General features: G+C 43.6%; 63 protein-coding genes and 2 pseudogenes (1 of these 65 running past the window's edge). 3 read left to right on the top strand and 62 right to left on the bottom strand.

The features are described from left to right. A protein-coding gene (locus VSQ61_RS10060; RefSeq protein ID WP_334344374.1) for a YqeG family HAD IIIA-type phosphatase crosses the window boundary here: on the bottom strand, positions 1 to 267 show its 5' portion. Its footprint begins 258 nt before the window's first position; only the first 267 of its 525 coding nucleotides appear in the window; the start codon lies at positions 265 to 267; its stop codon lies off the left edge, out of view. A gap of 433 nt (positions 268 to 700) precedes the next feature. After that, complete coding sequence (gene nrdR, locus VSQ61_RS10055; protein WP_334344294.1) at positions 701 to 1156, bottom strand: transcriptional regulator NrdR; 456 nt, start codon at positions 1154 to 1156, stop codon at positions 701 to 703. Positions 1157 to 1344: 188 nt separating this feature from the next. On the opposite strand from nrdR, the gene VSQ61_RS10050 reads away from it, so the two are divergent. Then, complete coding sequence (locus tag VSQ61_RS10050; RefSeq protein ID WP_334344373.1) at positions 1345 to 1590, top strand: PRC-barrel domain-containing protein; 246 nt, start codon at positions 1345 to 1347, stop codon at positions 1588 to 1590. Here the strand turns inward: VSQ61_RS10050 and VSQ61_RS10045 are convergent, their stop codons facing one another. The 4 genes from VSQ61_RS10045 to VSQ61_RS10030 all read right to left on the bottom strand — a co-directional run bounded on the left by VSQ61_RS10045 (position 1591) and on the right by VSQ61_RS10030 (position 5861). Then, positions 1591 to 2271 carry an MgtC/SapB family protein gene (locus tag VSQ61_RS10045; protein WP_334344293.1) on the bottom strand — a complete coding sequence of 227 codons (681 nt, stop codon included), beginning with the start codon at positions 2269 to 2271 and terminating at the stop codon, positions 1591 to 1593. A gap of 146 nt (positions 2272 to 2417) precedes the next feature. Then, positions 2418 to 4265, bottom strand: coding sequence for an ATP-dependent helicase (locus tag VSQ61_RS10040; protein ID WP_334344292.1), 1848 nt, complete (start codon positions 4263 to 4265; stop codon positions 2418 to 2420). Continuing rightward, positions 4262 to 5722 (bottom strand): glutamate--tRNA ligase, encoded by a 1461-nt coding sequence (gltX, locus tag VSQ61_RS10035; protein WP_334344291.1) that lies wholly within the window; start codon positions 5720 to 5722, stop codon positions 4262 to 4264. Before gltX ends, VSQ61_RS10040 begins: the two co-directional genes overlap by 4 nt. Further along, positions 5622 to 5861, bottom strand: a complete 240-nt coding sequence (locus tag VSQ61_RS10030; RefSeq protein WP_334344377.1) for a hypothetical protein — start codon at positions 5859 to 5861, stop codon at positions 5622 to 5624. Before VSQ61_RS10030 ends, gltX begins: the two co-directional genes overlap by 101 nt. 117 nt (positions 5862 to 5978) lie before the next feature. On the opposite strand from VSQ61_RS10030, the gene VSQ61_RS10025 reads away from it, so the two are divergent. Then, the gene (locus VSQ61_RS10025) at positions 5979 to 7616 is read left to right on the top strand and encodes a L,D-transpeptidase family protein (protein ID WP_334344290.1); all 1638 of its coding nucleotides are present in this window, start codon (positions 5979 to 5981) and stop codon (positions 7614 to 7616) included. Between the two features lie 233 nt (positions 7617 to 7849). On the opposite strand, the gene ftsH is transcribed toward VSQ61_RS10025, so the two are convergent. Both ftsH and VSQ61_RS10015 read right to left on the bottom strand, forming a co-directional pair. After that, entirely contained in the window at positions 7850 to 9700 is a 1851-nt protein-coding gene (gene ftsH / locus VSQ61_RS10020; protein WP_334344289.1) for an ATP-dependent zinc metalloprotease FtsH, read from the bottom strand. A 295-nt stretch (positions 9701 to 9995) separates the two neighbouring features. After that, on the bottom strand, positions 9996 to 13691 hold the full coding sequence (locus tag VSQ61_RS10015; protein WP_334344288.1) for an MBG domain-containing protein: 3696 nt from the start codon (positions 13689 to 13691) through the stop codon (positions 9996 to 9998). Between the two features lie 248 nt (positions 13692 to 13939). Between VSQ61_RS10015 and VSQ61_RS10010 the strand changes: the two genes are divergently transcribed. Next, positions 13940 to 16486: a hybrid sensor histidine kinase/response regulator gene (locus VSQ61_RS10010; RefSeq protein ID WP_334344372.1), complete on the top strand. Its 2547-nt coding sequence runs from the start codon at positions 13940 to 13942 to the stop codon at positions 16484 to 16486. A gap of 328 nt (positions 16487 to 16814) precedes the next feature. Here VSQ61_RS10010 and VSQ61_RS10005 read toward each other — a convergent pair whose 3' ends face one another. The 54 genes and pseudogenes from VSQ61_RS10005 to VSQ61_RS09745 all read right to left on the bottom strand — a co-directional run. Continuing rightward, on the bottom strand, positions 16815 to 19520 hold the full coding sequence (locus tag VSQ61_RS10005; protein WP_334344287.1) for an ABC transporter permease: 2706 nt from the start codon (positions 19518 to 19520) through the stop codon (positions 16815 to 16817). Further along, a complete protein-coding gene (locus VSQ61_RS10000; protein WP_334344286.1) occupies positions 19517 to 20200 on the bottom strand; it encodes an ABC transporter ATP-binding protein in 684 nt (227 codons plus the stop codon). The genes VSQ61_RS10005 and VSQ61_RS10000 overlap by 4 nt, the downstream gene beginning before the upstream one ends. A gap of 255 nt (positions 20201 to 20455) precedes the next feature. Further along, positions 20456 to 21334: a sensor histidine kinase gene (locus VSQ61_RS09995; protein WP_334344285.1), complete on the bottom strand. Its 879-nt coding sequence runs from the start codon at positions 21332 to 21334 to the stop codon at positions 20456 to 20458. 229 nt (positions 21335 to 21563) lie between these two features. Next, a complete protein-coding gene (locus tag VSQ61_RS09990; protein WP_334344284.1) occupies positions 21564 to 22235 on the bottom strand; it encodes a response regulator transcription factor in 672 nt (223 codons plus the stop codon). Between the two features lie 42 nt (positions 22236 to 22277). Beyond that, positions 22278 to 23588: a hypothetical protein gene (locus VSQ61_RS09985; RefSeq protein WP_334344283.1), complete on the bottom strand. Its 1311-nt coding sequence runs from the start codon at positions 23586 to 23588 to the stop codon at positions 22278 to 22280. Positions 23589 to 23652: 64 nt separating this feature from the next. Further along, the gene (locus VSQ61_RS09980) at positions 23653 to 25116 is read right to left on the bottom strand and encodes an MBOAT family O-acyltransferase (protein WP_334344282.1); all 1464 of its coding nucleotides are present in this window, start codon (positions 25114 to 25116) and stop codon (positions 23653 to 23655) included. A gap of 212 nt (positions 25117 to 25328) precedes the next feature. Then, positions 25329 to 25799, bottom strand: a complete 471-nt coding sequence (locus VSQ61_RS09975; RefSeq protein ID WP_334344281.1) for a pyridoxamine 5'-phosphate oxidase family protein — start codon at positions 25797 to 25799, stop codon at positions 25329 to 25331. Positions 25800 to 26035: 236 nt separating this feature from the next. After that, the gene (locus VSQ61_RS09970; RefSeq protein ID WP_334344280.1) at positions 26036 to 26230 is read right to left on the bottom strand and encodes a hypothetical protein; all 195 of its coding nucleotides are present in this window, start codon (positions 26228 to 26230) and stop codon (positions 26036 to 26038) included. A 165-nt stretch (positions 26231 to 26395) separates the two neighbouring features. Then, positions 26396 to 26539 (bottom strand): OadG family protein, encoded by a 144-nt coding sequence (locus tag VSQ61_RS09965; protein WP_334344279.1) that lies wholly within the window; start codon positions 26537 to 26539, stop codon positions 26396 to 26398. 244 nt (positions 26540 to 26783) lie between these two features. Beyond that, entirely contained in the window at positions 26784 to 27920 is a 1137-nt protein-coding gene (locus VSQ61_RS09960) for a sodium ion-translocating decarboxylase subunit beta (protein ID WP_334344278.1), read from the bottom strand. Positions 27921 to 28229: 309 nt separating this feature from the next. Continuing rightward, positions 28230 to 29495: an RsiV family protein gene (locus VSQ61_RS09955; protein ID WP_334344277.1), complete on the bottom strand. Its 1266-nt coding sequence runs from the start codon at positions 29493 to 29495 to the stop codon at positions 28230 to 28232. Next, a complete protein-coding gene (locus VSQ61_RS09950; protein ID WP_334344276.1) occupies positions 29492 to 29986 on the bottom strand; it encodes a sigma-70 family RNA polymerase sigma factor in 495 nt (164 codons plus the stop codon). The genes VSQ61_RS09955 and VSQ61_RS09950 overlap by 4 nt, the downstream gene beginning before the upstream one ends. Positions 29987 to 30207: 221 nt before the next feature. After that, entirely contained in the window at positions 30208 to 30795 is a 588-nt protein-coding gene (locus VSQ61_RS09945; protein ID WP_334344275.1) for an HD domain-containing protein, read from the bottom strand. A gap of 291 nt (positions 30796 to 31086) precedes the next feature. Continuing rightward, positions 31087 to 31245, bottom strand: a complete 159-nt coding sequence (locus VSQ61_RS09940; RefSeq protein ID WP_334344274.1) for a GNAT family N-acetyltransferase — start codon at positions 31243 to 31245, stop codon at positions 31087 to 31089. A 71-nt stretch (positions 31246 to 31316) separates the two neighbouring features. Continuing rightward, entirely contained in the window at positions 31317 to 31835 is a 519-nt protein-coding gene (locus tag VSQ61_RS09935) for a PD-(D/E)XK nuclease family transposase (RefSeq protein WP_334344273.1), read from the bottom strand. 285 nt (positions 31836 to 32120) lie between these two features. Next, positions 32121 to 32705 (bottom strand): DMP19 family protein, encoded by a 585-nt coding sequence (locus tag VSQ61_RS09930; RefSeq protein ID WP_334344272.1) that lies wholly within the window; start codon positions 32703 to 32705, stop codon positions 32121 to 32123. Between the two features lie 192 nt (positions 32706 to 32897). Further along, entirely contained in the window at positions 32898 to 33260 is a 363-nt protein-coding gene (locus VSQ61_RS09925) for a hypothetical protein (RefSeq protein WP_334344271.1), read from the bottom strand. Between the two features lie 27 nt (positions 33261 to 33287). Beyond that, positions 33288 to 33716 (bottom strand): C-GCAxxG-C-C family (seleno)protein, encoded by a 429-nt coding sequence (locus VSQ61_RS09920; RefSeq protein ID WP_334344270.1) that lies wholly within the window; start codon positions 33714 to 33716, stop codon positions 33288 to 33290. A gap of 73 nt (positions 33717 to 33789) precedes the next feature. Then, positions 33790 to 33900, bottom strand: coding sequence for a hypothetical protein (locus VSQ61_RS09915; protein WP_502877030.1), 111 nt, complete (start codon positions 33898 to 33900; stop codon positions 33790 to 33792). A gap of 35 nt (positions 33901 to 33935) precedes the next feature. Further along, a complete protein-coding gene (locus VSQ61_RS09910; protein WP_334344269.1) occupies positions 33936 to 34247 on the bottom strand; it encodes a hypothetical protein in 312 nt (103 codons plus the stop codon). A 22-nt stretch (positions 34248 to 34269) separates the two neighbouring features. Further along, positions 34270 to 35070, bottom strand: a complete 801-nt coding sequence (locus VSQ61_RS09905) for a hypothetical protein (protein ID WP_334344268.1) — start codon at positions 35068 to 35070, stop codon at positions 34270 to 34272. Positions 35071 to 35261: 191 nt separating this feature from the next. Then, positions 35262 to 35663 carry a YolD-like family protein gene (locus VSQ61_RS09900; protein ID WP_334344370.1) on the bottom strand — a complete coding sequence of 134 codons (402 nt, stop codon included), beginning with the start codon at positions 35661 to 35663 and terminating at the stop codon, positions 35262 to 35264. Between the two features lie 171 nt (positions 35664 to 35834). After that, positions 35835 to 37361 (bottom strand): Y-family DNA polymerase, encoded by a 1527-nt coding sequence (locus tag VSQ61_RS09895; protein ID WP_502877029.1) that lies wholly within the window; start codon positions 37359 to 37361, stop codon positions 35835 to 35837. Between the two features lie 12 nt (positions 37362 to 37373). Beyond that, positions 37374 to 37613, bottom strand: coding sequence for a hypothetical protein (locus VSQ61_RS09890; RefSeq protein ID WP_334344266.1), 240 nt, complete (start codon positions 37611 to 37613; stop codon positions 37374 to 37376). 257 nt (positions 37614 to 37870) lie between these two features. Next, on the bottom strand, positions 37871 to 38077 hold the full coding sequence (locus VSQ61_RS09885; RefSeq protein WP_334344265.1) for a hypothetical protein: 207 nt from the start codon (positions 38075 to 38077) through the stop codon (positions 37871 to 37873). After that, positions 38049 to 39764 (bottom strand): FAD-dependent oxidoreductase, encoded by a 1716-nt coding sequence (locus tag VSQ61_RS09880; RefSeq protein ID WP_334344264.1) that lies wholly within the window; start codon positions 39762 to 39764, stop codon positions 38049 to 38051. The genes VSQ61_RS09885 and VSQ61_RS09880 overlap by 29 nt, the downstream gene beginning before the upstream one ends. A gap of 1 nt (position 39765) precedes the next feature. After that, positions 39766 to 40086, bottom strand: coding sequence for a rhodanese-like domain-containing protein (locus VSQ61_RS09875; protein ID WP_334344263.1), 321 nt, complete (start codon positions 40084 to 40086; stop codon positions 39766 to 39768). A gap of 243 nt (positions 40087 to 40329) precedes the next feature. Further along, entirely contained in the window at positions 40330 to 40665 is a 336-nt protein-coding gene (locus VSQ61_RS09870; protein ID WP_160563361.1) for a hypothetical protein, read from the bottom strand. Between the two features lie 517 nt (positions 40666 to 41182). After that, entirely contained in the window at positions 41183 to 42655 is a 1473-nt protein-coding gene (locus tag VSQ61_RS09865; RefSeq protein ID WP_334344262.1) for an SMI1/KNR4 family protein, read from the bottom strand. Between the two features lie 67 nt (positions 42656 to 42722). Continuing rightward, positions 42723 to 43448: a class I SAM-dependent methyltransferase gene (locus VSQ61_RS09860; protein ID WP_160563363.1), complete on the bottom strand. Its 726-nt coding sequence runs from the start codon at positions 43446 to 43448 to the stop codon at positions 42723 to 42725. A 139-nt stretch (positions 43449 to 43587) separates the two neighbouring features. After that, entirely contained in the window at positions 43588 to 44037 is a 450-nt protein-coding gene (locus VSQ61_RS09855) for a hypothetical protein (protein ID WP_160563364.1), read from the bottom strand. Positions 44038 to 44084: 47 nt separating this feature from the next. Continuing rightward, positions 44085 to 45146: an RpnC/YadD family protein gene (locus VSQ61_RS09850; protein ID WP_334344261.1), complete on the bottom strand. Its 1062-nt coding sequence runs from the start codon at positions 45144 to 45146 to the stop codon at positions 44085 to 44087. Positions 45147 to 45376: 230 nt separating this feature from the next. After that, the gene (locus VSQ61_RS09845; RefSeq protein WP_334344260.1) at positions 45377 to 46453 is read right to left on the bottom strand and encodes an acyltransferase family protein; all 1077 of its coding nucleotides are present in this window, start codon (positions 46451 to 46453) and stop codon (positions 45377 to 45379) included. A 238-nt stretch (positions 46454 to 46691) separates the two neighbouring features. Beyond that, on the bottom strand, positions 46692 to 47267 hold the full coding sequence (locus VSQ61_RS09840) for a GNAT family N-acetyltransferase (RefSeq protein WP_334344259.1): 576 nt from the start codon (positions 47265 to 47267) through the stop codon (positions 46692 to 46694). Positions 47268 to 47368: 101 nt separating this feature from the next. Next, positions 47369 to 47893 carry a VanZ family protein gene (locus VSQ61_RS09835; protein WP_160563368.1) on the bottom strand — a complete coding sequence of 175 codons (525 nt, stop codon included), beginning with the start codon at positions 47891 to 47893 and terminating at the stop codon, positions 47369 to 47371. A gap of 569 nt (positions 47894 to 48462) precedes the next feature. Further along, entirely contained in the window at positions 48463 to 48699 is a 237-nt protein-coding gene (locus VSQ61_RS09830; RefSeq protein ID WP_160563369.1) for a histidine phosphatase family protein, read from the bottom strand. A gap of 112 nt (positions 48700 to 48811) precedes the next feature. After that, positions 48812 to 48925 (bottom strand): annotated as a pseudogene (locus VSQ61_RS09825) (pyridoxamine 5'-phosphate oxidase family protein); the annotation flags it as partial. A gap of 38 nt (positions 48926 to 48963) precedes the next feature. Next, positions 48964 to 49359 (bottom strand): SRPBCC family protein, encoded by a 396-nt coding sequence (locus VSQ61_RS09820; protein WP_334344258.1) that lies wholly within the window; start codon positions 49357 to 49359, stop codon positions 48964 to 48966. A gap of 25 nt (positions 49360 to 49384) precedes the next feature. Further along, entirely contained in the window at positions 49385 to 50005 is a 621-nt protein-coding gene (locus tag VSQ61_RS09815; RefSeq protein ID WP_160563371.1) for an NUDIX hydrolase N-terminal domain-containing protein, read from the bottom strand. A 65-nt stretch (positions 50006 to 50070) separates the two neighbouring features. Further along, entirely contained in the window at positions 50071 to 50568 is a 498-nt protein-coding gene (locus VSQ61_RS09810) for a P-loop NTPase family protein (RefSeq protein WP_160563372.1), read from the bottom strand. A 66-nt stretch (positions 50569 to 50634) separates the two neighbouring features. After that, a complete protein-coding gene (locus VSQ61_RS22935; RefSeq protein ID WP_502877028.1) occupies positions 50635 to 50790 on the bottom strand; it encodes a CatA-like O-acetyltransferase in 156 nt (51 codons plus the stop codon). A gap of 46 nt (positions 50791 to 50836) precedes the next feature. Then, positions 50837 to 50914 (bottom strand): annotated as a pseudogene (locus VSQ61_RS22930) (chloramphenicol acetyltransferase); the annotation flags it as partial. 91 nt (positions 50915 to 51005) lie between these two features. Next, positions 51006 to 51635, bottom strand: a complete 630-nt coding sequence (locus VSQ61_RS09800; RefSeq protein ID WP_334344257.1) for a DUF3267 domain-containing protein — start codon at positions 51633 to 51635, stop codon at positions 51006 to 51008. Between the two features lie 85 nt (positions 51636 to 51720). Further along, positions 51721 to 52248, bottom strand: a complete 528-nt coding sequence (locus tag VSQ61_RS09795; RefSeq protein WP_334344256.1) for a phosphotransferase-like protein — start codon at positions 52246 to 52248, stop codon at positions 51721 to 51723. A 45-nt stretch (positions 52249 to 52293) separates the two neighbouring features. Continuing rightward, positions 52294 to 52935: a CPBP family intramembrane glutamic endopeptidase gene (locus VSQ61_RS09790; RefSeq protein WP_334344255.1), complete on the bottom strand. Its 642-nt coding sequence runs from the start codon at positions 52933 to 52935 to the stop codon at positions 52294 to 52296. A gap of 67 nt (positions 52936 to 53002) precedes the next feature. Then, positions 53003 to 53419, bottom strand: a complete 417-nt coding sequence (locus VSQ61_RS09785) for a pyridoxamine 5'-phosphate oxidase family protein (protein ID WP_334344254.1) — start codon at positions 53417 to 53419, stop codon at positions 53003 to 53005. A gap of 69 nt (positions 53420 to 53488) precedes the next feature. After that, the gene (locus VSQ61_RS09780; protein ID WP_334344253.1) at positions 53489 to 54145 is read right to left on the bottom strand and encodes a phage head-tail adapter protein; all 657 of its coding nucleotides are present in this window, start codon (positions 54143 to 54145) and stop codon (positions 53489 to 53491) included. Positions 54146 to 54206: 61 nt separating this feature from the next. Then, positions 54207 to 54785 (bottom strand): DUF6144 family protein, encoded by a 579-nt coding sequence (locus tag VSQ61_RS09775; RefSeq protein WP_334344252.1) that lies wholly within the window; start codon positions 54783 to 54785, stop codon positions 54207 to 54209. A 42-nt stretch (positions 54786 to 54827) separates the two neighbouring features. Beyond that, positions 54828 to 55328: a hypothetical protein gene (locus VSQ61_RS09770; protein WP_160563377.1), complete on the bottom strand. Its 501-nt coding sequence runs from the start codon at positions 55326 to 55328 to the stop codon at positions 54828 to 54830. Between the two features lie 25 nt (positions 55329 to 55353). Beyond that, the gene (locus VSQ61_RS09765; protein ID WP_334344251.1) at positions 55354 to 55602 is read right to left on the bottom strand and encodes a DUF3781 domain-containing protein; all 249 of its coding nucleotides are present in this window, start codon (positions 55600 to 55602) and stop codon (positions 55354 to 55356) included. Between the two features lie 60 nt (positions 55603 to 55662). After that, a complete protein-coding gene (locus VSQ61_RS09760) occupies positions 55663 to 56208 on the bottom strand; it encodes a CD3072 family TudS-related putative desulfidase (RefSeq protein WP_350340169.1) in 546 nt (181 codons plus the stop codon). A gap of 86 nt (positions 56209 to 56294) precedes the next feature. Then, entirely contained in the window at positions 56295 to 56669 is a 375-nt protein-coding gene (locus tag VSQ61_RS09755) for a hypothetical protein (RefSeq protein WP_334344249.1), read from the bottom strand. A gap of 41 nt (positions 56670 to 56710) precedes the next feature. After that, entirely contained in the window at positions 56711 to 57154 is a 444-nt protein-coding gene (locus VSQ61_RS09750) for a hypothetical protein (RefSeq protein ID WP_334344248.1), read from the bottom strand. Positions 57155 to 57273: 119 nt separating this feature from the next. Further along, a partial coding sequence (locus tag VSQ61_RS09745; protein WP_334344247.1) for a hypothetical protein occupies positions 57274 to 57671 on the bottom strand: 398 nt, incomplete at its 5' end.

Here is a 57671-nt window from a genome sequence, read left to right as displayed (position 1 = left end):
AGTATCAAGAGCCTTTGCAAACGGCGTCACTCTCGGCTCTTTGTTATTGGAAATAAGGCAGGTGGCAAACCCCATCTCATGAAGCCGCTTAAACAGGCCAATACTCCGCTCATCCGCCGGAGCGTCATGGCACACCAGCGTATTATCAATATCAAAGAGAATTCCCCGATATCCCTCTTTATATAAGCTTTCAAAATCAATCACATAGGCAGATTCCAAATATTCTTTAGGATACAGATTTCTAAAAAAAGAAAAACCTTTTGGCATTTCCGACACAATAATTCCTCCTACAATAGACATATTCCAGGTAATATAACAGGCTGAGCTTCCCAAAACTCCCAGAAACAGCAGACAGAATAATGCTTACATTGGCTGACAGGGTATAAATAAGGGCCGTATTTTCAAAATAATACTAGAAGGTAATTCCCAAAAGGGAAAGGGCAAAAATCCCAAGCTCATCCCTGACGCTCTTCGGCTTTTCGATTTTCCGGGTAAGCATAGATAAAACTACCCATGCGATAAAGAAGCGCATCAGCATAACCTGAAGCGCATCATAATGATTCAGCAGAGTCTTTGTCGCTGCAAAAGCAGTCCCCCATACGGTAATGGTAAACAGGGCAGGTACATACCATGCTGCCCTTTTTTGTCTGTTGCCATTTTAATATCTCTTTCTATACTTCATAAGTCTAAAATAAAACCTTTATTTATCATCTAACATTTTCTTCAATTCACTCAGGAAAGTATTCACGTCCTTAAACTCCCGATATACGGAAGCAAAGCGCACATAAGCCACAGAATCCAAATCTTTCAGCTTATCCATCACCATCTCGCCAATCACACTGCTGTCAATCTCCCGTTCCTCCCGATTAAAGATATCGCTCTCAATGGCATCAATCACACTGCTGATATCTTTCAGGGGCACCGGACGCTTATGGCAGGCCCGCAAGATGCCGTCCTCAATCTTGCTTCTGTCGTAAGGCTCCCTGTTGTTATCTTTCTTAATCACAATAATCGGAATCGTCTCAATTTTCTCATAGGTAGTAAAACGCTTCCCACAGGAATCGCAGAGACGGCGGCGGCGAATGGAGCTGTTATCCTCCGCCGGTCTGGAATCAATGACCCGGGTATTCTCCTGGCTGCAAAATGGACACTTCATAGCGAACCTCCCTTTTTTCTCTCGGATTTGCCGTAAAATCTCCATCTTCGGCACTCCTTTTGTAGTACCTCTCAAGTATATTACATTTCTTTCTTTTCTGTCAAATATTATGCAAAACAAAACTCCAGGCTTTTCACCCTTTTTTTTGCACTGCATAAGATAAAGAAAGACCTCCAATGGAGCTTCCCATGACCTTCTGTGAATTGAGAGAAAAAGATGTTATCAATATCTGTGACTGTAAGCGCTTAGGCTGTGTAACGGATCTGGTGTTTGATCCCAAAAACGGATGTATCCAGGCCCTTGTAACCTCCAGCAACGAAAAACTCTGGGGGCTTCTGGGAAAAGACTGTGAATACGAGATTCCCTGGTGCAAAATCAAGCAGATTGGACCGGATATTATTTTGGTGGAGCTGGAAAAAGAGAAAGGGCATTGACTATATCACGTCCACAAACATCACGCCATCAGTCTCTGACAGCTTCCTCAAATACTCTTGTTTATCGACTCTGTAAGGAATATAAATGGTCATCCGTATGGTAAAAGAATCCCCTCCAACCTTTGGCTTATCCACGTCATACATATCAACCTTACAGCCATCCTCCTTAAGCTTATGCAAAAGAACGGAAGCGGTCCGGTTCTCCGACGCTTCCACATACAAGCGTGCGTATCTTGAATAGAGATAAACCTTCTCCTCAATAAAAGGCAGAATATGAAGCCCCACAAGAAGAACTATTGTCACCAAAACAGCTCCGTCCACAAAGCCAATCCCCGCTGCCAGACCCACACAGGCACAGATCCAGATACTGGCCGCTGAGGTAAGTCCTTTCACCTGCCGGCCGGATACAATGATAGAGCCTGCCCCCAGAAATCCCACACCGCTCACCACCTGAGCGGCCATTCGTGAAATGTCCGTTGCTCCCGGAAATTGAAGATCCATATATTGAGCCGTCATCATCACCATAGCGGCTCCCATGCAGACTGCCGCATCCGTCTTTGCACCTCCGCCTCTTTTTTTGGCTCCACGGTCAATGCCGATAAGTCCGCCCAAAACCAAGGCAGTTATCATCCGCATCAGCACATTATGAAAGGTCCATTCTGTCAATGAAGCAAAAAACATTCCCTATTCCCCCATTTCTCTCTTAAGTATCCATATATCTTGAAAAATAACCGTCAGCTTATCCTAACCAATAAAAACCTATTTCCCCTCAAAGACAAAAAAGCAGCCCGTCTGTTATTTTAGTATAACAAGTTTGGACTGCTGATTCAACAAGTGATATGCTCTTCTTCCAGCAATTCCTCCAAAAAACGTGACCGTTCCGCCCTCCGGTTAAAAAGCTTTTTCACTGAAAAAATATACAAAAGCTCTTTCGCCCTTGTCATAGCCACATAAAAGAGCCGCCGCTCTTCTTCAATATCTGCTTCCAAAAAAGCCCTTTTATGAGGTGTCACCTTCTCATTGGCATCCGGAATAAATACAATTCGATACTCCAGCCCCTTGCTGCTGTGCATGGTAGCCAGCGACACGCTGTTGCTCTCCTTCTCCTGCTCTTTTGACTGGCGCTCCAGCTCCTTTCTATAATCTTCAATATGCCCAAACCATTCCTCAAAGGTCTTAAATCCCTTGGAAAGAGCCTGCAGCTCATCCAAAACCTCCAAAAGATCTTCCGGTTTTCGGTTCCGATATTCCGCATATTCTTTAAGATACTCCTCATAGCCCACAATATTCCGAATATAATGAAGAGCGCCAAAAGGACTCAACCGCTCAATCATTTTCAAGTCCGACTGAAATTTCTCAATCCGTTCACAGACCCAGGGCTTGTCCTCGTAACAGCACAAAAGCACCTCCCAGGCAATCTCTTCCTCCTCCAGACACTCCCGTCCGATGTAACGCTTGGGCCGGTTCATAATCTGCAGAAAATCACTGCGCTTCCTGCCGCCAAAAGCCATACGCACATATGTAAAAACATCTTTCGCAATCCAATGATCATATATATTCGGCAGCCGATCACGCATCCGGAACGGAATCCCTGCGGACATCAGTTCCTCCACCAGATGCCTTGGCTGGGTATTGGTGCGGAAAAGCACCGCAATATCCGAGTAAGCACCGCCCTTATCCGCATAAGTGCGGATCTTATCCACAATACAGGCATTTTCTTCCTCCTGGGTAGGAAAATCATGCGTGAGGATCTGAAAGCCCGTATCTTTCGCCGCATGAATCTCCTTGGGAAATCGCTCCTGATTGTGGCCTATCACCTTTCCTGCACCCTTAACAATCTCCGGCGTAGAGCGGTAATTGGTATCCAGCACCACACGTTCTGCTTTCGGGTAATCTTTCTCAAAATTCAGCATAATCCGGGGCTTTGCTCCCCGAAAACGGTAAATAGACTGATCATCATCCCCCACAATAAAGAGATTATCTTCCGGCGCCGCAAGGAGCCGCACAATATCATATTGAAGCTGATTGATATCCTGAAATTCATCCACCAGAATATACTGATATTTCCTCTGCCATGCCCCAAGAATATCCGGCCGTTCCTTTAATAATTCATAGCAGTACACCAGCATATCATCATAGTCAATGAGATTGCTCCGGCGCAGGCGGTTATCATAATCATTGTAAATCCCCTTGAAAACAGCCGAATTGCAGGTAGATGCCTGATAGGTATTCAGATCGCTCCTCTCATTTTTCACCCGGCTGATTTCTGCCGCCACATCAGAAAGAAATTCCGCCTCGTCATCCAGTTCCAGCTTCGCTTTGCGAATACTGTCCCGAAGAAACTGGTACTTCTGCTCCTCCTTAAGAATATTTTCTGCCCCATAGCCATAAGCCAGCTTCAGGATCTGAAAAAAGACCGCATGAAAGGTTCCAAAGGACACAGCCGTTCCATCATTTTTTGTCTGGCGCAGAAAACGCTCACGCATCTCTCTTGCTGCCGCTCTTGTAAAAGTTATTACCAGGATTTGGGAGGGCTTTATCTTACAGTCCTCAATAAGATACCGGGTTCTCCGGGTAATTACGGTAGTCTTTCCGCTTCCCGGCCCGGCCAGAACCAGCAAGGGGCCGTCCACATGGGTGACAGCCCGCCGCTGTGCATTTGATAATTGATTCATAGAATGTCCTTTTCCAGCATCTCAATGGCCTTGCGGATTCTTTTTAAGGATTCTTCCTTCCCTACAATCTCCATCATCTCCGTAGCACCGCATGGTGTCATCTGCTTGCCGGACACGGCCGTACGCACCGGCCAGAGCACATACCCATTCTTGCACCCCTTCTTTCCCACATATTCAAGAAGCAATGCATACAGAGCATCGTTGCTGTAATCCTCCTGCTCATCCAAAATAGGCAAAAGCTCACGCAACACCTCAAGGGACGTCTCCGGCGTTGTCTTCATCTTCTTATGAGCATACATAGCCGTATCATACTCCGGAAGCTCCTCAAAGAAATCAATCAGAGACGGAATATCCGGGAACACCTCAATCCTTGTCTTTACCATCTCCGCAATCTTTTTCAGATCGTAGTCCTTGGTAACAGCCTGCTTCAAGTAAGGCAGTGCCATCTCATAGAAGGCATCAAAATCCATAGCCTTAATATACTCACCGTTCATCCATTTCAGCTTGGTAAAATCAAATACCGAGGGCGCCTTGCTCATATGATGGTAATCAAAAACCTCTATCAGCTCCTGTAAGCTGTAGATCTCCCGGTCCTCCTCCGGGCTCCACCCAAGGAGGGCAACAAAATTAATAATCGCCTCCGGCAGAAATCCCTGCTCCAAAAGATCCTCAAAGGAGGAATGGCCGCAGCGCTTGGACAGCTTCTTATGCTCCTCATCCGTAATCAGCGGACAATGAACATAAGTAGGAACCTCCCAGCCAAATGCCTCATAAAGCCGGTTATACTTCGGGGATGAGGACAGATACTCATTTCCCCGCACTACATGCGTGATCCCCATAAGATGATCGTCCACCACATTGGCAAAATTGTAAGTGGGATATCCGTCAGACTTAATAAGAATCATATCGTCCAGCTCTGCATTATCCACGCTGATTTCACCATAGATGTCATCCTGAAAAACAGTCTTACCATCCGTAGGATTATTCTGACGGATCACATAGGGAATGCCCGCCGCCAGCTTTTCCTCCACTTCTTCTTTGCTTAAGGACAGACAGTGCTTGTCATAAATGACAATCTCCTTGCCTGCCACTTCCGTCTTCAGGGACTCCAGACGCTCCTTGTCACAGAAGCAATAGTAAGCTTCTCCCTTGTCAATCAGCTTCTTGGCATATTCCAAATAAATTCCGGAAGCCTGCCGCTCACTCTGGACATAGGGACCCACGCCCCCATCCTTGTCCGGGCCTTCGTCATGCTTAAGTCCTGCCTTTTCCAAAGTGCGGTAAATGATATCCACCGCTCCTTCTACCAGACGCTCCTGATCCGTATCCTCAATGCGGAGAAGAAAATCTCCTCCCTCATGCTTTGCAATCAAATATGCGTACAGCGCCGTTCTTAAATTTCCCACATGCATTCTTCCTGTGGGGCTTGGCGCAAATCTTGTTCGAACCTTTCCCATTCTCTTTCACTCCCTTGTTTTTCATTTCTGCAAACATGCCCTTCTCGCTAACGCTTATTACAGCACAGACGTAAAACGGCCTTGCCCGCCGTTCGCTGCTTACTAAATCTGCAAGCATGTTTTTCTCGTTAACGCTCATTATATAATAAAGCCTTCCTGTTTACAAGACGTTTTTTATGCCAGAGCTTTTAGTTGTCTTTTTCGAAAAAATCTGTATACTATGATATAGAAGAATTTTTAAAGGACAAACAGGCTTATGAACACAGAATTAAAACAAAATGAAGAAATTGAGCAGTCAAATAATCCTATTGAACCGGAAGAAGCTATTGAATCGGTTCTTGAAGAACCCAAAAAACGTTCGCTCACTTTACCACTGCTTATATGCATACCGGCCCTTTGCATATTGGCAGCTTATATGGCCGGTGTCTTCTACTATCAAAACCATTTTGTTAACGGGACGGTAATTGACGAGATAGACGTATCAAAAATGTCTGTTTCGGATCTGGAATCACAGATACAGGAATATACTCTTCAAGTCGTGCAGCGCCAAGCTGACGGAACTTATCTGGAAGAAGAAATACCCGGAAAAGATATAGGACTTTCCTACTCTTCTACGGAACCATTTCAGAAAATCCTTCAGGCCCAGAACAACTGGCTGTGGTTTCTGAATCAGGGGCAGATCCATGAGATCGAGAATCTCATAACCTATGATGAAGCTTCCCTTAAAGCGGAGATTCAGAATCTAAGCGGATTTGACAAGGACTTTGTCACTGCACCGGAAGATGCCTACATAACAGACTACGATCCCGAAAACGGATTCCAAATGGTAGATGAGATTCAGGGAAATCAGTTGAATCTAAGAAAAACACAGGAAGCAATTCAGGCCGCTGTAGATGAACTGGCCAAGGAAGTTAATCTGGATGAATCCGGCTGTTATGAAGAGCCAAGTGTTACCGTGGAAAATGAAGAACTGCAGGCAACCTTTGCCAAGCTTCAAAGCTACGCAGAAACCACCATTACTTACACGTTCGGAGAACAGACAGAGGTACTGGACGGCAGCACAATCAGCGGCTGGCTTGACATAGACGGCTCCCAGATAACCCTCGATGAAACCAAGGTGGAGGAATATGTCTCCTCCCTCCGTAAAAAATACGATACGATTTTCCATCCCCGAACCTTCAAAACCAGCTATGGAACGGAAATTACAATTAAAAACGGCGACTATGGCTGGTGGATGGACACGGAACAGGAAAACATCGAATTAACCGAGATGATTAAAAAAGGAGAAAGCGGAGAGCGGACTCCTGTTTATCGGCAGACTGCAGCCTCCTACGATACTCCGGATTACGGTGATACCTATGTAGAGATTAACCTTACCGCCCAACACCTGTTTCTCTATAAGGATGGGCAGAAGATTCTGGAATCTGATTTTGTATCCGGAAGCGTCATCCGGGGCTACAGTACGCCAGGCGGAATCTACGGGCTGACCTATAAGCAGCGAGACGCAACTCTCACAGGTGAAACCTATCGGACACCAGTCTCTTTCTGGATGCCCTTTAACAATAATATCGGCATGCATGACGCCACCTGGCGGAAACAATTCGGCGGAAACATTTATATCACCAACGGCTCTCATGGCTGTATCAACCTGCCCTATTCCGCCGCAAAAGAAATTTATGGATATATAGAAAAGGGTACGCCTGTTATTTGCTACTATCTTCCGGGGACAGAATCCGTTCCGGAGGTAATGCTGCCGGAAGATCCCAACAATCAGGAGGCCGCCGCTCCGGAAGAAGCCGTACCGGAACCGGCACCTGAGGAAGTGATACCAGAACCTGTGCCGCAAGAAGCGGTTCCGGATGAGAACCCCCAGGAGCCCGTACCTCAGGAGTAGCGCCTAACCACAGCAAATCCCACGGGTTACTACTTGTAGAAATACATATAAAGAACACATTTTAACAAACGAAGTCCATCTCGAAGATGGTGTGATTTCTTTCATTGCATTGAGCCACATAGTGAAAAATAACGATTAATTTTAAACAGCGTGTCCTGTTTTTTACTAAACATGACACGCTGTTTTTAAAGCAAATCCACATGGGCTTCATTGGCCAACCATCACAAATAAAGCTATTCCTGCGCTTCCATTGCTACTGCAAATTTCGGCTCCGTCTCCAAAATCTCCATAAACTCTTCCCCGGTAATGGTCTCTTTCTCATAAAGGAACTTTGCAATCTCATGGAGCTTGGAGAGATTCTCAGTCAGAAGCTTCCCTGCCTTTTCATGCTGCTCCTTAACAATCTCCACCACTTTCTTATCAATCAGCGCAGCCGTCTCGTTGGAGCAGGCCAGAGAGGTATCCCCTCCCAGATATTGATTGTTCACTGTCTCCATGGCCACCATGTCAAATTCCTCTGTCATGCCAAACCGTGCAACCATGGCTCTTGCAAGCTTGGTGGCCTGCTCGATATCATTGGAGGCTCCTGTTGTAATAGAATGGAAAATCAGCTCTTCTGCTACCCGTCCGCCTGTGTAGGTGGCAATCTTATTCTCCAGCTCTTCCCTTGTCATCAGGTTATGTTCCCCCTCTTCCACCTGCATGGTATAGCCCAGGGCACCAGAAGTTCGGGGAATAATGGTAATCTTGTGCACGGGAGCAGAATGATTCTGCAAAGCCGCCACAAGAGCATGTCCCACTTCATGATAGGACACAATCAGCTTCTCCTTGTCAGAGAGCACCTTATTTTTCTTCTGGTAGCCTGCAATAACCACCTCAACGCTCTCCTCCAAATCACTCTGAATCACATACTTTCTTCCCTGGCGCACAGCCCGAAGAGCCCCCTCATTGATCATATTGGCAAGCTCCGCACCGGAGGCTCCTGCTGCGGCACGGGCAATGGCATTGAAATCCACATCCTCCGCAAGCTTAATTTTCTTAGCATGCACCTTTAAGATATCCTCCCGTCCTTTCAGATCCGGAAGCTCCACAGGCACTCTCCGGTCAAACCGCCCCGGACGAAGGAGCGCCGGATCCAAGGATTCCGGACGGTTGGTAGCTGCCAGGATAATAACACCTTTGCGCCCGTCAAAACCGTCCATCTCCGTCAGAAGCTGATTTAAGGTCTGCTCCCTCTCGTCATTGCCTCCCATTCCGCCGCCGTCACGCTTCTTTCCGATGGTATCAATCTCATCAATAAACACAATACAGGGCGCTTTCTCATTGGCCTGCTTAAACAGATCCCGAACCTTAGCCGCACCCATACCCACGAACATTTCCACAAATTCCGAACCGGAGATAGAGAAGAAAGGAACCTCTGCCTCTCCTGCCACCGCCTTTGCAAGTAAAGTCTTACCCGTACCTGGAGGGCCTGCCAACAAGGCTCCCTTGGGCATAGAAGCGCCGATCTCCGCATATTTTTCCGGATTATGCAGAAAATCCACGATCTCCGTAAGAATCTCCTTGGCCTCATCCTCCCCGGCTACATCTGTAAATTTGATTCCGGTAGTGGATTCCACATAAATCTTGGCATTGCTCTTCCCAAAGGTCATGGCATTGCCCATAGGACCGCCCATACGCTTTGTGAAACTGCGCATCAAAAGCTGTCCGATGACAATCATGATGATAAAGGGAAGCAGGGAAACCAAAAAAGACATCAAGGGAGAAGGCCCCTCCACAATCTCTGTTCCAAATACCGCTCCGGCCTCATGAAGACGGTCTACCAGATTGGGATCATTAAAAATACCCGTTTTATAATAGTTGGTAGATTCTGCCGTATCTGAAAAGATAATCTGATTATCCTCCACCTGAACCTCTTTGATCTGCTTTGCATCAATCATATTCAGGAAAGTATCATAGCCTACCTGAGTTACCTTGGGGGACAGCGCCTTTGGAATAAACAGTGTATTCAGCAGAATCATTACCAACAAGACAATCACATAGTAATACAGAAATGGTTTTTTGGGATTTTTTACTTCCTTCACGGATTTTCTCCTTTTTGTAAACAGAAATTAATATCTTCTCATTTATTTTTGCAAACAACGGGCTAAATATGCATATTTGACTAAAAGGCAGTGTATCACTTAGAAACCTGCGAATCAATGAAAGAAGTGTAAAACAATTCTTAAATTTTTATAATACACGCTCTTGCCTTCAATATAAAATATATGCAGAGGCATCTTCTTTTAACTTTCTGCAAATATCCAGAAATCAGCCCTATGAAAATGGTGATTTTTCACAAGGCTGATTCCTTAAATTTAAACTCAATCTTGTAATTGTTTATCTATACTTCCTTCTGTACCCGGCAGCACACAGATACCCAAACATACCCGCAGACAAAAACATCAGCAGCAGATATGCTAAAACAGGGCTTGCATCGGCTGTCTTGGGGCTATTGACGCCTGTACCCGTGCTTGCCGTATTCAGTTTTCCTGTCTCTGCCCATCCAACTGAAACCGGGGACAGACCGTTAACCTTAAACTGCAGTCCGTCTGCGGTCTTTGTCACCGAAGGGTATTCAATCTCTCCTGGCTTATGTCCGTTCATCCCTTCCGTAAACATATGGCTCACAATAAAATCATGTTTATTTCGGTCTGTCCCGCTGGGATAAGGAATGGTCACAGTTAAGCCATCCTTTGGGAAATTATCCTTATCCGCCGTCTTCCATCCGGCATTATTGATGTTTACCATAAGAGTAACATCATAAACCGCAATCCGTTCCTGAGTAACGCCTGCCGCTTTCTTCTGGAGCTCCTGCTTTATCTGGGCTTCAATTTTTGCTGCTGTATTCAGACTTTCAATATCACTGAACGTCTGGGGTACCTGAGCGATTCCTGTTTCCATTGACAGGCTGTACTGTACATTATCTGAACCGTTTGCACTTCCCCCGGAGCCTGAAGATGAATTATTATTGTTATTATTATTGTTATTATTATTGCTGCTGTTGCTGTTATTGCTGTTGTTGCTTCCTGAACCTGAATTCTGATCCGCCGACAATGCCGTTATTGTAACTGTCACATCAAAAGCCTGATAATCTGTTGATTCTGTTATTGGTATGGTGATTACCGCTGTCTTTCCCGCTTTTGCATTGTCATTCACCATGCTGTAGGATATATTAGCGCCGCTCAGCGTTGGCGTACTTGTAAAGATCTGATCCCGATCCTCTACACGGATGGTTCCAAGCTTATAGCCGGCCGGAAACAGGGATGATACACTAAAGGAGGCAGATGAACCGCATTTTGCCGATACAGACATGTTTTTTGTTCCTGCATAGCTTCCTTTATCAATAACAAAAGAAGCCTCCACAGCAGGGCTCCATGTGTAGTTGCCCCCGTTTTTCGGCTTAACAGACACCTTCGCTGTTCCGACGCCTCTGTTATTGCTGAGCACCATGTCATAATCTGACTGTGCCAGAACGTCCGAACCGTCCGCCACGGTCAATGCAGGGGTGACAGCGCTGCCTGTATAACTGTAGCTTCCGGAAACACTCACCGTTGGAGTAATGGCTTTCGGCGTTATCTCACCCGGAATCTCCAGGCTATTGCTGCCCAGCTCATAATTCTTAGCTCCTAAACCATCCAGTTCAAGCGTTGCCGTTACTTTATCCTGACCGCTTACATTGGGATCCCCATAGGCCGCAGGGGTTACTGTAATGTCCAAAGTTCCTTCGTCACCCACCACGATATTCCGGAGCGCAAGATCACCTACTGCTGTTCCCGGAGCCCGCGTCTTATCATAAACCTTACTGATCTTACAGCTTCCGGCCTCCACGATAACGGTGCGCTTTTTCACATCCACGCTGCCGGAACAGACAATCTCATTCGCATACTCTTTTCCGTCTATTGTGCCATTGTAAAGAACCTGAAAGCTCTGTCCCATCCCAGCCTCAGGCATGCCGCTCTTACTCAGTGTAAAATGTCCCGGGGTACTATCCGTACTGCTGCCCACTTTTGTAGTAATATTTCCAATCTTTACAATATCCGCCCAGGAGTCGCCATAAACCGCATCATTTTTGATAGTCACTGCATTATCGATTGCGGCCGGAGCGCTGCCCACCAAAAACTCAATCAACTTCACCGTGAACTCGATTGTACCATTCTTTGCATTGTAATCGCTGTTCTTTGGCTGAAAGGCATAGGAAATTGTTCCGCTTCTGTCCTCCGGCAGCTTTGCAAGCTCTGTCTTCAACGCTTCATAAGTAGTATATGTTCTGTTATTATAGGTGTAAGTGAGCGTTCCCTCAACACTGTTTCCCTCCGCATCCGTAAACTTCGGTTCAATAAAGTCTCCCGTTCCCGGACGAATATTCTGCTTTTCATTTACAGCCACAATGCAGTCCCCGGCAGAAATCTCCAGTGTATTACCTGTAAATGCAATGGTATAATTGGGATTTTCCTGCTCTGTAAGTCCTCCCTGCAGGATGCTGTAGCTTCCGACGCTCTCACCGTTCTGACGCTCCAGAGCGCCCGCTAACGGACAGCCCTCCACAACTCCCTGCGCTGTATAGGTTAATTCCGGATCCGGCTGACCATAAGCTTTACTCTGAGGATCTGCTTTGACTGTGATCGATTTCTTTTTTACCGTTACCTCCACCAAAACATTTACAGCATTATATTGAGAGTCATCCGGGATAAATACTGCTTTTAATGAATTTTTTCCGACAGTTCCGTAAGAAGTCACTTCATCTGACCACTTAAATTTACCCTGCACTCTCTGATTGCCTGCATTTTCCGCAGAGCCGCCCCGAAGGATGTTTTCGCTTACCGCATCGCCAAAGGTCACATCTCCTGCTGTGGGCGCTTGAATCTTCAATTCCTGAGACGGGTCCTCCTCATACGGCTTTTCGGCCAGCTTAAGTACATCTCCCAGCAGTCCCTGCTGATCCCCACTGTATTTGTAGCTGATTTTCCTATTATTGATAGAAAATGTATATCCATTCTCTATGGAGCCATCTGTACCGGTCAAAAACAATTTATCGGATGCTCCGATTGTCCCCGTATCACAGTTCGTCACATCTACCAGATAACTTTTGCCGTTCAGTGTCACAATATTCCACATATGGCTGCCGGCGCCTTTGCCGCCGTCCATTGTTCCGGTAACTGTATAGCAGGCTGCATTGCTGAAAAAGGACAGATCACACAGATACTGAAATGCCTTGGAATAGCCCTCGCATACCACATTGGTATTTGAATTGTCGTCAAATACCCATATTAACTGCCAAGGATTGCCATAGGGGGTGGCGCTTACCGTTGCATTTGTATTGTAAGCAGCCCTGTCGCAGATTTCTTTCAGGTAAGCCTTCAGCTTATTATAATCTGACTGATTCTCATATTTCTTGACAATACTCTGTGCCGTATTTACTGCTTTATCCACAGCCCCTGTCTTTGAACGATCTACCGTATAGCTGTCAGCTCCTTGATAGTCCATAGCAACCTTTAAGGAAAAGGTTATATATTCAGCTAGGGCATCGTTATTCTTCGGCCCCCATGTGATTTTATATCCGGCCGTTTTGTCATACCAGTACAAATCATAGGGACAGTCCATTAATAGATATGATATAACCTTTCTTACCGCTTCTTCCACCTGTGAGCTTTTAAGTGATGCAAAACCGCTCACTGTAACTTCCGAGGAAATCTTCCTCCCTGCCGCAATCTCTTCTGCATGGACTTTCAGCGCCTCATAAATAGCCTTTTCATCCCCCGTCAGCCTTGCTGCACCCAGGTTCCCATAGAACGCCGTTTCCTGGTCCAGCTCCTCATAAGCCCTCTGATACAGATACCCTTCCAGCAGTTCATCCTGATCCGGCAGTTCTTCTTCCAATAGAATTGTTTCAGCAAAGTCCTCATCCGCTGCCAAACCGCCATTCTGTGCTCCGGCCCACGCATGCAGCGTCCCTGTCTCTGTACTGCTTTCAATCACCGCTGCCAAAAGTATCAACGCCAGTCCTTTTTTTAATCTATACTTCCATTTTTTCATTGCATTCCCTTCTCTCAATAACATTCAGCATATATATTTCCTGCACAATTTCTGTATATTGCTATTATACTACTCTTTTCTTTAACTGTAAAATAAAATACAGCAACGAACCACTAGAATTCTATCCCATAATCTGATATAATTCTAATAATATAAACGCAAAAAGGATTTTACCTTAATAATACTGATGATTTATTTATATTTGCCTAAAAGCAAGCCGATCAGAAAGGGAAAAGATTCACATGGATATGAAAAGCAAGAAAAAGAACCTCACAACATATTTTTTAATCGGGAGTTTTGTCCTGCTTCTGGTAATCAGCATAACGGCATTTACATATCTTGGACACTACATGAGCAGAATAAGCGAGGAATCCATCAATCAAGTGGGTGACCTCTATATGGCGGGTATCAATGATCATATAATCGCACATTTCCGAACGCTAATCGACTTAAAGCTGGAACAGGTGGAAGCCGTAACGGAAGTAGTTCCCGCTGAGACGGATGATCTGTATGAAGAGCTAATCTACCGAATCCGTATCAGGGGCTTTAATTATCTGGCTCTCTGTTCGGAGGACGGCTCCCTGCAGATGCTTTCCGGTGATCCCATCGAGCTTGTGGATCCGGAGCCCTTCTTTGAATCCTTAATGCTTGGTGAAAAAAAGGTTGCCGTGGGCATGGACAGCATGGGCAATGGTGTGGTTATATTCGGTGTCAAAGCAAATTATCCCATGGCAGACGGAGGAACAAGTATGGCTATGGTGACGGCTGTTCCCATAGAGTACATCAGTACCATGCTGGGCACAGACGAAGAAAATGCCATTGTATATTCCCATATTATCCGAAAAGACGGCAGCTTTATCGTAAGCGATATGGCAGATGAATATACGGATTATTTCAGCAGTATGTATGAGCGGTATTCAAGTAATGACCGCCAGCAAATAAGCACTTATATTCAAAATCTTACTTCTGCCATGGAAAAAAGGGAAATTTTTTCTGCCATATTAAGCCTTAGCGGAAGCAGCCAGCAGATCTATTGTACCCCGCTGCCCTACTCAGAATGGCATCTGGTGACTATACTTCCTTTCGGTGTCCTGAATGAAACGGTAGAGTCACTGGATCGGCAGCGAACAGCTGCCACATTGCTTGTAACAGCATTTATTATTATCGTACTTATTGCTATATTTTATGTCTATTTTCGTATGACCCGCCAGCAGCTTAAAGATCTGGAGGAAGCCCGTCAGGACGCCCTGGCTGCCACAAAAGCAAAAAGCACCTTTCTTTCCAATATGAGTCATGACATTCGTACGCCTATGAATGCAATCGTAGGTATGACGGCAATTGCCACGGCACATATTGACGATATGGATCAGGTGCAAAACTGTCTGAAAAAAATTGCTCTCTCCGGCAAGCATCTTCTTGGACTTATTAATGATGTGCTGGATATGTCAAAAATCGAGAGCGGAAAAATGACTCTGACAGAGGAACAGATCTCCCTGCGGGAAGTGGTGGAGGGAATTGTCAGCATTGTACAGACACAGGTCAAAGCCAAAAACCAGAATTTTAATGTCCATATTGATAATATTGTGGCAGAGGATGTGTACTGCGACAGTGTCCGCTTAAATCAAGTCCTGCTGAACATGCTGTCCAACGCAGTGAAATATACACAGGAAGGCGGCACAATACAACTGTCCTTATTCCAGGAAGATGCCCCGGATCCCAAAGGCAGTGAATATATCCGTACTCATATTAAGGTAAAAGACAATGGAATCGGCATGGCGCCGGATTTTCTCGAACATATTTTCGATTCTTATTCAAGAGCTGACAGCAAGCGGGTACAGAAGACAGAAGGCGCAGGCCTTGGCATGGCAATCACAAAATATATCATAGATACCATGGACGGAACCATAACTGTAGAGAGCGAACCAAATAAGGGAACCGAAATTCATGTAATTCTGGATCTGGAAAAGGCTGATATACAGGATATTGACATGGTTCTTCCCCCATGGATGATGCTTGTGGTTGATGACGATGAAACCCTGTGCCGTACGGCAGTGGATGCCCTAAAATCTATCGGCATTCAAGCCGACTGGACTCTGAGCGGAGAAACGGCCCTGGAGATGGTTCGCAAGCATCATCAGACAAGGACTGATTATCAGATTATTCTGCTGGATTGGAAGCTTCCGGGTATGGACGGCCTTATGGTTGCCCGGCAGATTCGAAAAATCGTCGGTGAAGATATGCCGATTATCCTGATCTCCGCCTATGACTGGGATGACTTTGAAGGAGAAGCGAGAGACGCCGGAATCAATGGTTTTATTGCAAAGCCCCTGTTCAAATCCACGCTATTCCACGGATTAAAGAAATATATGAATTTGGAAACCGATGAGGATGAGGAAGACAAAGATATAGATTTAGCAGGATATCATCTGCTGGCTGCAGAGGATAATGAATTAAACTGGGAGATTCTGGATGAATTATTGTCTGACGCCGGTTTGCAGTTAGACTGGGCCGAGAACGGACAACTCTGTCTGGAAAAATTCCAGGCATCCGAACCGGGATATTACAGCGCAATTCTTATGGATGTGCGGATGCCTGTTATGAATGGCTACGAAGCCACGGAAGCAATTCGCAGTCTGGATCGTCCGGACGCCAAAACCATTCCAATTATTGCTATGACGGCAGATGCCTTCTCAGAAGATGTCCAGCACTGTCTGGCCTGCGGAATGAACGCACATACCGCCAAGCCGATTAATCTTGATGAAGTTATTTCGCTGTTGAAAAAACATATTCTGTGAGATTCGCCTTGCAAACTGGGCTTCTGTCTGTACTGAATGGTTACAAAGCGTACCATAATATATGAAAAAGGGGGCTGTCGGGAAATAAGACAGAAGACTTTTCTGATACCCAGTGTCCGGCTGTTTGTGTACAGGCTGTCTGATATGTACGGATATTGCCTTTTAATGTCCGTACAGAGCAGACAAAATGTACACAAACCGTCCGAACACAGGGTATAGAAATGGCTGATGTCTTATCTCCCGACAGCCCCTTTTTCTGTTGTCAGGCTGTCAAGTAAACTATTTCTCCCCTCTTCTTGGCTCACTGCCCACCAGAGAAGGAATCTCCCTACAAACTCTCTTGCCTGATACTGTCAATAATATTCTCCCCCTTAATCCGATTCCTGGCATACATCATGGTAGCAAACACCACCAGAAACACACTGCAAACCGCAATCAGAATACTAGTCACCGGAACATAAAACCCCGTATCCATACTTCTCTCCACCACCCTGTAAATCTGCCAGGTAACAAAGATCGACACCGGAAGCCCATAGAGAAGCGCCTTGCACCCATACAGGACACATTCATAATTCAGCATTCGCCGAAGTCCCCCAGGCGTCATACCCACGGAGCTTAGAACCGCAAACTCCTTTCTCCGAAGCAGCACGCCCGTAGAAATGGTATTAAACACATTGGCCACCGCAATCAGGGAAATCAAAGTAATAAACCCATAGCTAAACACATCCATAGTCATCATCAGATTCTTCCGTGTCTGGCGGCCCTCCGCCTCATTCATCACAAAGAAATAGCTGTCAAAGCTGCCATCGAGAGAAAGCTCCTCCAGACGCTCCGCCACTTGCTGGTGATTCTCCGCCTGAATATAAAGCTGTATGCTTCTCAGATCAAGCGCATTCGATCCAACCAGGCTGTCAAACATACTCTCTGAAAGAATAACGGAAAAGCCTCCGCCCCATTCCCCATAGAGATTCATAGGCGCTCTCTCGGCAAATACTCCTACGGTCACATTCACGGGAATCTGGAAGTCCTCCCGCTTCTGGTCCATCCCCGTTCTCTCCTGAGCTTTTGTAAGCGCCTCGTAATCCGTGAGCATCATCTCAATCTCCTGTCCCGGAGCCTTTAAGATGTCAAAAAGCCGGTAACGCTGCTGCTCTGAAATATATCCCTGGAGCTGATTCAGCGCAATCACCTTGGAGTCCCCTGAAACCGGATATTCCTCCTTTGAAAGCCCCAGCTCCTTCACATACTCCTCATAATCTCCATCCGTCAAAACCAGAATCCGGGAATCATAAAGCACAAGCCTGCCATCCTCCTGACGGTGCCCTTCCATATTTCCGTATCCTGCCATATCATCATTCAAAATTTCCCGGTAGTCCTCTGTCACCTGTTCGGGATCAAGATATACGTCCATATTGCTACCCCCTACATAGAGCACCTTGTCGACGCCGCTTATATTCCCCGTCTCCTCCAGGAGCCTTTTCGCCTCCCCTTTATTTTCACCTTCCTCAATATACACGGAAATATCATATTCTGGCGTACTCTGTACCGTACCGACACTGCTTTTCAAATAAGTTGAAAAAGAGCTTGCGGAAATAAACAGCACAATGCTGATAAACAGGGAAAAAATCGTAGTTCGATACTGCCTTTTACTCCTGGAAAAATGCTTCCCCGCAATCATTCCCTCCAATCCGAAGAAACGGTAAGCAATCTTTCCCTTCCTTGCAACTTTCTTCGGCACCCGGATATCCCCGGACTGGCGAATGGCCTCCATAGGCGACACCCTGGCCGCACGCCTGGATGGAATCCATGCTGAAATAAGTACTGTGATAAGAGCCGTAACACCCGCAATCAGAACTGCCAGCCAGGATACATGAAGATGCATCTTCCCTGCCGAAGCATAGAGATAATAAAAGGCATTTCCTGTAAAATGCAGGGTAACTCCAATCCCGCCAATGCCGCTTACAATTCCAACCGGAATCCCCACAGCGCTCACCAGAAGAGCCTCCCTTAACACCATGCCCCGAAGCTGCTTAGGCGTTGCGCCGGCAGAAGCCAGAATCCCAAACTGCCTGGTACGGTCACTGACAGAGATCGCAAAAGAATTATAAACCAGGGAAATCCCCCCTGTCATAATAAGAAGAATCAAAATCGCCGCCAATCCATAAAGCATCTGCATAAAAGGCCGGTTGGAAGAAGTCCCCTGATAGCGAAGCAGCTCCGAATTGTAGGTAGCATAGGAGCTCCCCGCCATATGCTCATCCGTAAACCGATAAATATCCGAAGACTTGTGCAACCTGTAATAGCAGGCAAAACGGCTGCCCTCCAAAGGATTTTTATCCCCAATGGTAATGGCATAATAAGCTGAACTGTTGGAATCCAAAAATCCCGGACTTTCCACAATCCCCACCACCGTATAAGTGCGTGTCATCTCCGGAACCAGTTCCTCCGCCAACATGGGGGCCTCCAGGCTCCCTTCCTCCACTTCCTCTCGGATGATGGGATTATACAGAGTAAGCTCGCCGTGCTCCTCATCTGTGGTAAAACGTCTGCCAATCTCCAAAGTCAGAGTATCCCCCAGAGCAATATCCGCCTTTCCGATACTCATAGCCGTAGAACTTACCACAAGCTCACTGCCATTCTCCGGCATACGCCCCGTCCGCAGATGGAGGGGCAAAAGACTCTGATCCGCTTCCATCCCCAGAACAAAAAGATAAGGAGCACGCCTTGTACTCATCTCATCCTCTTTCACACCAGGAAGTACGGCATAACCGATCTCCTGAAACGTCTCCGACTCCTCCACCTCATCCGACTTTCGGATCTCCCCAGCCTGCTGCCCGGAAAGCTCATAGACAGCCCCATGCCAGTTCCCTGCCTGCAAAATAACCGATTCAATCATATAATGCTGCAAACTTGAAATAAAAGTGGTAACAGCCGTCAGCATAGCCGCAGCCAGAATAATCCCGATAACCGTCACCAAAGTTCGCATCCTGTTTTTCTTCAATGTCTTGATGGTGGTCCGTGTAAACACATTCATCTGCGGATCACCTCATCTCTTGCAATCTTTCCATCCTCAATGGAAATAATCCGATCCGCCTGCAAAGCTAGATTCTCATCATGGGTAATCACCACAAGGGTCTGCCCATACTTCTGATTCGACAGCTTTAAAAGCTCCATAATCTCCTGACTGTTCTTGGAATCCAGATTCCCTGTAGGCTCATCCGCCAGCACAATGGCCGGAGCATTCATAAGGGCCCGCCCAATGGATACCCTCTGCTGCTGTCCCCCGGAAAGCTGATTGGGAAGATGCCTCTTCCTCCCCTCCAGGTTCAGCGTATGAAGAAGCTCCTTAAGCCTCTTCTCATTCACCTCCCGGCCATCCATCAGCACCGGAAGCGTCATATTCTCCTCCACATCTAGAACCGGAATCAAATTATAAAACTGATAAATCAGCCCAATCTCCCTCCGCCTAAAAATCGCAAGCTGCTCCTCATTCTGACTGTAAACATCCTTCCCATCCAGATACACATGCCCCGAGGTAGGCCGATCCACCCCGCCCAAAATATGAAGCAGCGTAGACTTCCCGGACCCCGACGGCCCAATAATCGCCACAAACTCCCCCTGCTGAATCAAAAAAGAAACGTCATCCAACGCCCGTACCTCATTCTCACCCTTGCCATACACCTTCGAAAGATGCTCCACCTTCAACAACTCCATGATATTCCTCCTAAAATCCATCCTTTGAGTATTCTCCAAAATTCTTTATATAAAAGCTTTCAAGAATACCTCCTTACACCACAGGAGTATAGCGCCCCACAATGACATTCCAGTGACACCAAAATAACAAAATTGTCACATAAGAATAAATTTATAACCCCCTCCTCCCAAAAGCTTACAAAACCTCCCTCTATCCTATTAAAATTCCCGCCGCTGTTCACAGCAGCCAATTCCCCTCACATCCATAAAGCAGCCTTACACCACACCTTTATAAAAACGCATGGTAAACCGCGCGCCGCCCTCCGTCCGATTCTCCGCCTTCAAAGTCCCATTTTGAGCACACACGATCATACGCGCCAAAGCAAGGCCAATCCCCACATTGGAATCCAAAGCATCCTTTCCCTTATAAAAACGCTCAAAAAGATGAGGTAAATCCTCCGGATCAATCCCCGGACCATTATCCTCAATAACAATTTCCGTATACAAATGATTTTCTTCCACACGAATCCACAGAGTTCCCCCCTGCCCCATATGCTCCATGCAATTCTTGAAAATATTCCCAAGAGCCTCAACACTCCAGGCAGCATCTCCCACAAACCCCGCCCGGTCATCTATCTCTTTCACAACCGTCTGCTCACGCAATTCCATGGGAATCCCAAGAGGGCCAATGGCATTTTCCACCAGATTGGATGCATCCACCCGCTCTCTGGCAAATACGGCAGTCCCCGCATCAATCTTCGAGATCTTAAGCAGGGCATTCACCAGCCAGTCCACCCTGTCTAAAAGCCGGCCTCCCTCATAAGCCAAACGCCGTCTCCCACTCTCATCCGTCTCCTCCAAAAGCCTGGTCAGAAGCAAATGCAGAGAGGTAAGGGGCGTCCGAAGCTGATGGGAAATATCTGCCAGAGAATCACTTAAGTAGCGTTTCTCCTTAAGCAGCGTATCCGACTGCTCCGTCAAGCGCAGCAGCAGCTTTTCCACCTCATTGGCCAGAATCGCCAGTTCCCCTTCCTGATAACTGGTGAAATTCAGATTTCGTTCCCCATGAAGCATCCGATCCGCATCCGCCGCAAGATTTTTCAGCCTGTCATACCGTTTTTTTGTGAAAAAGAGCCAGATAAAAATGATTCCCATACTGCCGAATTCCCCATAAACAACACAGGATAAATTCTCAGGAAAAAGAAATCCTCCTAGGCATCCAACAGAAACAAGGAATGCCAGGGATATCCATATTTGCCTATTTATTTCCTTATTTCGCAAAAAACCCATAGCCCTTTCTCCATTCTAAGCTCTGTCGTACTGCTTTCATATCCTATCCTGCACAATTTTTAGAATCCTTTACACAAAATGCAGAAACATTCTATCATTCTCCCAGCTTATACCCCATTCCCCGAATTGTTCGAATAATCTGCGGATTCTGGGGATCCGTCTCAATCTTTTCCCGCAGGCGCTTAATGTAAACTGTCAAAGTATTGTCATTGACAAACTCCCCTGCGGCATCCCAAATCTCCTCCAACAACTGATTTCTGGAAAGGATCATGCCCTTGTGATTCAGGAAAAACAGAAGAAGCCGGTATTCCAGTGCAGACAGAAAGCATTCCTGTCCGCCCTTTGTCACCAACGCCCGTACCGTATCCACCCGCAGATCCTCAATCTCCAGTATTGCCTGCGTCTTCCCGCAGCGGCGCAGGACACTTCGTATCCGGGATACCAGCTCCCTTGGACGAAAAGGCTTACTGACATAATCCTCCGCTCCCAGTTCCAGCCCCGTCACCACGCTGTATTCATCTCCGGATGCTGTGAGAAAAATCACCGGAAGCTCCTTACTCCCCTTTACCGCCGAGCAAACCGCAAAGCCATTGCCATCCTTTAAGGACACATCCAGAAGCATCAAATCAAAGCTCTCCTGCTCTACCGCTTCCAAAGCCTCTTTCTGTCCGGATGCAGAGCGAACCTGAAAGCCTTCGCCGCCCAATACGGCGCTTAAGTTTTCTACTATATTTTTGTCATCCTCTACAAGGAGTATCTTTGCCATCTATCTATTCCTTTTCTTTTCTTATTTGCATTCCCTATACTTTCATTCTATCAAAACATAAGATTCATTTTCCTGCCAAAAGGCTTTCTGGAACACAATTTTCTTATTATAATTGTCAACCGCTACAATGTTCAGATCCCCAATGACAGGCTCCTCCCACTCCCATGCATTTGAAGGCTCCATCCATACCGTAAGTCCATTTTCCAACTGACAGACTTCCCGTTCCCCCTTCCGGTTATTCAGCCCCGAAATGGAATATACCTGTGAACCGTTATGTAAAAAGAGCGTATAGTCTCTCCCCAAAATCCATTCTGCAAGCTGCTCCCCTTTCTTTACATGGAGCATAGAATCGTCAATGGCCTCTGCCTGACTTGGGGACAATGGTTCGCTGCCAAAGTCTTTCGGATAGAGCTTCTTTATTTCACTGCTGAAGCGTAAAGCTCCATAACTGTTCAGGTGATTTGCATCAATAAAGCATTGTCTGTCATAGGCAACAATCCAATCCACAGTTATCCCTGGAAAATCCTTTTTCAAGTTCTCATAAAATTCGTAAACCTGCGCCTTGTACTCATCTGTAAAGCTTATGTTATCCGAATGGGGCAGCTTCACAATCCTTACCTGAATGTTATTTTCCACGCACAATCCAATAAGCCTTCTGTAATAATCCTCAAACAGCGGATTTAAGTAAAATTCCTCCAGAACTCCTTTTTTGCCTCCCTCAAATCCTTCCGCTTCTCTGGCTATATAACGGCCTCTGTGCAGCTCATCCTTCCTCTGTGTCTCCAGATTTTCCTCATACCGCTGGTTAAAGCCGGAATTCATAATGGCCGCTATATACTTATTGGGCAGGCGAAGCTCATAGGAAATGAAATCAGACTTATAGCTGTCGGTAATAATCGTAGGCTCATGGAAAATCTTTGCAAGTCTCACCATTTCCAGATTTTGCTCTGGCCGGAACCTATGGGAATACATGGTTCTCGTCCAGAAACAATCCTCCATGAGCAGGTGCGCATCCTGAAAGCTAATGTAACAAACTTTGGGAGCCGAATGGGTCGTAAGCCAGTCCTGGAGCACATAATAATTTTCTACAGGCGTCATTCCGCCCAGAGAAAGATTGATGACCGTGTCAGACAGTATCTCTGGCATATAGGCGGCATTTGCCATGGAATCTCCCAAAATAATGGTGTCGTAATACCAATCCTCCGGCGAATTTACCTTTTCCTTATTCCACAGATAATGAGGTGTCTCTCCATCCATAAATCCCATAGGATTCATCCATGTATATGCATAAATAACAATCATAGGCAGCATAACGCAGATGCTCTTTATCATTAGTCTAACAATATTTTTCATAGCTCTCCTTTTATTCTGACATACTGGCTGCATTTCCAAAGCGGCTCCCTGCCAAGGGTACACTTTAGAACTGGAAGTATAAAAATTCCTGTCCGGTAATATCCAGTGAAAATGTAATCAAGAGTACGGCTCCCCAGTAAACTGCATAGCGGAAGACGGCATTCTGCCCAGACAGCCGTTCCAGAATGTTAATGCCCAGCTCCTTCATAACGCTGTGAACGGCCAATGCCGCAAGAGCCACCAGCAAAATGGACATATTTCTTTCATTCAGCCCAAGCTCATAAAGGCCGTTGTTCAGCAGAAGTCCGGTATTACTCCAATCCAGAGATTGTTTCAAAATCCGGAAAGCTCCTGTCAGTGTATCAGAGCGGAAGAAAACCCAGGCAATATCCACCAGAACAAACGTTTTTAGAGTCCGCAGACATTTCCAGGAAAAATTCTCTGTATTCACATGAAGCCATCTATAACATTTGGATAATGCCGGCTCTATAAACTCCCCGATGATTTGGTATAAGCCATGGAGGGCTCCCCAAAAGACAAAGGTAATATCAGCCCCATGCCATAAGCCGCTGGCAAGAAATGTAATCAGGAGATTTCTGTACTTGATCCCCTTGCCTCTTCTGCTTCCCCCAAGGGGAATGTAAAGGTAATCCCGTAGCCAGGAGCTTAAGGAAATGTGCCATCTTCTCCAAAAATCCTTAATGGTACAGGCCAGATACGGCTGGGAAAAATTTTCCATCAACTCATAGCCCAAAACCTTTGCGGCACCTCTGGCAATCACAGAATACCCCATGAAATCTCCATAGATTTGAAACGCAAAAAGCACATTTGCCAGGACAAGCTGAAAGCCATGATAAGAAACATAATCCCCATAAACCGTATTTACCAGAACGGCACACCGATCCGCAACCACAAGCTTCAGAAAATATCCCCACAGCATCAAAAGAAGTCCCTCTCTTACTCTGTCATATTCAAATCGCCTGGGCTGTGCCAACTGCTTTAACAGGTTCTTGGAACGTTCAATGGGTCCTGCTACAAGCTGGGGAAAGAAGGACACGAACAGCGCATAACGGAAGAAATTTTTTTCCGCATAAATCTCTCCCCGATATACATCCATGGTATAACTCAGAGCCTGAAAAATATAAAAGGAAATTCCCACCGGCAGCAAAATGTCAAAAGCCGGAACCTGCAGTTCAATGTGAATTGCTCTGAAAATCTGCCCCAGCAGCTCTAACATAAAATTGATATATTTGAAATAAAACAGGATGCCCAGATTCAAGAAAAAACTCCCTGCAGCTATCCATTTTTTATAAGAGAACCTTCCCTTTGCCCGTTCCAGCAAAATTCCGCTCATATAGGTAATTGCTGTAGATGTCAGAAGCAAAAGAGCATATTTTGCATTCCAGCACATATAAAAATAATAGCTTGCAATAAGCAGCCACATATTTTTGATTTTCCGTGGGATAATGAAATAAATCAGTACTACAATCGGAAAAAAGATCAAAAACCCCATTGAATTAAACAGCATAAGTACCTCCCGAATCGTCCGTTGTCGTATGATCACTTGTTTTTTATTCTACTATTCCTCCCTGAATGATTCAAGTGAACCTGATAATTTTTTTATTTTAAAACGTGCGTATACGCCATAAAGCAGGGGAAAGCTACCGCTTTCCCCTGCTTTGCACTGCGGACTTCCGCTTCCAGCATCCCCTGCACTGCAGACTTAACGCCCCTCTCCACCTATTTTGCACGCCGCTTTCCCGTCATCTGCTCCACCCGGAGCTTCAGCACCCTGGTCTTCGACACCGTTGCCTCATTATACCGAAAGCCGGCCGGAACCGGATAATGCTCCATCAGAATATCCAGATCCGGTATTTTCTCTTCCTCCAAAACCTCTTCCACCACGCCAAAGCCTATTACGCTCTCATAGCACATGGTACAGTTTCCCCGCTCCATATCCGTATACAATGTATGACCGCAGTCCATCTCGAAGCAAACCTTGGGGTTCCTTTCAAGCAGCTCATACTTCATTCCCTCCAGGGCGCCATGAAAATACAGGGTCACCTGTGTTTCTTCCACTTCCATGCCAAAGTTCAGCGGAATTACATAGGGATATTCCCCTCCCTGCATAGCAATCCGGCAGACATCACATTTCCTCATTACTTCTACTATCTCATCAAAATCCTGAATCTCTCTGTCTCTTCTCCGCACAGCGGTTTCCCTCCCGTTCTTTCACTTCTCTTTCCCTTTACATAGCGGCAGGGCGGAAACAACTCCCACCCTGCAATTAATTCTACTATGCCTTTTTACCGCCTGCTTGTCAAGCATTTCAAAAAAATTTAACAATATTTAACAACTTCGCAAAAATCTTTGGAATACGTGCTGCCAAAAAAACAGATTGTGAAAGTTCCCGGTTACAGCGAGATTTTCTCAAGGCTGTCTGCTGCCTACTGGGCTGCTGCCGCAGATTTGCTCTTTTGGACTAACCTGATAATACAATAGTAGAACAATACCGATACGGCCACCTTTGAAAATACCTCTCCAATATGGAAAGAAAATACATAGGTTAATGCCATCTGCACCATGATAATAACTGTCATTGCGATTGTTGCTATTACTGCTCCTTTTAATATCTCTTTCATTTTGAATACCCCTTTTCTTTATTTTCTGATATTAGAATATCAGATTTCATTTTCCCGTTCCATTGATTTACCTTACAATTTTGATTCTTAGCTTACATTTTTGTAAGTTAGCAAAAGCATGGTACTTGGCTCATTGCCTGCGGGAATAAAGTTCTGAGGTTTCCGTTAATTCTTACGCTCCTGTTTCTCTTCTTTATGAGACAGCTTCCCCATCACACTCACTGCCAAAGTCAAAAGCCCAATTACTACAAAGATTCCAAGCATTCCTTTTCCCATAATTTCCAATGAGATCAAAAAATTCTGCCACATGCATTTTACCTCCTATTTAAGTCCCGTAGTACCTCTAACAGCACCACTATTATAGAACAATTTCCGGCCGCAAATAACTTGCGTCCATAAATTGTTCTGGCACTGCACGAGGTACTACTGATTTAAGTCCCGTAGTACCTCTAACAGCACCACTATTATAGAACAATTTCCGGCCGCAAATAACTTGCGTCCATAAATTGTTCTGGCACTGCACGAGGTACTACTGATTTAAGTTCCGTAGTACCTACAAATACGCCGACACCAGCCCAATAATCAGGCCGCCTGCAATCACCGACGCAATCTGCCCGGATACATTGGCTCCGATTGCATGCATCAGTATTATATTTCCCGGGTCCTCCTCCAGGGCCATCTTCTGGACTACCCGCGCCGACATGGGAAATGCGGAGATTCCTGCCGCCCCAATCATGGGATTCACTTTCCTTTTCCGGAAAAGATTCAGGAATTTTGCCAACAGCACGCCGCCGATGCTGTCAAAAACAAATGCAATCAAACCAATCCCCATAATCAAAAGCGTATCCACATTCACAAAAGCTTCCCCACGCATACTAAAAGAAATGGTCAGTCCCAAAAGCAGCGTAATCAAATTGGCCAGCACATTCTGCGCCGTATCTGACAGCGTCCCCAGCACACCGCATTCCCGAATCAGATTGCCGAACATAAGAAATCCGACCAAGGCTACCGACTGGGGAGCCACCAGCCCCACCAAAAAAGTAGTCAGTATGGGAAAAGCAATCCGCATCCCCTTGGACACCGTCCCCGGCATATACTCCATCCGAATGCTCCGTTCTTTCTTTGTGGTCACCAACCGAATGGCAAAGGGCTGCACAATGGGCACTAGCGCCATATAGGAATAGGCCGCCACCGCAATGGCCCCCACATATCTTGAATGAAGAATCTGCGACACCAGAATCGAAGTAGGCCCGTCAGCTGCCCCGATAATCCCGATGGAAGCAGCATCCTTTAAATCAAAGCCCAAAAGCACCGCTGTGCTCAGGGCAAAGAAAATTCCAAACTGTGCCCCCGCCCCAAACAGGAACATGGAGGGCATAGACAACAGCGGTCCGAAATCTATCATGGCGCCAATTCCAATAAAGAGCAGAATCGGCAAAGCCTCCGATGCCTCGATCCCCACCTGGAACAGCCATTCAATGATTCCGTTTACCACTCCGATTCCCTCTACATTCTGATTGAGCACACCGGACAAAGGCAGATTCACCAGAATCGCCCCAAAGCCCATGGGCAGAAGCAATGCCGGCTCATAGCCCTTTTTCACCGCCAGATAAATGAGCAAAATGCCGATTCCATACATAACAGCCTGTTGCCAGGTGATTTGCAGTAACCCCTCCCATAAAAATTCCATTGAATGCTCCTCCTTTGTTATTTTTGGCAGACAATTCATCTTTTAGAGACTTGATAGAATACTGATAAAAAAAGAGACCTCTGGCATCCTCTGCCAAAAGTCTCGTTCTTTCTTATGTGAGAAAGTGTGCAACCATGACACATAGGTCAGGGTATGTTGATTGCACCTTTTAACTACTCCCTTTTGTCTTTTTTACCTTAGCACAATCCAAAAGTACTGTCAACAAATAAGCCGCATTTTTACCATTCAAAAGCCTAAATACAGTATCTAATTATTTGCTGAATACTATACTTATTTGCTGTCAGAATTTCAATAATTAATTCCGCTTACTGCCAGCTTCCCATTTTGCACTCCAAAGGTAATGCTTGGGGCTCCGTCCTTGTCGTACATGGTAAAGCCGGCCATGCTGGGGCTTAAGCTGCTTTCGTCAGCTCCTGCTATGGAGCGAATCATTTCGTCCGTGAAAAGCTGATCTATGTTTAGGGAGGTAAACTCTTCTCTGCTTTCTACAATCTGTCCCTCCGGTTCAAAGCCTACATAAACAGGGAATCCTGTCAGATCTGCCAGCTTTTCTATATCCTTTTTGGCAACGGCTTCTTTTATCATGCCTGCAAATTGGATTATGGCTTCCTGGGGTACTTCAAAGCTGTCTACGTAGTTATATCCATTCTCTTCATAGTTATCCCCGGACTGCGGTTCTTCTTCCCATTCTGAAATCCTGAATTCCTGCTGTCCCGCTGCCCCCGGAGCTATCTCATATTGATCCAGTACAATTACCGGCACTCCGTCAGAGTCCATATAAAAGGCTGTATCTGCATCTATGCCTTTCCACTCGTCCATCCAATATTCGATTCCTGTCTCTTCCTCTCGCTTTGCTGCCTGACGGCGGATGCTCTGTTTTGCAATCTCCGCATACTGATCGCCCAAAACGTCTTCTAGGGTTATCCATTTGCCTGCTTTCAGATCAAAATTGTAATATTTTGTCTCGCTGTATGCATTGGTCCAATTTTCGGTTCCTATTACTGCCAGGGAGAGATATTGATCCGTCTGTGCTTTTACCTCATACCAGACTTTAATGGTTATGTTGTGCTCTATCCATTCTTCTTTTGTACCGCCGGTTTCCAGGAATGCCTGCTTGTATTCTTCCGCCCTCTCTTCCGCTTCCCTGGCATATTGTTCACAGAAGCCGTGGATTTCTTCATTTACTTCTTTCTCCAGGCCCTTTAAATCTTCTGAAATCATCTCAATGCTTGGGATTTCCACGGAGATTTTTAAGTCCTCTGTGTTTGTCTCATAGGACCGGAATGTTACAACTTCTGCCAATGCTCCAAGCACCGGGATATGGCTGACTCCCTTTGCGAAAGCTTCGCTGGTATTAATGCCTGCCGTAAACAGGACTGCTGTCGCTGCCGCTGCTGCAGCAGCCTTTTTTATATAGGAGTTTCTTTTTACTTTTATCAGGTTTTTATGATGCTGTTTCTCTGCTTTTTCTACTTCCAGCATAATCCGTTCTGAGAGTTCTTCGGGAATGGGAATACTGTCATATTTTTGCTTTGTCTCTTTCATGCGTTTCATATAGCTTCCTCCTCTCCTATCTTAACTTTTAGCGTCTTCAGGCCCCTGTATAGCTTTGCTTTTACTGTGTTCAAGTTCATTTTTAAAACCCGGGCAATTTCATTTAGCGACAATTCTTCATAAAATCTCAGCTTAATGATATTTTGAACATCTTTCTCCAATTGGTTGATTTCATCGTACAGGTCGTCATGGATTTGAAATCCTGCCTCTTCATAAGGAATTTCCCAGTGCTGATCATCATCTGCGAATACCAGCCGTTTTTTTGCATTTAAAAGAGCAACGCTTTCATTGATTACGATTCTGTAGAACCATGTTTTTATGGCGTTCTCGTTTCTCAGGCTTTCGTAATGCTCCAATGCTTTGCAGACGGAATTTTGCACCGCATCCAGGGCATCTTCCTGGTTTTTTACATAGCTGAAAGCCAGACGGTAAAACTTGTCCTGATTTTCAATGATGTAGGCCGCCAGTTTCTCATATAGTTCCTGTTTCAAAGGAATTTCGCCTCCTTTCTTTTTACAATGTATAGATAATTGAATGTCCGAAAAAGTTGCAATTCTTTTATTAAAATGTTCAAAAAGAAAGGGGCCGCCGGCGCAGCCCTCTTTTTTACTATTCAAATTATTTTTTTACCTTTGCTTTCACCAGCATCATCATGGGTCTTCGAAGCTCATCTTTCTTTCCCGAAAGCTTTGGAATTAGTGGCTTTTTGTCTCTATTCTTTCAGATTTCCTTTTTTGATGTGCTTCTTTATGATGCTGTCCGTTACTTCATACAGCTTTTCCGAACCCAGCTTTGTTCTTGACTGCCGCCCGTAGACCTGCTTTGCCGTCACGCCATGCTCTTTCCAGTCGTTTCCGTCATTGCTGTCGTTTAAAATCAGGGGCTGCAGGTTGTCCATGGCATGAGCATACTTGGATTCTGCTGTCTCGCCTGCCTCAAATTCATCAAACAATGCAATCAATTCCTGCTTTTGGTCCTGAGGAAGCATGGAATACAGCTTTTCCTTTGCCGCATCTTCTCTTGCTTTTTGGGTTTTGAGATTTTCCGCATCATAGGCATAGGTATCTCCGGCTTCTATCTCTACGATGTCATGGATTAGGCACATGAGCATTACCTTTGTTATGTCCACCTCTTCATTGGCGTATTCCCGCAAGAGGTATGCCATAATTGCCATATGCCAGGCATGCTCCGCATCATTTTCATTTCTTCCGTGACCGGATAAATGGGTCTGTCGGAAAATGTTCTTTTCTTTGTCAATCTCCATGGAAAAATCCAGTTGCTTTTTTAATCTCTCGTCCATATGGATGTCCTCCTGTTAACGCTTATTTATCTAGCAATCTGTCCGTAGGAGGCAACCTTTCCCTCTGGTATTTCTTCTACGGCAGATCGTATCTCGTATATCAAATCTTCTGTGAGAACTGCAGACATTTTATTTTCTCCCGATCTATATAGGCTAAAGCAAAGTTTTATTATTTAGTACATAAATTATTTATGGTATGACTTTGGATTGTTCAGGCACCTGCAATATCCTGTAAGTGCCTGCATATGGTACTCTGCTTTTAAAACGCTCGGATCTCTTTTGCCAAACTAATCAGCCGCTTTTTCCATTGAAAACTCCAAAAGAGCCTTGCCATAACCGCTCCGTGCAGCCGGGCCGATAAACATTCCAGAACGCTTCCCTTGTCAAATTCTCCACTTTACGGTAATCGGCAGGTGTCTCCAACCGGATCCGACAGCTGCTCCCATTCATTGATTTTCCTCCCAAAAGTTACATACTATGCTGTCAATGCGTTTCCGAACATTCCCTCTAAGGTCCACAGCTTATGGCTGTATTTCCCAATATTTTTCCAGATACGATTCTGCTTCTTCGGAAGAAATAGAAAACTCCTGAATTAATCTAGAACAAGTCGCCTCTCTTGTATAGGGGTATTCCTGCACATTTTTATTACGGCTTTCAGTCCCAGTTCTCTGCCCCTTTTGAATCCCTCCGACATACATCTTAGCCAGATAAAATATGGAACACTCCGGCCACAGCGGGAAAGACGCAAGCCGTATTTCCAGATCTATCCGGCTTACTTCCTCCTGGATTTCTTCCTTAAAAGTACCTTCTTTCCCTTTTGCCTGGGTTCGGACGAATGCCCTGACATCCAGAATTCCCTGTTTATCCTCCTCATGCTCTTTTCTCCGATGAGTCGGCAAAAGCTCTGTACTCCGGATGTACTCCGGCTCTATATCCAGCAATGCGGAGATAAATCCTTTGCAGACCTCTTCATCCTCCATCAATTCCTTAAAGCATAAATCCACCTTTGGTTTCATTAAAAATGCCTGTTCTTTGCTCAATACCGTTCTCCTTTCCTACTGGGTATTTCCGAAAAAAAGATAAGAACAGCAGTACATCTGTTTTTATTATAAAGGATTTCCTTTTCTGATACAATATCTTTCTTTCCTCACAAAATGTCTCATCTACGGGATTTTTCTGACAGAAACATCTGAAAATTGCTTAGAATCATTCGATAAAATCAGAATATTCCAGATTTTACCAAATGGCAAGTGAAATATTTAGATAGTTAAAAATTTTAGATACCTTGCACCGTTCCCGTACCCCGTCTGTACAGGAATCCTGCACTAGTGTACCTCTTCATCACACCCCTGATACCAGTCATAAATATCAACAAACAAAACTTTACTCCAATTTTCCAGTAAAAAATCTATAGATTTTGCTATGACTAAGCCATTCAAATTAGTTCCGATATCAAATACATCATCGATCCTGTCCTTAGAAAGTATAAGAAACCACTCCAATTTCACGATATATCGTACCGGTGCCTGCTGCCATATGTTGTTTGATTTGGTGAAAATGTCAGCAAGCTGCCGATACAAATTATCATATTCTTTATCATAACTGTCCTCGTCTGATTCATACAATTCTTTTGCTCTTTTTAATATATCAGCTTCATCTTCTACTCCGCAACGCTCAAGAGCCTCTATTATCTCTGTACATCTGCCGCATAAATTGCCATTTATTACATCATCTAATCCGTCCATCTGTATACCAGTATCATAATCAATAATTGAAATCACATCAGACACAAAAACCGGATATTGATTCAGAATTTCATAAACCTCCGGCTCAGAATAAATACTTGCCATAGCCTGTAAAAAATCATCACCTGTTAAATTCTGACTAAATGCCTTATCAATAAAATTCATGCCCTTATCACCCTCCCAAATTCCAACTGATGTATTTCATCCAATTCAATTATCCGCTATAAAAATGCACTTTCGTCCGTCCCCTTCCATTGAACAGATACAATTCAAAAAAATATTATAAAATCAAAACTTCCCCATCAAAAAAGAGTTCTTTGAAAAAACAATCAAAAAACACAATGAAAAAACTCCTGACTATCTATCTGTCCACCCATCAAACCTTTCAGATATCTGCGGATCATATAACGGGCAGCCGAAATCAATTAAAATATCCACAAGCAGGTTCATATCCTTCTCCTGCATACCATAGCAGTCAAACCGCACAATCTGAGATGTTGTAAAAATCTCAAAAGACCCCCGCCCTTCCTTCTCATACTGACTGTCACTCAAAGCCGTCCAGTCAAAAAAGACAGAAGCAACCTTTTTCAAAATTTCCTTTATGGGAAGCCCCTCTAGTTCCTCCATCCTTTCGCCATCGCAGCAGGCCCGTTCATATACCCTGCCATCATCATGAACGGCACCCTCTTTGTATTTCCAAAAATTCAAATCCATACTCATAACAAACCCTTCTTTCCTTTTTAAATTTTAATTGATGCCCTGCTTAACAAGCTCTGAAATATATTGATATGCAAAAGCAATCCCCTTGCAGGTCAGTGCTTCACACATATGCGGCGGATCGCTTTTGGAAAAGCCTGTGGGTCGCAGTTCCAGGCATCGCAGAGAACCAAAGGCTTTCTCAAATGCAGAAGCAAACCCATAACAAGCAGAGACAATCTCCGCTTCCTCTCTTCCCAGCTCATGCAGATAAATTCCTATAAACATAAGTGTGCCTTCCACCAATCCGCACTGTGCCCGATAGCCGCCGGCTCCATGCAGTCCGACTGCGGACCAAAGGGTCTGCGGCCGGATAGGCGTTTCAAATAATTCGCTTAAGCAAATGATTGTCGTCCTCGCACAATTGACATCATCCTTCCAGTACAATTCATGTACCCGGTTCCTTATATATTCCTTCATGCATCACCATCTCCATAGTCTCCGAATATGCAGGACGCCATATTGTCCGTCCCTTTCAAAAACCGTCGGTCGTCTATTGAACATTTTTATACAGCAGGTAATAATCCGTTTCAATATTTTCCGCCTGTCCTTTTAGCCAATGCATCGCATCATCCAACGCCTTGTTGTAGACAATGGGTGCCAAATGCTCGCAAAACAGATCGAGCAGCTGCTGTTCCTCTATGATTCCAATTTCCTCTCCCCGTACATCCCTGTTTCCACCAGTTCCTCACAGACGTGTGTAACATACTGGCTGCCCGTGACGGACTCAAATTCCTCTATGGATGCAATCCGGGGAATATCCGCCCTCGGAAGCTTTCCGGCATAGGAAACGGACGGGTTTTCCCGAATCGTATCCAGGGACACCGGCTCACTTTCATATTTGAGAAAGAGCTCCGGGTTAAAACGCCGGAAAAAAAGGAACGCCGCTGCAAGGCTTAGAATAACGGCCACTGTGGGGATTGCCTTTTCTTTTAATATTTTTCCATTCATATATCCCGTCTCCTAATCATTTTTATCCCCTACTGCTCTGCTCAAGAATTTCAAAATCCTCTTCTTCGTAAAACAAACCGTCTTTCCACTGGAAATAGTCTCTTATAATAATAGGATAGTTTTCGCCTTTCTGATCTCCTGTAAAATACGTGGTAATCTCTATATCCTTACGCCCGTCATTATTCATATCTTTTACCGCAATATCTTGTATTTCCGTTCCAACCTGGGAAAAGAACAGAAGTTTGTACAAAACATTTTGAGCGTTATCCGTGAAAAACACGATAGGATATGTTCGATCCCCTGTGTCAAACAATCCGGGTGTAACCAGGATTTCTCCCCAATTATCAAGTTCAACCGGAAACTGTAGCTGCTCGTTTATTCTAAATTCGGTTCCCTCGACCTCTATATCAGCAATCCGATAGGGTCTGTAGATGGAAACGTCGCTCATTTGCTCCTTTTTGAAATAGACAGTGTCATTCGCATATTCTACCTCTGCCTCTATTCTCTCGTCACCCATTAGGACAATTTTAAGATTCCCTGTATTTCCGTCTGCGTCAACGAAAAAACATTCTGCCATATTGCCATTTCTATGTCCGCTGAACATTCCCTCCCTCCTATCAAAATCCGGATTGTTCCGAACGGAAAAGATACCCTCAATCTCACGATTTCCTATTTTTTGAATCACAAAAGAAACCTTTTCATAATTACCGCCCTCCCAATCCTCTCTTATCCATATTTTTTGAAGATATTCGTCAAAATCCTCTTTTCGGCTTTGTTTTAACAGAAACAGGCCAAAAACCAGGCAGACAGTACCTAATACCATAAAAAATGGCTTTTATATTCTTATTCATTCTGCGAACTTCACCTCATCTTCTGAGGGCTTTTTGGGAAATGTCAACAAAGCCTTTTGTGTCCCCCTTTTGATTCATAAAATGTTTTCGGAATTTTGATTATAGCTTATATTAACGCCGTCCTCCCTCATCACTTCCCTCGTATTTTCTCCGGCTGCAACTCTCAAAAGCTTCCCCTTACAACCTCCCCCGCAATATCCAAAATCTGCTCAATCCCGATCTGCGTCCCATCCTCCATAACAATCATCTTTCCATATGGGTCCAATTTTTTCACATACCCAGTGACCTCCACATACATTCCCCCCTCTTTTTTATCATCCGGTTGGAAATACGTGATTGTGATCTCCGGCCGTTCCGGCATCTGTTCCATGAGCAGCCGCAATTTTTCATCCAAAATGGCTTTGCTGTTCTCATCCAGTTCTATCCTCTCCCCCGTGTACCTCCCCGTCTCCTGAATGGCGGCATCATATCCGCCAAGAGCCGCAAAGGGCGAGAACTGTGCCGCCCTGTCTGCCACAGCCATTCTGGGCCTTTTTGAAGAAGTATGATGGGGAAGCTCCATCATGTCGCTGTACCTTGACGTACAAAGTACGTCCGCCCCAGAGGGGCATGTATTACGGGGTACCCGTAGGGTATACTTTTGCATATCGTCTGCGTGATTCATCCCTTAATTCCCTGCCAATCCAGTGTCCGTACCGAAAATCCTTATGCACATTTCCGGTCTGTTTCTTTAATCTCAGGCTTTATGCCCGCCTATCTGATTGTTCCTGTCCGCCGTAGTGGCACCCTCCCTGAGATTCATGCCTTTTAAGACAGCGTTCTTGCCGTATTTCTTCTTTATGGACAAGATCGTCTGCTGCATCCTTTTTTCTTTTTCCAGGGCCGCTTTCTCTTCTGCCCGCTTCTTCTCCCTTGCCCCATAATCCGTAAACAAATCCAACTGCTCAAAGGCGTCTTCCCTATCCCCGACCCCCTCGCTCACTACCCGGTTTGCCGTAAGATACACCCGCCTTACAAGCAGCCTTGGATCAACTATTTTATCATATAAGGCAAGCACCGCATCCGTAATCGGCCTTGCCAGTGAAGTCTTATGCTCCAGATTGCCTGTGCCGTGGGCATGCTTTGGAACCCGCCGTCCATAGCGGTCCACCGCAACCGGGCCTTTATAGGACTTATTTCTTACCGGGTCCGTAAGATTTTCCCTGTCATATCCTACCGTAAGCACGATCTGGTCCGTCACCAGACCCTTATCCATCAAATCCAGGGCAAGAAGATCCGCCATTTCCATCACGATCAGGCGGGCCTGTTCAAAGGTATAGGGATAATGGAGCACCTGCCCGGAGCCCACGCTGTTGGAGTTTGGCTTATACGCTTTGATATCCGCAATGGTGCACGGCTCCCAGCCCCAGGCATGATCGATCAAAAGCTCCGCATTTATCCCGAAAAGCCGATACAGAAGATCCTCGTTATGATATTCTCCCGGCTTTCCAATGGAACATCTGGCTATATCCCCCATCGTAAACATGCCGTTTGCTTCCAACTTCTTTGCGTAGCCCCCTCCCACACGCCAAAAGTCCGTGAGGGGACGGTACGCCCAGAGCAGTCTGCGGTATGACATCTCGTCCAGTTCTGCAATCCGAACGCCGTCCTCGTCCGGCTCTACATGCTTGGCCACGATATCCAGGGCCACCTTGCACAAGTATAGATTCGTTCCAATCCCTGCCGTTGCGGTGATTCCGGTTGTCTCAAACACATCATGTATAATCCTCCGGGCAAAGTCCCGAACGGACAGATTGTTTGCTTTCAGATAGGGAGCCGCATCCATAAAAACCTCGTCTATGGAATATACATGAATGTCCTCCGGTGCCACGTATTTCAAATAGATCTGATATATTTTTGTGCTCCACTCCATATAATGTGCCATCTGGGGCGGAGCCGCAATATAATCAACTGCAAGCTCCGGATGCTCCTTTAATTCCTCCGCATCCTGGGACGCTCCCGTGAACCTCCTCCCCGGTGCACACATGCTCCGCTGTGCGTTTATCTCCCTTACTCTCTGCACCACCTCGAACAATCTGGCTCTCCCGGAGATTCCATACGCTTTCAGGGACGGGGATACGGCCAGGCAGATCGTTTTTTCCGTCCTGCTCACATCCGCCACCACCAGATTGGTAGTCATCGGGTCCAACTTACGTTCCACACATTCTACGGAAGCGTAAAAAGATTTCAAATCAATTGCGATATAAATAGAATGATTCATCATTTCTCTCCCGCATTATAATTCCCGAACCCCCGCTTGCTTCAACCAACCTTTCAGCTTCTTTATGGGAAATCCGGTAAATGTATACGCATCTTCTTCCAGTCCATGCTGCCCGATTACCGTTTCCTCCGCCTGACCATATATGGTTACGGACGGGAAAAAGAGAAGTATTCTGCCAAAGGTAAAGCCCCTGATATTCGATAATTTAAGCTCAATATCCGTATAAGTACTCAGGAAAACTCTTTGGCTGGTCACATAGATTGTGGCATGCCGGCATTGATAAGTATGCTTTTCTAAATCCCTGTAAGATATTAGTGGCCTGTATCAGAAACTCTTGTGCATATTTCTGAGGATATTTTTCCGAGAGTGCAGGTCAAAAAACGCAGACGTAGTGGTGCTACGGCGAGGCTTTTTGACCTGTGCTATCGGAGAAATAGACCGGAAATATGTACAAGAGTTTCTGATACAGACCACTAACCCCTGTCCAATCAGCGACTCGCCCGAATAAAGCCTTATGCCCGCCATAACGATTCCTCCAACACTTCCCCCATACTCCTATCCCTCATCCTCCCGGCTTGGGATATGTCAATCCTCTTCAAACCTCCCATTTTAGTAATTATACCATAAACTCCTATACCATCATAGCCCAACTGCTCTTTCCCAAAACCTACCGCAGAAAAGTCTGCTGTCTTATTTCCCGGCAGCACCTTTTCTGGCACAATCCATCCCGCAATCATACGCCCTTTCAATCAACGCCCGATCATTCACCACCGCATCATAAAACCGAAATCCCCCAGAAAAGTTATAAGCTTCATACCCATTCCCCTCCAAAATCCGGCAGGCAATATAACTCCGCAATCCACTCTGGCAGATCACATAGATCGGCTTACTGCAGGCAACCTCCCCAAGCCGTTCTCTCAGCTCATCCACCGGAATATTCACAAATCCCTCCATATGACCGGCCGCAAATTCCCCTGCCGTTCGTACATCCAACAGCGTAACGCTGCCGTCCCTTGGCACCTTATGGACATCCGCCAAATGCCACTGCTTCAGCGTACCATTGGCAATATTGTCAATCAGAAATCCCGCCATATTTACCGGATCCTTTGCGGAAGAATAAGGCGGTGCATAGGCAAGATCCAGATCCTTTAGCCGGGTCGCTTTCAATCCGGCATGGATGGCTGTAGCCAATACGTCAATCCGCTTGTCCACGCCCTCATATCCCACAATCTGAGCCCCCAGCAAACGGTAAGTCTCTTTCTCAAAGACCACTTTCATCGTCATCACCCTGCCACCGGGATAGTAACCGGCGTGGCTCATAGGCGAGAGAATAACGCTATCCACATCCAGTCCCTCTTTCCCTGCATTCGTCTCATTTATACCGGTGGCAGCGGCCGTCATGCGAAATACCTTGATCACGGAGCTGCCCTGGCTTCCCAAGTAACGGCTGTCGCCGCCGCAGATATTATCAGCAATGATACGGCCCTGCTTGTTGGCGGGACCTGCCAGGGAAATCAGAGCATCCCTGCCGGTAACATAGTGCTTCACCTGCACCGCATCCCCTGCGGCATAAATATCGGGCACAGAAGTCTCCATCCGGTCATTGACCACGATGCTGCCCTTTATGCCAAGCTCCAGACCGGCTTCCTTTGCCAGAGCCGTATCCGGAACAACGCCGATGGCCAGTACCACCATGTCGGCATGGAGAGGTGCTTCATCTTTCAGCAGCACATCCACGCCGCCGTCCTTTTCCTCAAATCCCTCCACGGTACGGCCCAGAGCAAGCTTCACGCCATGCTTACGCATTTCGCCGTGGATCATAGACGCCATATCTGCATCAAAGGGATTCATAAGCTGCTTCGGACGCTGAACGATAGTCACCTCCATACCAAGCTCCCGAAGATTCTCCGCCAATTCCAAGCCGATAAAGCCGCCGCCTGCCAAAACAGCAGATTTCGGATGGTGTTCATTGATGTACTCCTTGATCCGGAACGTATCCTCCACCGTCCGCAGGGTAAACACCTTGTCCATATCCACACCGGCAAGTCTGGGTCGGGCCGGCTTTGCACCGGGAGACAAAATCAACTTATCGTAGGTCTCTTCAAATTCCTCTCCGGTCTCCAGATTTTTGACAGAAACAGTTTTCCTGTCGGGATGGATGCGAGTAACCTCATGGTGCACTTTCATTTTCACCCGGAACCGGGAGAAAAAACTCTCCGGGGTCTGCAGGGTCAGCTCTTCGGAGTCCGTAATCTGATCTCCGATGTAATAAGGCAGGCCGCAGTTCGCATAGGAAATATACCCCGAACGCTCAAAAACGAGGATCTCGGCCTGTTCATCCAGTCTTCTGATTCTTGCTGCGGCAGTCGCACCGCCGGCTACTCCTCCTACAATCACTACTTTCATCTTATTGTTCCACCTTTCCTGCGTAAGCGGCAATCCCACCGATGTTGTTCACTTTGGTGTATCCCATACATTTCAGTATCCCGGCTGCCTGACGGCTGCGGGAGCCGGAGTAGCAGTATACAAACAAAGGGGTATCTTTATCCCCGGCCACGGCGGCCGCTTTTTCAAGCTGCTGCAAGGGTACATTTTTGCTGCCGGGAATATGGCCCTCCCGGTATTCCGAAATGGTACGCACATCCAACAGGACGGCACCGGGAGTGGCCTTGTATTCCTCCACGCCCTGATTGATATTCCCTTGTCCGAAAAAATTAAAAAAGCCCATGACTACACCTCCTTACAGCATCCCGGTATGTTCCTCCGGAAGTGATTCTGATTGATATTGACAGCAGACATTTTGTCGTCCTCCTTTTTCTTATGTAGTTTTACTCTTTATGTACAAGAATATTATAACCGGAAGCTTCGAGATTTTCTGTGATGACATCACCAAATTCAGCAGAAATTGAAAACCCAGCAGCTATAAATAATAGAACAAGCTTTCATAAGTCATCATAACTACCTTACTGCATTATTTATTACTTTTCTCACTTTCCAACATTGCTCGGACTATCTCTGTTTTATCGCCATAAAAATAATTTGGTTTAAATCTACAATAATTGTAATATCTTATGTCTACCCAATTATATATGTACTTTACTAAATCTTGCTTTATTGCATCAAATAAACCCCAGAAATCATTTTTATCATAATCTCTTCCTAAAGTTAATTTTGCTGCATAAAATTCAAAGCTATAATCTGCAAGGATGCTTCTTAGGTTTTCATCATATATTCCATTAATATTTAGAACATATTGCTGGCTGTTTATTTGTTTAAGGGCTTTTTCAATCCCATCTATACTAACCATCAGCTGCTCATTAAAGTTTTCATTTTTTCTTTTATATTTCCGACTTCAATTAGTAAAGCAACAAGTGTAGATGCCACACATACAAATGACAAATTCTTGACTATATTCCTCCCATATCTTTTGTATCCTTCTTCTGCAGAAGCCTCGGCTTTGCAAAATACACATCCATTGCCTCAAGCGAAATCTTATGCTTTTCCTTGTTTCTAAGATTCTTATTTTCATCCCATTAAAATTTATTTTTTAACCATTCCTCTTAGATTATCTATACGAATAATATATCAGCAAATAACAAGTCCATCAATTGCATTTTTATATGCGTTCTATTTCCTGTCTATCCACCCATCTCTTTAAGACGAGAACCAAAACGGCGGACAAGATCCTTGCCCATACGGTACTCCACCAAAAAAACAGGCATTATCTTTGCACACTCTCTATTCACACCAAACCTGCGGTTCCGTCCAAAAAAATGTGTGACAACTCCGCTTAGAATTGTCACACATTTTCTTTCTTAAATTCGCTATGCTCCCTGAAATCCATTCTGCTGTTTCCACGCTTTCCATCTGCCCCCATCCATCAAAAGCTTAAAGCCGCCCCGGTAATCCAGGCCGAAATAGTCAAACTGCCGCATCAGATTGCTCACAAGCTGTCCCTCCGGCCTGCTTGCTCCCATGCAGCCGCCGCCCCTTAAGACCATCTGGCTGCCTTTATAATCAAACACCGCATTTTCATGGGTCCTGTACTTGTCCATAAGCCGTACATACAGTTCCTGCAGCTGCCGATCATCCACGCCCTCCGTACACCAGACGGCGTAGATCAGCAGCGTGGGATTTTCCTCTTTGGACAGATAATGCAGAAAATAATCCAGCACCTCTTCTTTTCCTTTCAGCTTCTGGATACAGTGGAAAAGTGCTATTCTTCCATTATTATCCAGATCCTCTCGGGCCAGGGCATCCTTTAGTCTTCCCGCATGGACATTGGGATAATCTTTCATAATAGCGATGGTATGACAGGCATCCCGGAATCCCTCTCCCCGGAGCCTGAGCAGTATCTCAAATACCCTCTCATACCATACTTCTTTCACCTCCCAGGTTCCCTCATAGTTGATAATGGAAACCGCTTCCGCATACGCTCCCCATTCCCACAGCTTTTCAAGCTCTTTCGTCATCCCCGGCACATGGAAATGAGCCAGCAGCTTAATGAGCTTCATCCGCACTTGCACGTCGGTTTCCTGTGCACAAGCTTTCTTAAAAAATGTCTTCTGTTTTCCGGGCAGGGATACGAATTTATAGCAGCTCTCTATGATCTCCGTCTTTTCCTCCGGATCTTCGGTCTGCTCGTACAGTTCCATCAACTGGCCGGAATTTCCGTCCAAATACAACCCAAATCCCATTTCCTCGTCGCTGTAGCCTGCAATCACCTCCCGCAGCCACCGTTCATACCATTTAAGGAACCCCTTTTCCCGCACAAAAAACGGCTGACCGCAGTAATCCTCATCATAATAAACCACCTGTCCCCGGTAGTCTCCTGTAAGTACCAGCCCTGTCATAAGCGTGCAGCCCTGGCTGCCGATAGGGAGGACTCCGGCGTACGGATGCACCTCTTTCCCCTCTCGCCTGCCCTGTGGATCGGCCGCCCTGTCCCAGTCCTCATCACTCATCTTCGGATAGATCACCGGCTCTTCCCGGACTGGATAAAGACGAGAGCCACGGGAATCGCAAAGCTCCTTTTTGAGCGTCTCCACCCCATAAAGTCCATAATAAGGGCCTGCACCGCCATTTCCCACCAGCATCAGAAAATCCCGATATTCTTCCGGCAGACGGATGCCCTGCTGCTGTTCAAATTCCCGTATGGTCTCCTCACTGGCAGGCGGTGACAGCTTATACTTGTGGCTGTACGCCCCAAATCTTGCAAAATCCGGGTCTTTCGCCCTTGCCTGCTCCAGTAATTTTAAGATACGCTTTGCCCATGAGGGCTGTCCTGTCTTTCGCATTTTTCTCTCCTGTAAAACCATTCAAAATCTCCCCTCAGTGAGCAGGGGGACGATAACAAACCGAAACTTATTCCTGCGGGCAGCGAGCCAAGCGGACATGTCCATTTGACTTTATTCCCCAAAAACCAACCTGCATATTGGAAAGCCATAATATTTCAACAGCTTTAAATCCGCTGTTCTTCATTAGCTTTAAATGCTCTTTCCATGTAATCGGAAAGTAGTCTTTTCCATATCGATCTATATGCTTCCTGATCTCATCCGGGCTTTTTCCCTGCTTCATCTGGTATCTTTTCCATTTTTCCAAATAAATTGATTTTCCCGCATCCGTAAGCGGGGCAAAATTTTCAAAGCTGATGAATACGCCATTCTCTTTTAGTGCTTCATAACACTTCCTTAATGCTAATTTGCGTTCATGCATCTGTAAATAGTGGTTTACCTGTATCGCAGTAATAACATCGAATTCATTTGCGTAGGCTAAATTTTGAACATCACAAACAGAAAATTCCGCATTCGGGCGGCTGAAACGCTCTTTTGCAATTCGTATCATTTCATCGGAAGCATCGCAAAAGACAAACTTTTCAAGCTCTACCGTTTCAAAAGCAATACTCCCCATCTTTCCCGTTCCGCAGCCAATGTCAAGCCATGTTACCGGGGAGTGATGCAGAGTTTTTACCAGCTCTATGACTTCTTTATAAAATACGTCATAATAGGGAAGTGTTTGTTTGATTTTTCTGTCATATTCACCTGAATCAAATGCAGATTTATTCCCGCGGGCAACGAGCCAAGCGGACATGCTGGCATGTCCATTTGGCGACTGCCGCGAGGGTCAAATACCCCGCAGCTTGCTGCGAGGTATTTGACTGTCCATAGTCGATTTCCTCTATAGCTTCCTGTTTTACGCTTCCTGCAATTCCCCAACAGACAGGAATCTGCTAAATAATAAAATTAACGATTCCATATACCAAATGACATATTGTAAAAATTGAGATTGGAAGAACCGCTATTTCATTCTTTCTATCCATAGCAAAGAAGAAAAATACCAGGCATGGCAGAAGCGTCAATCCCAATATGACAATCCCATTCGTGATGCCCATATAATAGAATGCCCAGCTTGCAAAATATAGCAGACAACTAATAATTACGGTAATGATTAATCGTGAATGTCTCACCTTTTTTCGCTCACGATTTACAAATATACATAAAGAAATGACCATCAGCACTTGACATACAGAAGCCACTGTATCAAGTGTCGCAGTAACCGAATCTGCCCTCAATATGTCATTTGGTGCAGGGACGGCAAACCAGATAAAATTGGGTATCATAAGAGTGAAAAATAGCAACGCACCCCAAATATCAAATCCTATCTTATATTTTTTCAGCATCCAAATATCCTCACAATTTCAATTTTATATTGCTTGAAAGCAGCCAATTAGTCCTCGTTTTTGAAGACCAATCGGCTATCTTGATCGGATGTATGGTCCTCCCTGCTCACTGAGATTTGGCCATGTTTTTTTATCCTCTCACCAATCTCCTCGATCACAGCCGCTTCGGTCTCCAGCTCTTCGGCAATCACAGGGATGCTTTTTCCTCGCTCAAGCTTTTGGCGGACCAGCTTGACCAACAGATCGGACTCCCCTTTCCGATATCCGTCCCGTTCGCCTTTTGCGTAGCCGTCCTCTTCTCCTTTGCTGTAACCCTCCAACTTTCCTTTTTGATACCCGGCTTCCTCTCCCTCTTTATAGATCCCCCTCATATGGGCCTTTTCATCGTATTCCGTCAACAGCATATGCAGCACCTCCGCTTGATTTTTCCTCAGAAGCTCTTCCAGGATTCCTTTTTGAATACAGCAGTCCACAGCTTTCATTATGGCAGCTTTGAGAGACATATTCCGGTCCAGGTTCTCATTCACCTCTGCGATAAATTCCGAGTATTCCCATAGCCGTCTGCATTTTTCCAATAGTTCCTGGTTGTGACCCCGGTTGATATTGAAAAAGACTGCTTTGCATTCCAGGCAGCCGGAACCCCGCCCTGTCTCAAAGGCATCCGAAAGAAATAATTCTCCCCGATCCGCCTGCTCCTGTTTCCCATTGTAGAAAATGACGTACTCCGGCGTGGGCAGCTTTATAAGCTTAGAGCTGTATAGCTGATCCTTGTGCTGTGCCACAATCCCCTCGTACTGCCGGGAAAAGTACAAGAGCCCCCGCAAAGGCATGTTCGGCGAGTAAGTACTCTGATGCTCGTAGAGATTCAGCTGATTCGCAATGATAAAGGACATATCGTTCTTCATCTTCATAAAGATTGCATCCTCCAGGGTCACAATCTCCAGATCATCCGCATTGCTGTAAGCACTCCCGTTTACCGCATTGTACAATTCCAGCAGATCCTTTTTATCCCGGAACAGGAAGCGAAACAGGCGATCCTTATATTTCCTGTTAATACGCAGTCTCCTCCACAGAAAATGCTTCTGATACCATTTTAAATTATTTGCCATAAACTATCCTCCATTATACTTGATTGTTTTCTTTTTCTCAATCACCTGTGCCTGAAAATTTTCGGGATTCCCGTTGAAATTAATAAAGATACTATTGAAAAAAGATGATATCTTGATTATACAATAAAATTTGGAATTTTCAACCTGTTTTTGTAAAATTTTTATATTTTTTATGTTCTATTTCCAGTCCCTTTCACAATAGCCGTAAAGTGAATCTTTAACCAAACTTTTCATAATCTCCGTTCTGCTATTCCAAGAAAAAATCGTAAGACAGGAATCCTCTTTACGACTTCATATATTAAAAATGTTGCAACAAACGAAATCAACACAATCAACAAAAATTGTCCTGCCACACCGATGGGCAATCTCAATACGAAAAATCCTGCCACAACCAGAATTGGCATATGGAGAATGTAAACAGGAAAAGACGCACGTGTCAGATAACCGCTGAGACGACTGTGAAAATTCAGCTTTGACCGTCCTACGCCAATCAGGGCAATAATTCCCGTCCATCCGTAAAATATGTAAAGCCCGACCATCCCTATGTTTCGGATGTTTTCCAGGCAGTACAAATAAGTGTACAGGCCGCCTGACATTGCGAAGAGGAAAAGGCTTGCAAACCGGTACCTCTGCAATTTTTTCAGAATACTTTCCTCCGAAAATATATAATACCCGAACAAAAACAGTATGAGAAACTGCCCCAGACTTTTCCTGCCTATATTCAAAATATACTGACCTATCCATTCCGGAACAAACAAAAGAATCATGCAGAAATAAGGTAAATGGTCAGCTTTCCATTCAGGCAAATACTTTTTTTGCAAAAGAAAGATTAAAATTGCTGTCAATGAAACAAGAAACAAATACAGCAAGAACCAAAGATGTGCGGGCGTAAAACCCCCACGATATCCCGTCAAATCAGTTTCCTTTGTGAAAAACAGACCATACTGCTGAAAATAGGTACCTGTATATCCATTAAAAAACACTTCTGCCACATAGGTCATCACCGGAACAAGCACAAGCAATCCAAACAAAAACGGAACAAGTAATTTTTTTACTCGTTCCCCTATAAACTGCCTGTTTGTTCTTATTTGGAGCGAGTACTTACAGCTTATGCCTGCAATCACAAACAAAAGAGCCATGTACCAGGGATATACGGCAGTAGAGAATACATAGAGTGCGGTATTTGTATGTGACCAAATATAAAATCCGCTGTACTCTCCTCCACTCCAAATTTGCGAAGCATGGAATGGAAACAGCAACAGAATTGCCATCCATCTTAAATTATCTATGAAATATTTTCTCTCCATATAAGGCCACACCTTGTTATTCCAATTTCACCTCTATATTAATTCGTCAACTGGAAGTTGACAGCATCAAAGTGCCACAATTTCATCCGCTATCTCACGAACAGTTCTATTGCTCGTATCTATTTTCACGGTATCCAGTGCTTGATACATCGAAATTCTCTGAACACTTCTGTCAATCATATCAGCAGAACGTATCCCTAATGTTACATCTGCGGTCAATCTATCACGCAGGCTGCTTTTATCTACAGCAATACCGCATAAAAATCCTCTCCTGAAACCCTTTTTGTTTCCCATGCTTTTCCGGAATACGCTTAAATTCCTCAAACCCGATACTCGTATAACATTTTATTGCATTCTTATTTATATCCGTAACATCAAGCACAAACTCCTGATAATTTGTAAGCTGCATACTTTCCCGAAGCATAGCTGCGGCAATGCCTTGTCTGCGGTATTCTTTTCGTACGGCTACAAATTCTATGTATCCGGTTGTGACAGGATATGCAAGCTGCTTTTCAAATTCTTCTTTCAAAACGAAAGCTGCAATCACTCCTTTAAAGAACCCAAACTGTTTCTTCAAAGATGCTTTTTCTACTCCTGCGGCTCTGCCATTGCAATCCGAAATCGCCAGCACTCCCGCAATATCTCCCTGAACATCCGCCACATAAAATCTTTCCATATGCAATCCCGCTGCGATAGCATCCGCCACTTTTTGATTATCTTTGCATAATATTGAAAAATCCTTTTCAAATCCCTCCGCAATACAGAAAGCCACATGATTGCGGTCTGTTTCTTCTGCTTTCCTTATATGCACCATTTTCGTATATCCTCTGTCATTGTTTTAAATGATTCATCAAATCCCGCTTTTACGCTTTTTGCTGTTTTCCGTTAAATGGGAATCTACCGCAAAACAGCCTGTCATCTGCCTTTCAAACACTTCAAGACCCAAAAGGTAATCGGCTTAAAAATAACATAAAGGCCATAGCCCAGCACTCCGCCAATCACATTCGTGATCAGATCCGTGATATCCGAGTTTCGGTCGAAAAACGGCTGTAACAGCTCAATGCCCAGGCTCATCAAAAAGCAAAAAAACACCGTTATACCGAATTTGGCCCTTTTGCCCCGGGTCAGTGGAAACAGGAACCCGAAAGGCAGAGTCATGATAATGTTCAAGAACACTTGCCTGAAAAAGTCCCCTCTCCCCAAAGAGACATCAATAAACGGCACCAGATTCATAGGTTCATAGGGGTGGTTCAGCATGAACGGGATGGATGCAATCACCGGCATCATAGTAAAATAGAGTACCAGAGAGAGGTATGCATACATGAGGGTGTTGACAAGCAGTCTGTCTCTGCCCTGAGCTCTCCATTTCCTGAAAAAGACGAAAGCATACAGGCAAACCAACACTATAAAATCTATGAAATATTTTATCAGGTACTTCATTATATCTCCTTTCTTCTTACCGCCCTATCCAAAATCCGATTTTCCAGTATGTCAAACTGGCTTATGCGTTCCTCTCATAACAAATTCTGAAATAACGGTCTCGCCGCCCTCAAATTGGCGGATAATTTCCATCTTGTAGTCGGGACATGTTTTTCTGGCAGCCGCAAGGGTTGTCTTCTGAACTCATTTCTGATAACTTTTTTTCATTTTTCCCCGCTAGCTTTCCATTTATGCTCTTCGCAATTCTCTCATAACCGGGAAGTTATCATTCCATCTTTTTTATATATGCATTTTGCGATTTGACCATGTTGAGGATGGTCTATTCCCAACACATACTGCATCAATATTCCATGACACACAACAATAACCGAACTGTAATTTCTATATCGTTCCAACACCGACATAACACGTTTTTCCATTTGACCGGCAGATTCCCATACACACACTTTCCCCGCCGGATGGCACCCCTTATTTTCTGTCAGGCATTTATAATTTTGCTCGGCCTCTTCATCAGATAAATATTCATACGTGACGCCATCTGCCAACCATTCATGCAAATCTGGTTCTACTCACATCTCAACGCCTAAATCTTTCGACAAGATGGCCGCACTATGTATTGCTCTGCCAAATGGAGATGTGATGATCAATTCAATATTTGCCAGCCTTGTATCCTTTGCTGTTTCATGAATTTGAGCGATCCCTTTTTCGGATAATGTCATCATGTTATGGCCAAAGTCTTTGTAAAATTTTCTGCCCGCCATAGTGGTATCCATTTCTCCGTGACGTATAAAATAAAAAGTTGCCATCTTGCCACTCTCCATTCAATTTTTCAAACTTTGTTTTATACTCTTCGCAATTTCCTGACAAATAGGATGCTGAAGTCTAAAATTCATACTTTGTGCCATAGGAAAGCAGCAGTCAGTCTGTTAATTCTACACATAAAATTATGGTGTTTTTATCATCGAAATTATTATGTCCGTTATCCATCCATTCCGCAAAGACATTTTTTAATTTCTCGGCAATCAAATGATTTCATTTGCTCATGCGTTACCTCCATAAGCTTGAATTTGTTATTCTAATGCTTTCTTTAAATCAAAAACAAATCGCATTTGCTGCTTTTTTAAATAGGATTTTACAAAAGGTTTCATAAACCACTTTTTAGGTATCACATTTTCCGTAAAGTCGATTTGAGTTTCATTTTCTTTGGAGGTAAAAACTCCAGTCCAATGGCCTTTCATATTGCTATTCTCCATATCAAACTCCCATCGCTTATATGGTTCTACCATAGTAACAGTAAACGTAGTCGCATACCCCTCTTTTGTATACTCAACAAATTGTTTGTCATTTACCGTTTCTGTCTTACTTAAATCACTTCGCCATGTGCCATATTTATCAACAGCTAACATAATGCCCCAAACTTTATAAATATCCCTACCGATAATTGCATTTATTTTTGAAGTTGCCATTTTTCCATATCCTTTCAAATCTAAGTTAATCGTATAAAGCTTCCCACGTTTCTGAATTCATTGCCTTAAAACACATTTCTATTTGTTCTCTGTTATTTTTTTCTTCTGCAAGACAAGGTAATTCATCAACATTAAAATAATCATAACCTGTAGTTTCAATATTGGAAATGAACTCGCCGCCTATCACTTCACATTGCATAAATATTTTACATACCTTATAGGCATAAATGGGCAGATTGTGCTTTTCTCTGTCTTGAACTGCGATTATCCGTTTAACTCTAATATCAAGTCCCGCTTCTTCTTTCACTTCCTTTATCGCATTTTCCTCAACAGAAACATTTACGTCTACCCAACCGCCTGGCAATGCCCATGTACCATTTGCTTCATGTACAAGCAATATTTTTCCCTCTTTAAATATAGCTGCACGTGTATCTATTTTAGGTGTTTGGTATCCCACATCACTACAGAATAAATCTTTTACCTTTTCAAGTGGTATCTCTGACTGATAACTGATTATTTCTGCCGATATTTCTCTAATACGTCCATATCTTTCAAGTTCATATTTATCTTTACAATAAAATAAACCTGCCTGTGCTAAGCCTTGAAGTTCAACCGCCCATTGTAGCCATTTTTCGTTTTTTTCCATATGATAATGAATCCTTTCAAATTCTAATTTTACGCTCTTCACAGCTTCCCGTTAAACCGGAATTTTTAACCAAACATTTTTAATAAATAATCATCTATATCGGCTCTTGCGTGAAAGATATAAATGCTTTTTTCGCTTTTGTATCTGTCAAGCAATTTATATACAATTGGCAATTCATTTTTAGGGAAATCAATTATCCATTGTCTAAATTCTTCATCAAATTCTGTTTCTATCCACGGCATATCTACACGTTGTTTGCCTATGCGTGAATCTACTCCGGTCAAACATTCCGCCACCGGAAAATCCAGTAAAAATACAGCTTCACACGCTTGAATACGCATTTCAAGTGTTCTTCCGTAATTTCCGTCAATAATCCATTTATCCTTTAAAACAATTTCTTTTAATTTCTTGTCAAATATCTTTCTGTCAACAGTTGTCCTGTCAGGCTTATGCCATAACATATCAAGATAATATAACGGTAAGTGAGTTTTATCACTTAATATTCTTGCAAATGTGCTTTTTCCCGCACCTGGACAACCGATTATGATTGCCTTTTGAAACATAAAAAGGCCACCTCCAAAACAAACTATCTGATTGATACGCTTCGCAATTCCCTGATAAATGGGAACCTACCACTCATTCAAGAACCTTTGCAATTGTTCCACAAACTGCCCGATATGCAGGCCATCTACAAAAGAATGATGTGCCTGTACAGAAACCGGAATCAAAACCTGTCCATCTACAAAACGGTAACGAAACGCTTCGATGCCATTTGCACATCGCATATACCATAGACATTGTAAAGGATAGTCCCTCTTCCTTAACCATTCGCTTAAAATTTGTAATATCTGCCGTAAATGTCACGCAAAAAGCAGGCTCAACGCTGTTTCGAAAAACCGCACAGTGCATTGCCCTTTGCCATGTTTTTTCATCGATTATCTGATATGAATTGGCCATCTATTTGTTCCTCCATACTCTTTTTCTCAGAAACTATTCGATCCTATTTCTCAAAAATGACAAAGCCACACTCATAAGGATGGTCGCAATACACACGCTCTTGCTTATCCGTGTAGTATAACATACTTTTCAGTATAATCAAAAAATCCCCGCCGCCTGATAGAAGCATGTATTCTGCCAGAAAAAATAGCAGTAATTGATTTGTCATCACCGCAGCCGCCATAACCCCGCCGCCTAAAACGAACGTAGGCATAGCAATTCCCAACAGATATTGCCACTTTCTTAACGGTTCGGAGCAAGTGCAGTATGGAGTAATACTGCTCCAAATGATTCCAAAATCAATGGATTGAAAATGATTTTTTGCAAAAAGCCCCCAGGTAATTCCATGTATAAGCTCATGCAGAACGATTAGAAATACAATAAGCAGAGGGACCGCTACAGCAAATCCCCAGGAAATACCGTCCAAATCAAAACCATTCACATTATTATATATCCAAAATGCGAAAGCCATAAATGGTAGCATGAGGATAGGACCTGAATACTTCGCCTGCTGGGTATTGATAATTATATTCTTCCTTTTATATCCTTTTTGCTGCATTTTGGAACTTAATTTTTCAAAGCAATCTTTACGTTTTATTTCTTTTTCTGTTAATTTTCTTTTATCTTTCTCCATACTTCATTCCTCCAAAATTTCATTGATACGCTTCTCAGTTTCCCCACAAACCGGATTTCATTGATGTTATTGTGCACTCATAAGATCATCTTTTGTCAAAAAATGTATCAATATCTATCTCGTACCTATCATTAATAAATACAATATTCGCATTGTGCTTTTTTGCCAGAACCAAAAATCGTGCATTATCTTCTAAAACGCTTTCCATTGTACACCATACATCATCGAAACGCTTCTCTATGGTGCTTGCATATTTTTTTATATCGCAAAAATGATTTTTAATATAATGCTCACTCATCACAAGACAATAGTATTGAATGTTATGGAGGTATTCCTCTGTGAAGTCCTTTTCCCAGTCAAACGGAATATAGACGCCCTCAACAATAAGATTTTGTCCATTTTCTATGGCGGTTTTGATCATTTCACGAATCATGGGCCACATATAGTCTGTAAGCTCGTTATCATCTTCTGCCGTAAGCGTGGTATATCCGCTGCGAATCAAACCCATTTTCAAATGGTCTATGGATAAATACGGGTATTTATATTTTTCAAGCAATTTTTGAGCAAGTGCCGTCTTGCCTGTGTGTGATGCACCTGTAATTAAAACAATCATCTATTTTCCCTTTCTAAAATTCATATAACGTTTAAATTTATCTTATCAAAATATAAAAAGCAAGAAATCCCATCCAAAATGCAGGAAAACGGCAGTCCAAATACTTTTCGTCTTAATGAAAGCAAAGCTGAAAATACAGCTTAATAGTAAAACAGTGATAAATCCCCCACTTGTAAATGCAGAAATGAAAGTACCACTTTGAATCCACACTGGAAAATGAATAGCCAAAAACAGTAAGGAATTGATAAATACAGAAAGATATTTTTTCTTATCTCTTAAAATAGCACTCAGAAAAAGCCCCCTAAAAACCATTTCTTCTCCAGCAGCTATAGAAAGCACCTCTACTACGGTGTTGATTCCAAAGGATTCATTTATCTCAAGCTTACCATTGACTAAATACTCATTTATTATGATGTAAATCGCAAGCAACAGCATCATAGGAACAGCTATCCAACATTTTTTGTTTAATAAATACATCTCTTCTTTTTTGATGAACATATCGTCGCTAAAGTTAAAATGAATCAATATTGCCGGTACAAGCCAGACTACGCACTTGATATACACTTCTTTTGTAAATTCGTCTATTCCAATTTTTGTTTTCAAATATAGCTCTAACAAGCTCCAAAAACTATAGAGTATAATTGTATACATTACAAGTACAGTGCCTGGCTTTGAATTTGCCCTCAATCAATTATCCTCCTTAAATCTTGCTTTCCCTTTATATGTGATTTTCCGGCAAACCGAAATCAGTCAGTCAGATACAAAAATCCTCAGACTTAAAATTGCTGTAATATCTGCCTTTGCTTGCGGTAAATTTTAATACGCAATAATCCGGGTCTGTCACGCCGCCCTTGTAATACATTTCATCCCCCGTTCGCCAAATTCTTTCCTTGGCTTCCGCAGTTTCCAACACTTCAACCGTTCCTACTAAGCTAACACCTCTGAAAAACCTTTTGTCAATGAAGTAAACGCTCGCTTTACTGTTTTTTCGAAAACACGACACTTTATTGGATGACGTATTCGTTGAAAACCATATCTCCCTGATACCGTTTCTTGCTCTTGGTTTCAGCATAGCCTTTGTAATCGGAAAGCCATCATTATCCACATAAGCGATAAAGCTTGTACTTGCTTTGTCTATCATTTTCCCAACCGTTTCTTCTGGATTTCTCATTCTGTTTCCTCCCATTTATAAATCCCGATTTTATGCTCTTTGCAGTTTCCCGTTAAATGTGATTTGCACTTATGAATGTATCTTGTTTTTAATACGCAAACTTGCTTCTACGTGCATAATCCAATGTCTTGAAAATGGCATTTGTATAAGTCCTCGAATATCTTTCCCGCACCAATAATCAATAAGCCAAATTGCATTTTCATCATTACTTACAACATTAAATAATTTTAAGTGTTCTTTTCTTTCTTCTGACACTTTCTTTTTTAATTGGTCATAGGTTAAGCGATTGATTATCCGTTCGGTGCTGTCCTTTACCTCAAAAATATATGAATAAAGTTCTTTTAAATTAAGTTGTTTTGAAAAATCTGCAATCTGCTCTTTTACAAGTTCATTTCCCGTTGTAATGATAGGAGAATTGATACGTTCCTGATAATTCCCCGAGAAAAACACTTGCTCGTTTTCACTGATCAATGTGTGTGCAACGATATCTTCGATACGGAAAATATGCCAAATTGAATATGCAATCGTTTTACAATGATAACCGTCTGCGTTTATAAATGGAATTGCATTAAAATCTTCTCTGCTTAATTCCTCATTAAATGATGATAAAGTTTTCATTAACTGATTTCGCAAATCAAATAATGTGTCAATACCTGCTTCATAGGTATCTTTCTTTTTTAGTTGCGTTTGCATTGTTTTATTTCGTTCGGACCATAATTTATTCATAATCAATTACCCTCCGGCAATCCCATTTTACACGCTTCGCAACTTTCCGACAAACCAGAATTTATTGAAATGTAATTCTCAAAAGGCAAAAATCAAATCCTTGCCGTATGCTTTGCACAATTTCTACATAAACATGTTTTTCAAAAACAATCTCAAATAATTTTTTGTTATATCCAGCAGTGCAATGACACCATGTTAATGAATTTGAATTTTTTGCTTTTTCTAACATAGGACATTCACAAGAAAACATTTTTGTATATAATTGATTATCTTTAATAAACCAACCGGCACCATTTTCATTCAGAGCATTGACAAATCTATGCAAATCCTTATCCAAAGAGAGATAAAGTTGTTTCAAGTTATTTGCGGTATCTTCTAACCTACCATTTTCGTTACAATAGCACTCTTGGCGAATGTTTTTTACTGTTTTTTTATCAAATCTATTTTCAAGAATAGCAGATAGATTTTCTACCCACTCGGCTCGAATGTCTGGTGTTGAATTTATAGATAATGGGATTTCCTTTATTATGCTTTCTGCAACTTCCCTTGATACATTCTTTTCCAAACTATGTTTCAACCTCATTAACTCATCTATTTCTAATGTTGGAGAAACTTGTTTTGGCATAGAAAAATTTTTCATATTCTTTCTTAAACCCCGATTGTGAAATCACATAAAGGGTAATTACCCGTTTATGAACCAACGCCAAATCTCTACAATCTCACAATATGCATGAGATTCCTCCGGATATTTTTCATGCAAATCCAACTGCGTATTTACGGCTTCTCTGTAAGATGAAATTAATCCATACGGATTCAGTGCCCCATAATCAATGGAATTAAATTTGGCCCCGCAATTCGTTATGGCACTAATGCATGTGGAGATCTCCACCAAATCATAGCCGCAAAATTCAAACCGCTGCCCCTGCTCTAATCTATAATCAGGCTCAATTTCGGGACGCACAATGACTGCAAGGAGCTGTTCACCCTTTGGGGGCAAATTTATTTCGGATTCTTCTATTTCCCTTAACTCCATCAGGCCGCAGTCAAATGTAACTAATTCATCCGCCTTTATCTTTCCCTGGTTAAACTTCCGCAGATTTGCATGATTGATACACCTGTCAGATTGAAAATAGCGAACTACTCCAAGGGACATATAATCTTTTTTTATCGTAGTTATTGACATATTGAAACACGCTCCGATCACGAATTTACTTAACAATATGTGCGGTAATAATTGTATAACTATATGAGTTGATCGTAATTTTGATGTTTTCTACCTCACAATACCAATTTTTACCTTGTCTGTATATTTTACAATTTTCTAATAGAACCTTATTTTTGCAATACTCAACAACATCTGCTACATCTATTTTTAGGTTTCTTTTAATTCTAGCAATTCCCATTTCAGTTGTGTGAATTTTATGGATATTGTCAAGTAATATTTTTTTATCTTCCATTCTTTGCTATAACCTCCGATTTTACGCTCTTGGCACTTTCCTGATAAACTGGAAGTGGTTTTACACCCCCTTTATTAATGAACGCAGCTTATCAGAAACATTATCTGTTCCTTTTAATCCGATCATTGGGATAGATATGTTTTTTTCAGCAAGCCGAGCAGAAATTTTCTCTATGAACAGCCCGTTCCCTTTGACTTCAGCATTATTATCCGATGTTGTATCCACCCCGCAATTTGGTGAACGATTTGCCCCGATAATCCCTGCCACTTCAAATCCATACTTCCTATATTCTAAGATTTGATAAATTACGGAATCAACCAATTGCTCTAATTGAGCGTTGGGAATCTCTTTTTTCATCTCCGTACGGATACGTGTATTCTCTGCCACCACAGGCATATCTGCTCCATAAATATTTCCTCTGTCAAGACCCAGGCAGCAAAGCTCCGGACAGGGCATTTGGACAATACCAATGTCAGCATTCAAAAGAATTTCACTCATTTCCTTAAATGCCGCCGGATAAACAGCAGTTCCGTCAGAAATAGAATTTTGATTCAGAAAACAATGAGCAATAAAAACCACTCTTTTACTTCTTCCATCTTCAAACATCATATCCCTCTCCCCGATTCTGATTTTACATTCCTCGCAGTTTCCATCTTGTATAGTTTAAAATCCGTCTGCATTGATATATTTACCTATTGCTCCGTAACTACCGTAAACCTGACACTTCCTTTCGCTTTTTCACCCGTTACGGAAACCGTATACATTCCGCTTTCCTCAATCTCAACATCAAATTCATCAGAAAAGGAAACATCCTCACTTTCATAGACAGGCACTTCATCGTCTTTCTGAATCTTCAATGACAAGCTGCCACCCTCAACAATAATTTCCGCATGGATCGTGTCTCCTTTTTCAGCCATTAGGTCTTGAGCGTCCGTTTTATTCAATACCTTATAGTCCATCACAAACTCATCACTATTTCCTGTCCGGCTGCCGTCAAAATCTGCTCCACACGCTGTTAATGATAAAGCCAATATGCAAGAACACAAAATAACCAGCTGTTTTTTCATAATCTCTCCTCTCTCAAATACCGATTAGAACTTTCTTAACCTTATTTTTTCATTATAAAGTTCATAAATCCGTTAATCGTATGAATGATAAAAAACAAAGCTGCCGTTCCAACTAATAGATAATTCCTTTTCCATAATCCAAAGCATAAATAGTACAGCAGAACAACGGCAAATTGACCAATTACGATCAGCCATCCATATTGATATCCCCAATAGTAAAATGTCCAACCAACAAAATTTATCAATATCATAAAAACAGTTAATGCAAAGAATGCTTTATCCTTTGTTGTTGTAATTGGAAATAACTTGACATCATCCCTGACAATCAGCATCAGCAAAATCATAGACAGCATACCCAATATACCTTCTATTGTCTCAATCCATTTCATTTCATTTTGCATATTCATAATTGGATTTGACGCTGACTTAATGAAAGGCATAATGATATACGGAATTTTCTGTATTACAAATGCCGCAATTCCCATAAAAAAATTCCCAAATAATAGTTTTTGAATAAATGAACGAATTTTAGCATATCATTTACCTGTCAATCACAATTTTACATGCTTTACAGCTTTCCGTAAAACTGTATTTCGTATTACTGTTAATAAGCATATATTTCTATATTCCTCCAATTTGAAAAAAACGATATATAATCTCCTTTTTTCTTTTTACTGGCTATTGCTTTAATATCAAGCATATCCAACCAATCAATATCAAAACGCAGGTAATATACTTCATTATCTATATCTTCACATACCCCCACGAATATAACGTTCTCATTATCAAGAACTGCCAAAGAAGATAAATCTTCTTTTCGTACTTTTCGCTCAATAGGCATATCTATACTTAACTCAACAAAATATTTTTCTCCAATTGTAGGCTCTTTTTCATTCTTCCATATCCCTTTAATCATACCGATTGAAGTTTTTCCAGTAACAATTAAAATCTTTTCCTGATACTCAAATTTCTCTATAACTAATTGCATATTTCTTCTCCAAC

This window comes from Candidatus Merdisoma sp. JLR.KK006, from assembly GCF_036941035.1.
In the GTDB taxonomy this organism is placed as follows: domain Bacteria; phylum Bacillota; class Clostridia; order Lachnospirales; family Lachnospiraceae; genus Laedolimicola.
Note: the sequence above shows the minus strand (reverse complement) of the source record. Positions and strands in the feature narration are given on the sequence as shown.

Bases quoted from the DNA above. Each gene is read 5' to 3' on its own strand.
- VSQ61_RS09870 (WP_160563361.1), bottom strand. From the start codon at position 40,665: ATGGTTAGTATAGATGGGATTGAAAAAGCCCTTAAACAAATAAACAGC.
- VSQ61_RS09755 (WP_334344249.1), bottom strand. From the start codon at position 56,669: ATGAAAAAACAGCTGGTTATTTTGTGTTCTTGCATATTGGCTTTATCA.
- VSQ61_RS09930 (WP_334344272.1), bottom strand. From the start codon at position 32,705: ATGAATTTTATTGATAAGGCATTTAGTCAGAATTTAACAGGTGATGAT.
- VSQ61_RS09795 (WP_334344256.1), bottom strand. From the start codon at position 52,248: ATGATTGTTTTAATTACAGGTGCATCACACACAGGCAAGACGGCACTT.
- VSQ61_RS10010 (WP_334344372.1), top strand. From the start codon at position 13,940: ATGAAAAGCAAGAAAAAGAACCTCACAACATATTTTTTAATCGGGAGT.
- VSQ61_RS09875 (WP_334344263.1), bottom strand. From the start codon at position 40,086: ATGGGCTTTTTTAATTTTTTCGGACAAGGGAATATCAATCAGGGCGTG.
- VSQ61_RS09850 (WP_334344261.1), bottom strand. From the start codon at position 45,146: ATGGCAAATAATTTAAAATGGTATCAGAAGCATTTTCTGTGGAGGAGA.
- VSQ61_RS09780 (WP_334344253.1), bottom strand. From the start codon at position 54,145: ATGAATAAATTATGGTCCGAACGAAATAAAACAATGCAAACGCAACTA.
- VSQ61_RS09905 (WP_334344268.1), bottom strand. From the start codon at position 35,070: ATGGTATTAGGTACTGTCTGCCTGGTTTTTGGCCTGTTTCTGTTAAAA.
- VSQ61_RS22935 (WP_502877028.1), bottom strand. From the start codon at position 50,790: ATGCGATGTGCAAATGGCATCGAAGCGTTTCGTTACCGTTTTGTAGAT.
- VSQ61_RS10015 (WP_334344288.1), bottom strand. From the start codon at position 13,691: ATGAAAAAATGGAAGTATAGATTAAAAAAAGGACTGGCGTTGATACTT.
- VSQ61_RS09770 (WP_160563377.1), bottom strand. From the start codon at position 55,328: ATGTCAATAACTACGATAAAAAAAGATTATATGTCCCTTGGAGTAGTT.
- VSQ61_RS09955 (WP_334344277.1), bottom strand. From the start codon at position 29,495: ATGAAACGCATGAAAGAGACAAAGCAAAAATATGACAGTATTCCCATT.
- VSQ61_RS09990 (WP_334344284.1), bottom strand. From the start codon at position 22,235: ATGGCAAAGATACTCCTTGTAGAGGATGACAAAAATATAGTAGAAAAC.
- VSQ61_RS09880 (WP_334344264.1), bottom strand. From the start codon at position 39,764: ATGAAAGTAGTGATTGTAGGAGGAGTAGCCGGCGGTGCGACTGCCGCA.
- VSQ61_RS09810 (WP_160563372.1), bottom strand. From the start codon at position 50,568: ATGTTTCAAAAGGCAATCATAATCGGTTGTCCAGGTGCGGGAAAAAGC.
- VSQ61_RS09965 (WP_334344279.1), bottom strand. From the start codon at position 26,539: ATGTGGCAGAATTTTTTGATCTCATTGGAAATTATGGGAAAAGGAATG.
- VSQ61_RS09820 (WP_334344258.1), bottom strand. From the start codon at position 49,359: ATGGCAACTTCAAAAATAAATGCAATTATCGGTAGGGATATTTATAAA.
- VSQ61_RS10040 (WP_334344292.1), bottom strand. From the start codon at position 4,265: ATGAATCAATTATCAAATGCACAGCGGCGGGCTGTCACCCATGTGGAC.
- VSQ61_RS09845 (WP_334344260.1), bottom strand. From the start codon at position 46,453: ATGGAGAGAAAATATTTCATAGATAATTTAAGATGGATGGCAATTCTG.
- VSQ61_RS09835 (WP_160563368.1), bottom strand. From the start codon at position 47,893: ATGAAGTACCTGATAAAATATTTCATAGATTTTATAGTGTTGGTTTGC.
- VSQ61_RS09800 (WP_334344257.1), bottom strand. From the start codon at position 51,635: ATGGAGAAAGATAAAAGAAAATTAACAGAAAAAGAAATAAAACGTAAA.
- gltX (WP_334344291.1), bottom strand. From the start codon at position 5,722: ATGGGAAAGGTTCGAACAAGATTTGCGCCAAGCCCCACAGGAAGAATG.
- VSQ61_RS09985 (WP_334344283.1), bottom strand. From the start codon at position 23,588: ATGAAAAATATTGTTAGACTAATGATAAAGAGCATCTGCGTTATGCTG.
- VSQ61_RS09860 (WP_160563363.1), bottom strand. From the start codon at position 43,448: ATGTCCGCTTGGCTCGTTGCCCGCGGGAATAAATCTGCATTTGATTCA.
- VSQ61_RS10030 (WP_334344377.1), bottom strand. From the start codon at position 5,861: ATGAGCGTTAACGAGAAAAACATGCTTGCAGATTTAGTAAGCAGCGAA.
- VSQ61_RS09815 (WP_160563371.1), bottom strand. From the start codon at position 50,005: ATGGAAAAAAACGAAAAATGGCTACAATGGGCGGTTGAACTTCAAGGC.
- VSQ61_RS10045 (WP_334344293.1), bottom strand. From the start codon at position 2,271: ATGTTTTTTGCTTCATTGACAGAATGGACCTTTCATAATGTGCTGATG.
- VSQ61_RS09940 (WP_334344274.1), bottom strand. From the start codon at position 31,245: ATGAATGGGAGCAGCTGTCGGATCCGGTTGGAGACACCTGCCGATTAC.
- VSQ61_RS10025 (WP_334344290.1), top strand. From the start codon at position 5,979: ATGAACACAGAATTAAAACAAAATGAAGAAATTGAGCAGTCAAATAAT.
- VSQ61_RS09775 (WP_334344252.1), bottom strand. From the start codon at position 54,785: ATGAAAAATTTTTCTATGCCAAAACAAGTTTCTCCAACATTAGAAATA.
- VSQ61_RS10005 (WP_334344287.1), bottom strand. From the start codon at position 19,520: ATGAATGTGTTTACACGGACCACCATCAAGACATTGAAGAAAAACAGG.
- VSQ61_RS09750 (WP_334344248.1), bottom strand. From the start codon at position 57,154: ATGGGAATTGCGGCATTTGTAATACAGAAAATTCCGTATATCATTATG.
- VSQ61_RS09980 (WP_334344282.1), bottom strand. From the start codon at position 25,116: ATGCTGTTTAATTCAATGGGGTTTTTGATCTTTTTTCCGATTGTAGTA.
- VSQ61_RS09945 (WP_334344275.1), bottom strand. From the start codon at position 30,795: ATGGACGAGAGATTAAAAAAGCAACTGGATTTTTCCATGGAGATTGAC.
- VSQ61_RS09925 (WP_334344271.1), bottom strand. From the start codon at position 33,260: ATGAGTATGGATTTGAATTTTTGGAAATACAAAGAGGGTGCCGTTCAT.
- VSQ61_RS09765 (WP_334344251.1), bottom strand. From the start codon at position 55,602: ATGGAAGATAAAAAAATATTACTTGACAATATCCATAAAATTCACACA.
- nrdR (WP_334344294.1), bottom strand. From the start codon at position 1,156: ATGAAGTGTCCATTTTGCAGCCAGGAGAATACCCGGGTCATTGATTCC.
- VSQ61_RS09960 (WP_334344278.1), bottom strand. From the start codon at position 27,920: ATGGAATTTTTATGGGAGGGGTTACTGCAAATCACCTGGCAACAGGCT.
- VSQ61_RS09855 (WP_160563364.1), bottom strand. From the start codon at position 44,037: ATGCTGAAAAAATATAAGATAGGATTTGATATTTGGGGTGCGTTGCTA.
- VSQ61_RS09830 (WP_160563369.1), bottom strand. From the start codon at position 48,699: ATGGCAACTTTTTATTTTATACGTCACGGAGAAATGGATACCACTATG.
- VSQ61_RS09760 (WP_350340169.1), bottom strand. From the start codon at position 56,208: ATGTTTGAAGATGGAAGAAGTAAAAGAGTGGTTTTTATTGCTCATTGT.
- VSQ61_RS09910 (WP_334344269.1), bottom strand. From the start codon at position 34,247: ATGAATGGAAAAATATTAAAAGAAAAGGCAATCCCCACAGTGGCCGTT.
- VSQ61_RS09995 (WP_334344285.1), bottom strand. From the start codon at position 21,334: ATGGGAATCATTTTTATCTGGCTCTTTTTCACAAAAAAACGGTATGAC.
- VSQ61_RS10050 (WP_334344373.1), top strand. From the start codon at position 1,345: ATGACCTTCTGTGAATTGAGAGAAAAAGATGTTATCAATATCTGTGAC.
- VSQ61_RS09840 (WP_334344259.1), bottom strand. From the start codon at position 47,267: ATGGTGCATATAAGGAAAGCAGAAGAAACAGACCGCAATCATGTGGCT.
- VSQ61_RS09900 (WP_334344370.1), bottom strand. From the start codon at position 35,663: ATGATGGAGCTTCCCCATCATACTTCTTCAAAAAGGCCCAGAATGGCT.
- VSQ61_RS09895 (WP_502877029.1), bottom strand. From the start codon at position 37,361: ATGATGAATCATTCTATTTATATCGCAATTGATTTGAAATCTTTTTAC.
- VSQ61_RS10000 (WP_334344286.1), bottom strand. From the start codon at position 20,200: ATGGAGTTGTTGAAGGTGGAGCATCTTTCGAAGGTGTATGGCAAGGGT.
- VSQ61_RS09970 (WP_334344280.1), bottom strand. From the start codon at position 26,230: ATGAAAGAGATATTAAAAGGAGCAGTAATAGCAACAATCGCAATGACA.
- VSQ61_RS09785 (WP_334344254.1), bottom strand. From the start codon at position 53,419: ATGAGAAATCCAGAAGAAACGGTTGGGAAAATGATAGACAAAGCAAGT.
- VSQ61_RS09865 (WP_334344262.1), bottom strand. From the start codon at position 42,655: ATGCGAAAGACAGGACAGCCCTCATGGGCAAAGCGTATCTTAAAATTA.
- VSQ61_RS09920 (WP_334344270.1), bottom strand. From the start codon at position 33,716: ATGAAGGAATATATAAGGAACCGGGTACATGAATTGTACTGGAAGGAT.